This window comes from Halomonas sp. A11-A (assembly GCF_003182195.1).
Lineage (GTDB): Bacteria > Pseudomonadota > Gammaproteobacteria > Pseudomonadales > Halomonadaceae > Halomonas > Halomonas alkalicola.
The window spans coordinates 1-56,262 of the sequence record NZ_QGTM01000020.1; the positions used below are offsets into that span (position 1 = coordinate 1).

Here is a 56,262-nt window from a genome sequence, read left to right on the forward strand (position 1 = left end):
TTGTGGTGAATATCAGCTTACTCGGATTTACCGCCGTTTCTCTATCCTGTCTCTTCCTAATCTTACTTCGCTTTCACGCCAGTCTGCGAAGAACCAAACTTCAGGCTGGAGGAGCCGCTGTTGATGGTCAGGATGTGACGCATTTCAGGCTCCCGGCTCGGGCAGCCCCTGGCGCCGCTGGTGGTCGGCCACCAGCAGGGCCAGGGCGCAGGAGGCCATGCGGGTGATGGCCTCGTCGGCGCGGCTGGTGAGGATGATCGGGACCCGGGCGCCCAGCACCAGGCCGGCACCGGTGGCATCGGCCAGGTAGGTCAGCTGCTTCATCAGCATGTTGGCGGACTCCAGGTCCGGGGCCACCAGGATGTCGGCGCGCCCGGCCACCGGGGAGTCGATGCCCTTGGTGCGCGCGGCGCTCTCCGAGATGGCGTTGTCGAAGGCCAGTGGGCCGTCCAGGGTGCCGCCGCAGATCTGGCCGCGGTCGGCCATCTTGCACAGGGCGGCGGCGTCCAGGGTGGAGGGGATCCGGGGGTTGACCGTCTCCACCGCGGAGAGGATGGCCACCCTGGGGTCCTGGTTGCCCAGGGCGTGGGCCAGCTCGATGGCGTTGCAGATGATGTCGCGCTTCTGGTCGAGGCTCGGCGAGATATTGATGGCAGCGTCGGTGATGAACAGCGGGCGCGGGTAGGTCGGCACGTCGAAGGCCATCACGTGGCTGATGCAGCGCTCGGTGCGCAGGCCGCTGTCGCGCTTGAGCACCTCGTGCATCAGCTCGTCGGTGTGCAGGGCCCCCTTCATCAGGGCCTCGGCGCGCCCTTCTCGCACCAGGGCCACGGCGCGCTCCGCGGCGGCGTGGCTGTGGGGCACGTCGATCAGCTCGAACTCGCTGATATCGAGCCGGGCGGCATCCGCCGCGGCGCGGATCTTCGCCGCCGGGCCCACCAGCAGGGGAGTGATCAGGCCCTGGTGGGCGGCGGCCACGGCACCGATCAGCGAGACATCGTCCACCGGGTGCACCACCGCCACGGGGATGGCGGAGGGGTGGTCGGCGGCGGAGAGGATCTCGTGCAGGCGGCCGCGTTCAGCCAGGCGCACCGTGGGCAGCACGGCACGGGGCCGGCGGATCTTCTCCGTGGGGGCGAGCACGCGAGCCTCGCCCTCGATCACCACCTTGCCCCGCTGGTTCTCGCAGCGACAGTCGAGGGTCAGCTGCGAGCGGGCATCGTCCTTGGCGCTGACGCGCACGCTGACCTTGAGCACGTCGCCGAGGGCGACCGGTGCCCGGAAGTTCAGCGTCTGGCCCAGGTAGAGGGTGCCGGGACCGGGCAGCTGGGTGCCCAGCACCGTGGAGATCAGCGCGCCGCCCCACATGCCGTGGGCGATGACCTCCTGGAAGCGCGAGCTGCGCGCGAAGTCGTCGTCCACATGGGATGGGTTGATGTCGCCGGACATGATGGCGAACAGCTTGATGTCATCCAGGGTCAGGCGTTTCTCGAGGTGCGCCTCGTCGCCTACCTGGATCTCGTCGAAGGTGCGGTTCTCGATGTAGCGGTCGTCGTGGGGGGCATCCATGGGGCGGCTCCGGGGGTGGTTACTGCGATGCAGCAAATTCAGCCCCCATCATAGCCTGTCCCGGCCGCCCTTGCGTTGACCCGCGGGACGTTGCGATTCCCCCGGCGACTGTGCCGGGGCTGTGGGTATGCCAGCGTGCCCTACAGGGTCACCACCAGCGTCTCCTCGGACTCGCAGGGCTTGCCGTGGCGCACGGCGAGGCGCCGCTCGGTGAGGTTCATCACCACCCCGAACAGCGTCTCCATGCGCTCCTCCGGGGGCTGGGCGGGGTTGAAGTGGCGGCAGATCGAGAGCGGCTCGCCGTCGTGGTCGGCGAGGATCTCGAACAGGGCGCGCTCGTCCATGGGGGCGCTCGGCGCCGGCTCCCGGCGCAGCAGGGCATCCAGGCGCGCCAGGCGCGGGCGCGAGTCGGCCCGGGGGAAATCCTCCACCTGGGCGGTGGCGTCCGGGGCGTAGAGGTGGTTGGTGTGGGTGACCACGCCGCCCTCTGCCGGCAGCCGGCCGGGCTCGCCGGGGTGCACCTCGAGCCCCACCGCCCCGCCCTCGGCGCTGGCCACCAGGAAGTGGGCCGGGGAGCAGACCCGGTTGCGGCTGGCCACCGCCAGGGCGCTTTCCAGGTCGGGGCTCTCGAGGATCTTGCGCAGCGCCACGTGGATCGGCAGCCCCTCGCCGCAGGTCTGCGAACGGATGGCGTTGAGGCAGACGCCGATGCCGTGGGCGTTGAGCCCGATCTTGGCCACCATGCCCGCCTCGCCGACGCTCACCAGCGGGGCACTGTTCTCGCCCTGGATCTTCAGCACCACCACGTTGTGCAGCTGGTCGGTGCGCCAGTCCCAGTTCTGTGCCAGCCACTGGGTGCCGGCGCGCTGCAGGGCGAAGGCGGAGCAGCCGCCGCTGGCGCGGGTCAGCGAGATCTCGCTGCGGCAGTTGAGGGTGAGGATGTCGATGGGCTCGACCCCGGCGCCCTCGGCGATGGCGTCCATCTCCTCGAGGATCTCGGGAAAGCCGCGCTCGATCATGCGCCCGAAGCGCGCCGCCTCGACCCGGGCCCGCACCCAGCGGATGCCCACGAAGTCGTGGAAGAGCCGGTCGTAGACCTCCAGGCTGCGCTGGATCAGCCGGGCGTGGGTGCGGCCGTGGGCCAGACCGATCTCGCGGCGGCTGCCGCCGAGCTCGGTGACGGTGAGCAGCTGCTGCAGCATGGTCAGAGCGCCTCCTCCAGCAGGTCGAGGAAGGCGGCCCAGGATCTCTCGTCGGCGCGCTCCCGGTAGGCGTCGCTGCCGAACACCGTGAAGGCGTGGGGGGCGCCGGCCAGCAGGGTCAGGGCAAGGGCCGGGGCAGTCAGGGAGTCGCGAGTGGTCATGGGGGTGTCCTTGTCGGCTTGTTCTCGGTAATCGGCTTGGTTGCAGTGCTCAGTATAGGCGCCGTGGGGTCGAGCGTTGGCGGGCCGCGCTTGAGTTTTTCCCTTTGCCCTTCCAGATTTAGGGAGTGTGTGATCCCAGCAACCGAGCGAGACGAACAACATGAAGAAGTGCTCAGTGCAGAAGAGTCTGGTAGCGATGGCGGTAGCGGCTTCCGCCCTGGCCATGGGGGCGGCCCAGGCCGAGGTGAAGGTGGGCTTCCTGGGGGGCTTCACCGGGCCGATCGAGACCCTGACGCCGCCGGTCTATGACGCGGCCCAGCTGGCCGTGCAGCACGTCAACGAGCAGGGCGGCATCCTGGGTGGCCAGACGCTGGCGATGCCCAGCGCCGATACCACCTGTGCCGATGCCTCGGCGGCCTCCAACGCGGCGGACCGCATGGTCAACACCGAGAACGTCACCGCCATCGTCGGCGCGCTGTGCACCGGGGCGACCATCGCCGCCGCCAACAATGCCGCCATCCCCGGCGGGGTGGTGATGGTGTCGCCGGCCTCCACCGCCCCGGCGGTGAGCGAGCTGGAGGACAACGACCTGGTGTTCCGCACCGTGCCCTCGGACGCCTTCCAGGGCGAGGCGCTGGCCCGGATGCTGCTGGCCAAGGGCATCGACGAGGTGGTGGTCACCTATGTGAACAACGACTACGGCCGCGGCCTGGCCGACGCCTTCGTGGCCACCTACGAGGCCGAGGGCGGCGCGGTGGCCGAGAACCTGGCCCACGAGGATAACCGCGCCGACTACCGCTCCGAGCTGGGCTCCCTCTCCGCCACCGGGGTGAGCGACCTGGTGGTGCTGGCCTATGGCGACACCTCCGGCCAGACGGTGGTGCGCCAGGCCTGGGAGAGCGGCATGTTCACCCGCTTCATCGGCGCCGACGGCATGGTGATCTCGGGGCTGCTCGACGGCGTGGGGGCCGACGTGCTGGAGGGCAACTTCATCGCCACCCGCCCGGGCAACCCGGATACCCCCGGCACCGCGCTGTTCGTGGAGCTGGCCGAGGCCGCGGGGATCTCCCACGAGGCGGTCTTTGCCGGCCAGGGCTACGACGCCGCCTTCCTGCTGGCGCTGGCCATCGAGCAGAACGGCAGCGCCGAGCGCGAGGGGCTCTCCGCGGCGCTGCGCAGCGTCGCAAGCGCCCCGGGCGAGGTCATCCTGCCCGGCGAGTGGGAGAAGGCGGTGGAGCTGATCGCCGCGGGCACCGAGATCAACTACGAGGGCGCCTCCGGCAGCCACGAGTTCGATGAGAACGGCGACGTGCCGGGCATCGTCGAGGAGATGTCGGTGGAGGGCGGCCGCTTCGTCAGCCAGGGCTTCCTGGGCGACTGACCCCGCAGCTGGCCGTCAGCGCAGAGGCCCCGGCGGGAAACCGCCGGGGCCTCTCTCGTCAGGCGGTGTTCGATGAAGCCTAGCCGTGGTGCCTGACCTTCTCGGGCAGCAGCCCCTGGGGAGCGAAGCGCAGCACCAGGGTGATCAGCAGGCCGATCACGAAGACCCGGGCTTGCAGGGCGCGGCTGTCGAGGTTGCCCGGGGCGTCCCAGCCGAAGGCGCCCTCGCCGACGCTGAGCGCCAGCTGCATGACGTTGAGGGCCAGGGGCTCGGACATCACCCAGATGATGTAGACCGCCACGGCGCCGAAGAGGGTGCCGAGGTTGTTGCCCGGTCCGCCCAGGATCACCATCACCAGCACCAGGAAGGTGTGGTTCAGCGGCAGGTAGCCCTGAGGGTCGAAGATGCCGTTGAAGCTGCCCAGGGCGGCGCCACCGACGCCCATCAGGATGCAGCCCAGCACGAAGATCTCCAGGCGGCGGCGGTTGATGTCCTTGCCCATGGCCGAGGCGGCCACCTCGTTGTCGCGGATGGCGCGGATCATGCGCCCCCAGGGGGCCTGGTAGGCGCGGGTGAGCAGGAAGAAGATCACCGCGATCATCGCCGCCGTGACCGAGAGGTAGAGCGCCCGGGCCAGGGTGAAGCCCACCTCGGCGGGGCCCGGCACCGGCCACGGCAGCGGCGAGACGGTGGCGGTGCCGCGGGTCAGCCAGTCGGCGTTCTTGAGCACCGCCTTGATGATCTCGGCGATGCCCAGGGTGGCGATGGCCAGGTAGTCGCTGCGCAGCCCCAGACACACCTTGCCGATGAAGTAGCCCACGATGCCGGCCAGCGCCCCGCCGACGATCCAGCCCAGCCAGGGCGGCAGGCCCAGCCCGCCGATATAGCCGAACTGCGACTCGATCTGGTCGGTGACCACCCCCAGGCGGCTGGCGACCAGCAGGTAGAGCACCAGCGCGAGCAGGACCGTGATGGCGGTGCGCAGGCGTCGAGGGAGGCCCAGGTGGTGCAGGCGGCTGGCCCCGACTACCACCAGCAGGCCGCCGAGGCCCACCAGCAGCACCATGCCCAGCTGGCCGGGCAGCTCGCTCTCCCAGAAGTCGGCATTGACGGGCATGCTGAAGGCCATGGCGGAGTAGCCGCCCAGGGCCACGAAGCCCATGACGCCGGCGTTGAACTGGCCGGCATAGCCCCACTGGATGGTCAGCCCCAGGGCCAGGATGGCGTAGCAGGAGGCCTCCACCAGCATGCGGGTGCTGTAGGCGGCACCCATGGCCAGGTAGACGGCGAGGATGGCCGCCAGCAGGGCGACGAAGAGCACCAGTTCACGCAGTGGAAAGCGCGACGGGGCGGCCACCAGGTCCTCGCGGTGCTTGTCTTGTGGGCTCATCAGATCACCTTCCCCTTGAACAGACCCGTGGGGCGCCACACCAGGATGGCGACGAGGATGAAGAAGGGCACCACGATCTTGTACTCGGTGCCGACGAAGGCCATGCTGCGCGGCAGCTCCAGCCACTCCGGGAAGTGGTGGGCGATGGGCCGCAGCAGCACCGCCCAGTTGAACACCGCCAGGGTCTCGGCGAAGCCCACCACGAAGCCGCCGGCGATGGCGCCCCAGGGGTGGCCCACGCCGCCGACGATGGCCGCGGCGAAGATCGGCAGCAGCAGGAAGAAGCTGAGGTCGGGCTTGAAGGTCACGTCCAGCGCCAGCAGGGTGCCGGCGATGGCGGCGAGCCCCCCGGCGATCACCCAGGTCACCGCCACGATGGCGTTGGTGTTGATGCCCGAGGCCCGGGCCAGGTCGGGGTTGTCGGACATGGCGCGCATCGCCTTGCCCAGCCGCGAGCGGCCGAGGAAGAGATGCAGCCCCACCACGCAGGCGATGGTCAGCACGAAGAGGATGATCTGCGGCTCGGTGATCACGATCGGCGCCCGCACGCCCTCGAAGGGCAGGGCGAGGCGGTAGATCTCCTTGCGCTCGCCGGCCATGTAGAGGCTCTGGCCGCTGGTGCCGGCGAACAGGCGGATCAGCCCCTGCAGCATCAGGGTCACCCCGAGCGAGCCGATCACCATGACGATGGGCTTGACGCCATGGGTGCGCAGCGGCTTGTAGAAGGCCTTGTCGATGCCCAGGGCGAGCAGGGCGGTGAGCAGGATGGCCGGTGGCAGCATGACCACGGGGGTCGGCAGCCCCACGCTGCCACCCACGCCGGGAAAGGCGGCGGTGAGCAGAAGCACCATGAAGGCGCCGAAGGTCATCATGTCGGCGTGGGCGAAGTGCGCGAAGCGCATGATGCTGAAGATCAGCGTCACGCCGATGGCGCCGATGGCGTAGATCGAGCCGGTGACGCTGCCGGCGATCACCACGTTGTTGATGAAGAAGACGAGTTCGTTCACGACGGTTGTTCTCCTGTCCCTGGCTCAGCCGCCCAGGAAGCTCCTGGCCACGTCCGGGTCCGCCAGCAGGGCGGCACCGGTATCGGTGAAGCGGTTCTGGCCGGCGGCCAGCACGAAGCCCTTGTCGGCGATGGCCAGCGCCTGCTTGGCGTTCTGCTCCACCATCAGGATGCCGACGCCGGCGGCGTTGATCTGCTTCACCTGGCTGAAGATCTCGCTCATGTAGAGGGGCGAGAGACCCGCGGTGGGCTCGTCGAGCAGCAGCAGGCTGGGCTCGGCCATCAGCGCCCGGCCCATGGCCACCATCTGGCGCTGGCCGCCGGAGAGCTCGCCGGCGGGCTGGTGGCGCTTATCAAAGAGCGGCGGGAAGAAGTCGTAGATCTGCTTGAGCATGCGCTTGACGTTCTGGGGCTTGAGGAAGGCGCCCATCTCCAGGTTCTCCTTCACCGTGAGGCTCGGGAAGACGTTCTTCTCCTGGGGGACGAAGCCCATGCCCTGCTGCACCAGCTTGTTGGGGGGCAGGTTGTGGATCGGCTCGCCGCGCAGCAGGATCTCGCCCTGGGTCACGGTCAGCAGGCCGAACACGGCCTTGAGCATGGTGGATTTGCCGGCGCCGTTGGGGCCGACGATGACGCCGATCTCGTCCGCCTCGATGGCCATGCTGACGCCATTGAGGATATTCATGCCGCCGTAGCCGCCGTAGACGTCGCGGGCATCAAGCAGTGGCATCTTGGGAAGCTCCGAAATAGGCCTCGATGACCTCGGGGTTGTTCTGGATCTCCTCGATGCTGCCCTGCACCATCACGCTGCCCTGGGCCAGCACGATCACCGGGTTGCAGAGCCGGGCGATCATGTCCATGTCGTGTTCGATGACCAGGAAGGTGTAGCCCAGCTCGCGGTTGAGGCGCTCGATATTGGCGACCAGGTCGCCCAGCAGGGTGCGGTTGACCCCGGCGGCGATCTCGTCGAGCAGCACCACCCGGGCGTCGGTCATCATGGTGCGGCCCAGCTCGAGGAGCTTCTTCTGGCCGCCGGAGAGGTTGCCGGCCAGCTCGTTGCGCACGTGGTGCAGGCCGATGAAGTCGATCACCTCTAGGGCGCGGCGGCGCACCTCCTCCTCCTGGACGCGCACCATCCCCGGCTTGAGCCAGGCCTTGAACAGGCTCTCGCCGGCCTGGTGGGGCGGCACCATCATCAGGTTCTCCAGGGCGGTGAGCTGGGAGAACTCGTGGGCGATCTGGAAGGTGCGCAAGAGCCCCTTGTGGAAGAGCTCGTTGGCGGGGCGGTTGGTGATCTCCTCGCCATCGAGCAGCACCTGGCCGCTGTCCAGGGGCAGGGCGCCGGCGATGATGTTGAACAGCGTCGACTTGCCGGCCCCGTTGGGGCCGATCAGCCCCGTGATGGAGCCCTTCGCCACCGAGAGCGAGCAGTCGTTGATGACCCGGAGGCCACCGAACGCCTTGTTGACGTGGCGGACGTCGATGATCGCGCTCATGCCCTGTCTCGTGGTTGTTGGTGTTGTGGCAGGCTGACACAGTCAGTGTTCGAGGCCTACTTTGCGTCAGGGCGGGGCGCTTGACCAGAGGGCCAGCGTTAAACGGGCGTTGGCGTCTGGGGTTCAACTCGCCGGGTCCGGGCCGCAGGCGGGCCCGGACCTCGTTCGCGGGGCTAGTCGTCCGGCGCCTGGGCGGCGTCGTCGGGCTGGGGCTCGAAGGCGCGTCTGTCGTCGGGCAGGCGCACGGTGTCGCCCAGTGCGAGTTTGCCGTGGCTCTTCTTGCGCTCGCCGGTGGCCGGGTCGATCAGCGCCACCACCTCGCCGATGCTGGTGGCCTCCACATGGGCCTTGACGCGGACCCGTACCACCAGGCCGTCGAGGCGCGCCGAGAGGATATCGCCGGGGCCCGGCTCGGCCTGGTGGTTGGGGTCCTTGGCATAGTGGGCCTGGACGCTGGCGGCACCCGGGTCGTCCCAGTCGACGTGCTTGTACATGGAGGGCTCCTCCTGTCGGGGTGGCTGTCCCTCAAGGGTAGCCGGCGTGCCAGCGAGGGCCAGAAACGACACAGCCCGCCGAGGGGCGGGCTGCGTGGGGTGCGAGGCGGCTTACTTCTTGCTGGCGCGCTTGCGCTCGTTTTCCTTGAGGAACTTCTTGCGCAGGCGGATATGGTTGGGGGTCACCTCCACCAGCTCGTCGTCGTCGAGGAACTCGATGGCCTGCTCCAGCGAGAACTTCACCGGGGGGGTCAGCACGATGTTCTCGTCGTTGCCCGAGGCGCGCATGTTATCGAGCTTCTTGCCCTTGGTGGGGTTGACCACCAGGTCGTTGGCGCGGCTGTGGATGCCCACCAGCATGCCCTCGTAGACCTCGGTGCCGTGGTCGATGATCAGCTTGCCGCGATCCTGCAGGGCGTAGAGCGCGTAGGCCAGCGCCTTGCCGTCGACCATGGAGACCATCACGCCGTTGCGACGCTCGATGGCGGCGTCGGGCTTGAGCGGGCCGTAGTGGTCGAAGCGGCTGGTGAGGATGCCGGTGCCGGAGGTCAGGGTCATGAACTGGCCGCGGAAGCCGATCAGGCCGCGGGCGGGGATCATGAAGTCCAGGCGTACCCGGCCCTTGCCGTCGGGGTTCATGTTGGTGAGCTCGCCCTTGCGGTAGCCGAGCTCCTCCATGATGGCGCCCTGGTGCTGCTCCTCGCAGTCGATGATCACCTCTTCGTAGGGCTCCTGCTTGACGCCGTCGATCTCGCGGATGATCACCTCGGGGCGGCCCACGGCCAGCTCGAAGCCTTCGCGACGCATGGTCTCGATCAGCACCGAGAGGTGCAGCTCGCCGCGGCCGGAGACCTTGAACTTCTCGGGGGTCTCGCCTTGCTCGACGCGCAGCGCCACGTTGTGGATCAGCTCCTGCTCGAGGCGATCCTTGATGTTGCGGCTGGTGACGAACTTGCCGTCGCGGCCGGCCATCGGTGAGTCGTTGACCTGGAAGGTCATGGAGACGGTGGGCTGGTCGACGGAGAGCGGCGGCAGCGCCTCGACGGCGGCCGGGTCGCACAGGGTGTCGGAGATGGAGAGCGGGTCGATGCCGGTGATGCAGACGATATCGCCGGCGGTGGCCACGTCGGTCTGCACGCGCTCCAGGCCCATGTGGGTCATCACCTGGCCGACCTTGCCCTTGCGGGTGGCGCCGTCGGTGCCGATCACGGTGATCTGCTGGTTGGGCTTCACCGAGCCGCGCTTGATGCGCCCGAGGCCGATGACGCCCACGTAGCTGTTGTAGTCCAGCGCGGAGATCTGCATCTGGAAGGGACCATCCAGCTCGACCTTGGGCGGCTCGACGATGTCGACGATGGCCTGGAACATGGGTGTCATGTCCTCGGCCATCTGGTCCGGCTCGAGGCCGGCGATGCCGTTGAGCGCCGAGCAGTAGATGATCGGGAAGTCGAGCTGCTCGTCGGTGGCGCCGAGGTTGTCGAACAGGTCGAAGATCTGGTCGATGACCCAGTCGGGGCGGGCGCCGGGGCGGTCGATCTTGTTGACCACCACGATGGGCCTGAGGCCTTGGGCGAAGGCCTTCTGGGTGACGAAGCGGGTCTGCGGCATGGGGCCGTCGACCGAGTCCACCAGCAGCAGTACCGAGTCCACCATGGACATGACGCGCTCGACCTCGCCGCCGAAGTCGGCGTGTCCGGGGGTGTCCACGATGTTGATGCGGTAGTCCTGGCCATCCGGAGACTGCCAGCGGATCGCCGTGTTCTTGGCCAGGATGGTGATGCCGCGTTCCTTCTCCTGGTCATTGGAGTCCATGACGCGCTCTTGCCCCTCGGCCTTGCGGTCCAGGGTGCCGGACTGGCTGAGGAGCTTATCGACCAGGGTCGTCTTGCCGTGGTCGACGTGGGCGATGATGGCGATGTTCCGGAGATTGGCGATCTCGGAAGGCGTTGCGGTGTTCATAGGTTGCTGCTCATCTATGCGGTCGCACCTATGTACACGGTCGTGTCAGTGCCCTAGGCGCGGGGGTAGGAAAGTCGGGGCCGGCATTGTACAGGGTCCCCCGGCCGGCGAATAGCGGATTCGCGCTTTCGATGGGCTGTCAACGCGAGACCGGCGCCTTGGGGGGTCGTCGTCGGGTGTCACCATTTGGTCGGTGTCAGGCGTCGGTGGGCCTGGTCCGGGCACCGCAGGCGCGCAGGCGTTCCAGCAGCTCGTCCAGGGCGTCATCGTCCAGCGCGGGGTCGCAGCCACCGATGCGCTCGAACCAGGCGCGGGATAGGCACAGGCCCTCGCCTCGCGGCAGGCGACTGCGTCTGAGCCAGGCCAGCAGGCCCCGCAGCGGGCCGCGCTGCAGGGTGGGGAGCAGGGCGACATCGACCCGGCCCGCGGCCACCTCGGCGGCCAGTCGGGAGAGCGCCTCGGAACTGGTGGCGTTGCCGGTGCCGGGAAAGATCAGCACCGGGCCGTGACTGTGGGCGATGGCGTCGTTGAGGCGCTGCCCCAGGGGGGCGGGAATGACGCTGAGCAGGCGTGTACCGTAGCGGTGCGCCATGCGTGGCAGTCGGGCATCGCCGGTATCGTCGATGATGGCCAGCGAGAAGGTCTCGGTACGCGCTAGCGGCGCTACGACCGAGAGCTGCCTGGGCAGGCGGGAGCCAGCGCTGCGGGCGTCGATTAGAATGCAGCCGGTGACGTCAGCCATGCGAACTCTGCTCCAGTAGGCCGCACCCTTGGGTCGTGGGCCGGCTGCCAGGAGTTCGCTGCCGGTGCCTCGGGGTGTAATGAAGTGTAGCTGTTAGTGACTCGAGGTATCAAAGGGGGTCGGTGGGAAATATCTGGGCGCTCCAGGATGGTGTTGTCCTCTCTGGAAGGGCTGAGGGGCCTAGAGTGCTCTTCGGTAGTGCATTGGCGAAGTATTTCGCTCTCTTATGGTGCAAAGAATGAATCTGGTCGATGCCGCCAAGGGCCGCCCGAGGGGCTTGATTCAGGCTGGTGCGCCGTGGCATTTCGTTTTCATTTTTCAAATCAGTATGTTGCTCTTGTTTTGCCGCATTGGGGTGCAGGGTTGGCATGAGGCGTGCATTGTATTGGGCAGCGCCGGAGAGAATGCCGGCTGCCGTGGGCAGGGTGCCCGCGGCGTGCTACAAACGACGCTGGATACGCTAGCCAGACACAACTTTAGCCATACGTTCACGACTGGAGGACACCATGGCCGAGAAGACCCTCGCCCTGATCGAAGAGCACGACGTCAAGTGGGTGGACCTGCGTTTCACCGATACCCGTGGCAAGGAGCAGCACGTTACCATCCCGGCCCGCGATGTGGACGAGGAGTTTTTCGAGAACGGCCAGATGTTCGATGGCTCTTCCATCTCCGGCTGGAAGGGCATCAACGAGTCCGACATGATCCTGCGTCCGGAAGATGGCACCGCCTTCCTCGATCCGTTCACCGAGGACGCCACTCTGGTGCTGCGCTGCGATATCATCGAGCCGGCCACCATGCAGGGCTACGAGCGTGACCCGCGCTCCATCGCCAAGCGCGCCGAGGCCTACCTGCAGTCCACCGGCCTGGGCGACACCGCTTTCTTCGGCCCCGAACCCGAGTTCTTCATCTTCGACGAGGTGCACTGGAAGTCCGATATCGAGGGCTCCATGTACAAGATCACCTCCGAAGAGGGCGCCTGGGCCACCGACCGCTCCATCGAGGGCGGCAACCTGGGTCACCGTCCGCGGGTCAAGGGCGGCTACTTCCCGGTGCCCCCGGTGGACAGCTTCCACGATATCCGTGGTGCCATGTGCAACACCCTGGAGGCGATCGGCCAGAGCGTCGAGGTGCATCACCACGAGGTGTCCAACGCCGGCCAGAACGAGATCGGCGTCAAGTTCAACACCCTGGTCAAGAAGGCCGACGAAGTTCAGGAACTGAAGTACGTGATCCACAACGTGGCTCACGCCTACGGCAAGACCGCCACCTTCATGCCCAAGCCGCTGGTCGGCGACAACGGCAGCGGCATGCACGTGCACCAGTCGTTCTGGAAGGATGGCCAGAACCAGTTCGCCGGCGACGAGTACGCGGGTCTCTCCGAGATGGCGCTCTACTACATCGGCGGCATCATCAAGCACGCCCGCGCCCTGAACGCCTTCACCAACGCTTCGACCAACTCCTACAAGCGTCTGGTGCCGGGCTTCGAAGCGCCGGTCATGCTGGCCTACAGCGCCCGTAACCGCTCCGCTTCCATCCGCATTCCGTACACCGCGAGCCCGAAGGGCAAGCGCATCGAGGCCCGCTTCCCGGACCCGACCGCCAACCCCTACCTGGCCTTCTCCGCCATGCTGATGGCCGGTATCGACGGCATCAAGAACAAGATCCACCCCGGCGACGCCATGGACAAGAACCTCTATGACCTGCCGCCGGAAGAGGGCAAGAAGGTGCCGACCGTGGCCCACAGCCTCGACCAGGCCCTGGAGGCCCTGGACAAGGATCGCGCCTTCCTGACCGAGGGTGGCGTCTTCACCGACGACATGATCGATGCCTACATCGAGCTGAAGATGGAGGACGTGGAGCGCATTCGCATGACCACCCATCCGGTCGAATTCGACATGTACTACAGCTGCTGATGACGGCAGCGGCCAGGCGCGACGCGACCTGGTCCGGCATCGACGCCCCGGCGTTGATCGAAAAGGGGTTCCGCCATGGCGGAACCCCTTTATCTTGTTCACTATCCAAGCAGGGGTAAGGCAACACCATCCACAGACCGCCAGGAAGGCGGCACGCAGGGGGTATCCATGAACAAGGCCATGATGGCGGCGGTGGGGCTGTTGTTCAGCCTGGCGGCCCAGGCCCAGACGATCTATCGCACCACCGACGCCCAGGGCAATGTGGTCTTTACCGACAACCCGGAGCGGGGCGGTGAGCAGGTGGAGCTGGCGCCGCTGACCGTGGTGCCCTCCAGCGGCGAGGTACGCCGCGGCGAGGCGGTACCACAGCTCGAGGCCAGCGGTGCTGCCGCGGCGACGGGCTCGCCCGGCCAGCCCTTCATGCCCTACGACAGCTTCCGCATCGTCTCCCCCAGCCATGAGCAGGTCTTCCCGGTGGGGGCGGCGGGCAACGTGCCGGTGGAGTTGGGCATCCAGCCCGAGCTGCGCGAAGATCATCGCGTGCGCCTGCTGGTGGACGGCCAGGTGAGTCAGACGGCGATGCACACCACCGCCTTCATGGTGGCCAACATGAACCCCGGCGAGCATGTGCTGCAGGCGGAGCTGCTCGATGGCAGCGGCGCCGTTCGCCACCGCAGCTCGCCGGTGACCATCTATGTGCACCGGGCCAGCGTCAACCGTCCTGCCGATTAGCTGCCCCCTCGCTGGGCGCCCTGGCCTTGGTGCCCGGATGGCAGCCCGAGGCCCTGTCGCCCCCCACACGGCGACCGCTGGCCGCCCCATGATGGTGGGCCGATCCACGCGCCCGTGAAGCCGCCGCCCCCGCCTGCCGAGGCGCCGTCGCCGCTGCGCCGCGGTGCGGAATCGCTGCGACGGCTGCCCGACGATGACCCGCCGCTGCGCCGTCATGAGGAGCGCGGCACCTCCCGCTGAGCCCCTGCGGGGCATTCGGCGCACCGCCAGCGTCCGTCGCGCCGTGCAGTCTTTTCTTTTTTGCACTACTTTGGTGCGTCTGGGCGGCGGCCCAGTGCTGCGGAGCCGCCTAGCGGCGGGCCTTGCGAGTCTGGCGCACTTCTTGCAGTCGCTAGGCATCTACCCTGGATCCGATATGGCCCCTTCGATGTATCAACGCTTGATGGAGCATCTCACCACCGCTGTGGTCCTGCTGGACGGCGAGCTGAGGCTGCAATGGATGAACCCTGCCGCCGAGGCGTTGCTGGCGAACAGCCTCAGCCGGGTGCAGGGTGTGGCGCTGTGCGCCCTGATGGAGAGCGGTGATGGGCTCGGCGCGGTACTGGGCAAGGCCCGGGACGAGTTTCACCCCTTCACCCAGCGCGAGGCGCGCCTGACCCTGCTGGGCGGCGAGGCGCTGACGGTGGATTACACGGTCACGCCGCTCTCCCGGAGGGAGCTGCTGCTGGAGATCGAGCCCCGCGACCGGCTGATGCGTATCTCCCGGGAAGAGGCGCTGCTGACTCGCCAGGAGACCATCAAGGTGCTGACTCGCGGCCTGGCTCACGAGGTGAAGAACCCCCTGGGCGGCATCCGCGGGGCGGCCCAACTGCTGGAACGCGACCTCGACGACCCAGACCTGAAGGAGTTCACCCGGATCATCGTCGAGGAGGTGGATCGGCTGCGCGACCTGGTGGACTCCATGCTGGGCCCCAACCGGGTGGCCCGCCACGAGCCGCTCAATATCCACAAGGTGCTGGAGCGGGTGCGCTCGCTGCTGGTCGTCGAGCACCCCCAGGTGCGGATCGAGCGCGACTACGACCCCAGCCTGCCGGACCTGGCCGGCGACGAGGCCCAGATGATCCAGGCGGTGCTCAACGTGGCCCGCAATGCCGTAGAGGCGATGACCGAGTCGGGGGCGCCGGAGCCGCGGCTGGTGCTGCGCACCCGGGCGCGCCGCCAGTTCACCCTGGGTGCCGAGCGCCACCGTCTGGTGTGCGAGGTGGCGATCATCGACAACGGTCCCGGCGTTCCCGAGGCGCTGCGCGAGACGCTCTTCTATCCCATGGTCTCCGGCCGCGCCGAGGGCAGCGGCCTGGGGCTCTCCATCGCCCAGGCGATCCTGCACCAGCACCAGGGCCTGATCGAATGTGATTCCGAGCCAGGCCAGACCGAATTCCGACTGCTGATTCCCCTGGAGAAGCGCCATGACTGACGCCGCTCGCGTGGTGGTCGTCGATGACGACCGCGCCATCCGCTGGGTGCTCGAACGTGCCCTCGCCCAACCCGACCTCGACGTGGAGTGCATCGAGCGCGCTGACACCGCCCTGCAGCGCCTGCTCGACAACCCGCCCGACGTGCTGGTCACCGACATTCGCATGCCCGGTATCGATGGCCTGGACCTGATGGCCCGGGTGCGCGAGGCCCATCCGGACCTGCCGGTGATCGTGATGACCGCCCATTCCGACCTGGACAGCGCGGTGGCCTCCTATCAGGGCGGGGCCTTCGAGTACCTGCCCAAGCCCTTCGACGTCGACGAGGCGCTGGCCTTGGTGCGGCGTGCCGTGGCCCATGCCCGGGAGCGCCAGCGCCCGGTCAGCGTGCCCGAGGGGCTGGATGCCGAGATCATCGGCGAGGCGCCGGCCATGCAGGAGGTGTTCCGCGCCATCGGCCGGCTGTCACATTCGCACATCACCGTGCTGATCAACGGCGAGTCCGGGACCGGCAAGGAGCGGGTGGCCCGGGCCCTGCACCAGCACAGCCCGCGGGCCGGCAAGCCCTTTATCGCCCTGAACATGGCGGCGATCCCCAAGGACCTGATCGAGTCCGAGCTGTTCGGCCACGAGAAGGGCGCCTTCACCGGCGCGGCCGCCCAGCGCCAGGGCCGCTTCGAGCAGGCCGACGGCGGCTCCCTCTTCCTGGACGAGATCGGCGACATGCCCGCCGAGACCCAGACCCGCCTGCTGCGGGTGCTGGCCGACGGCGAGTTCTACCGAGTCGGCGGCCACACGCCGGTGAAGGTGGACGTGCGCATCATCGCCGCCACCCACCAGAACCTCGAGAGCCTGGTGGAGGATGGGCGCTTCCGCGAGGACCTCTTCCACCGCCTCAACGTGATCCGCGTGCACCTGCCGAAGTTGGCCGAGCGCCGCGAGGATATCCCGCGGCTGGCCCGCCACTTCCTGGCCGAGGCCGCCAAGGAGCTCTCCACAGACATCAAGGTGCTGACGCCCGAGGCCGAGAGCCACCTGACCCGTCTGCCCTGGCCGGGCAACGTGCGCCAGCTGGAGAACACCTGCCGCTGGCTGACGGTGATGGCCTCCGGGCGCGAGATCCTGGTGGAGGACCTGCCCCCGGAGCTGCGCCACGAGGACGGCAGCAGCGTCCCCAGCGGCGACTGGCGCACCGCCTTCCGGGACTGGGCCGACCGGGCCCTGGCGGCGGGACATACCCACTTGCTGGAAGAGGCGGTGCCAGACTTCGAAAAGATCCTGATCGAGACCGCCCTCAAGCATACCGGGGGACGCAAGGGCGAGGCCGCCGAGCTGCTGGGCTGGGGGCGCAACACCCTGACCCGTAAATTAAAGGTATTGCTGCCGGCGCTGGCGGATGATTGAGTCACGTTGGGAGGAGGCCGTGCCGCTTTCCAGGGTCACCGAAAAGATCCTGATCGAGACCGCCCTCAAGCATACCGGGGGACGCAAGGGCGAAGCCGCCGAGCTGCTGGGCTGGGGGCGCAATACCCTGACCCGCAAGCTCAAGACACTGTTGCCGGCGCTGGCCGACGACTGAGCGGCGGCGCCCGGATGGCGTAGGTCGGGATAAACGAGCCCAGGCGAGAGCATCCGACGCCGGGGCCGGGGATAAACTGGCTCGCTCGCACCGGAACGACCTCCCGCCGGGGCTTAGCCGAGCAGCCGGCGGGTGAGCAGCCGCTGCATATCACGCCGTTCGTGGGCGATCAGATAGACGATGATGCGCTCGTCATGGCGTCGGTAGAGGATGCGTACCGGCGGCTCGATGACTTGCCGATACTCCCGGATACCCAGCGCCAGCAGTTCGCGGGGAGGGCTGCCGCGCTCGGGGAACTCCCCCAGGGAGGTGATACGCCGTTCAATAGCGGTCAGCAGCCGTTCGGCGGCTTGAGGCGAGTCCTCGGCGATAAAGTCGTAGAGCTCGCGAAGGTCCTCGAAGGCCGAGGTCGTGAGCTCGACGCGACAGGTCACTGGTCGTCGTCTCCGCGGCGCAGCCGGTGGAAGCACTCGGCGGCATCCAGCGTCTTGCCCTGTTCGACTTCCTGGCTGCCTAGCGCCAGGATCTTCAGCAGTGCCAGGGTTTCCTGGGTCTGTTCATAGCTCCGGATATCCTGCACCACCATCCTGGCCTCGCCGTTCTGGGTGATCACCATGGGTTCGCGCAGCTCGTTAAGCGTCCGAGAAATTTCGGCGGCATTTGCCTTCAAGTAACTGATCGGCTTGATGTTATCGGAATACTTCATCGGAAGAGCCTGCTGCGCGAATGGTGTGGACTGAATTTAGTCCCTATTCAGTTGCCCGGCAAGCGGCGCCGAGTCGCTCTTGCAGCCAGTCGAAGTCGATGCGCTCCTGCTCGAGCCGGATCCGCTCGCCCCAGGCGTCGTCGCGCAGCGCGAGGAACAGCGCGAGCTCGGCGTCGGTGAGTCGGCTGGGGGTATGTCCGAGGCGCTTGTCGGCGGGCTCCTCGCCCCATAGCGAGCGGTGCGCCAGCAGGGTCTGGCGATCCATTAGCAGCGAGCGGGCCTCGGGCAGCGTGGCGCGTACCCGGTCGAGGATACCGAAGCCGTGGGTGTCGATATCGCCCCAGTAATGCACCTCGACCTCCCGGAGCCAGGGGGTGCGCACCAGGTGCTCCAGACCGTAGCCCAGCCCGAAGACCACCAACGAGCGGGGCACCTCGGGAAAGGCCAGGCCGTTGGTCTGGTTCTCGGTGATAAAGACGCGCTCCACCGCCGGCCGAAAGCGGGCGAACTGCTCGGCAGGGAGGCTCAAGTCGCTCAGCCCCTGCACCTGGAGGGCCGGGTCGAGCAGGCGCAGACGAACCAGCGGCGAGGGGCTGCGCAGCCCGAAGCGCTGGTTGAAGCCGCTCACCCCGCTGGCCTCGGCGTCGATGGCCGAGGCCGGCAGGACCTCGTCGAGCAGCGTCGCGAGCAGGCCGCGCCGGGCCTCGATGAACTTGGTGTCGACGCCGGGGATCGCCAGCTGGCGCGGATAGCAGCCGGGCCGCGGGTGGCGCTGGAAGTGCTCGAGCACGGCGAGCAGCCGTGGCCAGCTTGCCTCGTGCTCCAGTACCTTGAGGGGCCGTCGGCGCAGCCAGTGGGCCAGCCGCGGCTGGCGGGCGAGGATCTCCGCGGCCAGTGCATCGAAGCGCTCGGCATCACGCCGCCGGCCTAGCAGCCGTAGGGCGTCCTCGGCGTCGGGAACGCTCAGTGCGGCGGGTAGCTCGTTGCTGCCCTGCACCCGGTTGCCCTGGCGGCGGAACTCGATGACGTAGCCATGACCCAGGGCATCGCGGCTGCCGTTACGCAGCCGCCGGACCCAGGCGGCCACCTCGGCGAAGCGTTCGGTGATGTCCCGGGCCGTGGGGCGGCGCAGGCGCAGTGCCAGCGGAAACAGCGGCTCGCCGCCGTCGGCCGGCAGGCGAGCGGCGAGGAGGGCGCCGCTGTCCCAGTGGCGCTGCAACTGGCGGCGGATCTCCTCCGGTGTGGTCCAGGTCATATCACAACACCTCGATCCGTTCCCGGGCGGCTTTCTCCTTGCGGTACTCCTCGATGGTCAGGTTGCGCAGCAGCGACTGGCGCCCCGCTTCGTTGTGCACGAAGCCGACGCTGGCCACATAGGGCTCGATGATATGGATCTTCTGCAGCGGGGTGACGATCAGCAGCTGCAGGTTGAGTCGGGCGAACAGCTCGAGGCCGTAGCGGGCGGATTCGTCGGAGCCGCGGCCGAAGGCCTCGTCGATGACCACGAAGCGGAAGGAGCGCGAGTGGCTCTCGCCCCACTCCAGGCCGAACTGGTAGGCCAGGCTGGCGGCCAGCACGGTATAGGCGAGCTTCTCCTTCTGGCCGCCCGACTTGCCGCCGGCGTCCGAGTAGTGCTCGTGCTCGCCGTCGTCCTCGCGCCAGCGCTCCGAGGCCGAGAACAGGAAGTGGTGGCGCACGTCGGTGACCTTGCGGGTCCAGCGCCGGTCCAGTTCGCTGCTGCCCTCGCGGCCACGGAAGCGCTCGATGATCGCCTTGACCTGTAGGAACTTGGCCTCGGAATACTGCTCGTCGTCGCTGCCGCTGATACTGCTCTCGGTGCAGGCGCGCAGCTGCTGGCGGAAGTCGCGGACCTCGGCATCCGGGCTGGGCTCGGCGACCAGGCGGATATAGCGCCCCGGGTTGTAGTCGATGTCGTGCAGGGAGGCGTTGATGGTGGCGACGCGCTCCCGGATCTCCTCGCGCTGGCGGTTGAGGAAGGCCTGGAAGCCGGCGATCTCGTTGATGGTGTTCTCGTTGAGCAGCCGCTTGAAGCGTGCCTCGAAGCGTGGCAGGTCGTCGGCCCGCAGCGCCGCCAGCAGGGCGCGATAGTCGTCGCCGGCGGCCAGGCTGGCGTCCACCTCCTCGGTGTCCTGGGGCCAGGCGGTGCGGATGTGCTGCATGGCCTTGACGATCGCCTCGCTCAGCCTGTCGAGCTGCTTCTGGCGGGCATCGATGGCCGCCTGCAACCAGTCGCGCATCTCCCGCTCGCGGTTGTCGCAGGACTCGACGCTGAGCTGGTGCTCACCGAGGGCCTGGGGGCGCTGGGCGTCGAGGCGCGGGAAGCTGGCCTGGCGCTGTTCGGCGTCGAGGCTCTCGACCAGGGAACGGGCCGCCGCGAGCTGGGTATCGGCCGCCTCGCGCCGCGCCTCAAGGCTGCCCTGATCGTTCTGGGCCTGGCCCCAGGCCGCCTCGGTGGCGGCGCTGGCGGCCTCCAGTTCCTGTAGCTGGGCCTGCAGCGTCCTGAGCCGGTCGGAACTCTCCTCGAGATTGCGGCGCTCCAGCTCGCGACGGGCCAGCCGTGCCGCCGGGGTGCGCCAGTCGAGGGACGCGAAGTCCTCGAAGCCCTGCAGGCGGCTGAGGTCGCCGCGGCGCTGGCCGAGCCGGCGCTGCTCGGCCTGGACCTCGGCCACCCGGACCGCGCTGGCCTGGATGCGCTGCCGCAGGGCGTCGGCTTCCGTCTCCAGGGCAGCGATCTTGGCTTCGTTGCTCCAGCCCAGCACGTAGCGGGTACGGTCGTCGAGGCGGTGGCGGTCGTCCTTCTCGTGGCGCTCGCCGCCGGTCTTGAGCTGGCCGTTGCGGGTCAGGGCGCGCTGCTCGCGGCGGAACTGGCTCAGTTCGCTACAGCAGGCATAGTCGAAGCGCTTGCCCAGCTCCTGCTCCAGCCAGGCGTAGTGGTCGCTGTCGGGGCGAATGGCCAGCTTGCGTACCAGCGACTCGGGATGCAGGGAAGGGGCGGCGACCTGGGTGTCGCGCACCCGGTAGTAGACCAGCCGGCCGCGTAGCTGGGTGCGTTCGACCCAGTCGGCGACCTCGGCGTAGTGGGCGTCGGGCACCAGCAGCGAGAGGGCGAAATTGTGCAGCACCCGTTCGGCGGCGCCTTCCCAGTCGCGGGCGTCCTCGCGCACCTGCAGCAGCTCGCCGACGAAGGGCAGGGTGCCCTCCTCCAGGCCGGTGGCCTCACAGAGCCGCTCGCGCAGCGCGAGCATGCGCGCGGGCAGGTTGGAGCGGCGTTCGCGCAGCGAGGCCAGCTCGGCGTCGAGGGCGTCGTGTTGGTTCTTCAGGCCGCGCAGCGTCAGCTCGTGGTCGGTACGCTGTTCGGTCAGGGCGTTCTCGTCGTCGTCCAGGCTGGCCAGGGCCCGGTCGATGGCCGCGGCATTGGCCCGGAAGCTCTCGGTATCCTCGGCGGCCTCGAGACCCACCGCCTCGGCGAGCTCCCGGTAGCGGTCGGCGCGCCGCCGACACTGGTCGCGAGCCTCGCCGAGTTCCTCGATTTCGCGGGCCAACTGGGCCAGGCGGTCGCCGCCGCTGTCGGCGATGGCCTGGCGCAGGTCGTCACGCTGGCTGGCCTCTCGGCGACGCTGTTCGGTCAGCTCGTCGAGCCGGGTGGCCAGCCGCGCCAGGTCCGCGTCCAGGCGCTCCAGGCGGCGTTCCAGCAGGGTGGCCTTGTGGCTCGCGAAGTAACTCTTCAGCGCCTCGCGATCGGCGACCTGCTCGGCCTGCCGGACCGCCAGTTCGGCGTGGCGGTCGAGGTTGTCCACCAGCGGGGTCAGCGCCTCGATCTTGCGGCGTGCCTCGAGCACGGCGGCGTGGGCGCGGTCGAGGTCGTCGAAATGGCGGATCAGGCCGGTGATGCGCTCCTCCATGGGCAGCGCCTCGAGCATATGGGTGCGCACGAAGTCGGTCAGGTTGCCCACCGATTTCATCGACACCGTCTGGTTGAACAGCTCCATGGCCTGGTCGTTGCTGGCGCCCAGGCCGAAGCGCCGGCGGAAGGCGGCCCCATAGGGCGGGAAGTGGTCGTGCAGCTCCACATGGGGGCTGTCGCGCAGGCGTTTCTTGAGGAGCTTGAGGTCGCTGCCGAAGTCGTCGAAGTCGCCGGCGATGGCCAGTTCGCGGTCGGCCACCACGTAGAAACGCTCCGGCTGGCCCTGGGTATCGGTGATCCAGAACACCTGGGCCAGGGTCACGTGGGTGTCGAAGCCCTCGTTGTAGAAGTGGCCGAGGATCACCGAGTAGCTGTTGTGGTCGCGCAGGCCGACGGCCTTGGCGCTGAGCCCCGCCTCGCCGCGTTCGCTCTTGTAGTGGCCCAGCACGTAGGAGCGCAGGCTGCGCTCCTTGGCCTCGGCGCCGGCCGCCTTGTTGTAGGTGATGCGCTGGGCGGGCACCAGTAAAGTGGTGATGGCGTCGACCAGGGTGGACTTGCCGGAGCCGATGTCGCCGGTCAACAGGGCGTTGTCGCCGCCGGCTTCCAGGCGCCATACGCGCTGGTGGAAGGTCCCCCAGTTGTAGACCTCCAGGCGCTGCAGGCGAAAGCCGGCGCGTCCCGGCGGCGCCCCGAAGTCGAGTTCACCGAGCTGCATGTCAGCGGGCCTCCTCGGCATGTTCACGGTAGTCGGCCAGGCGCTGTTCGAACTCGGCGAGCCACTGGGCATCGACGAAGGACTTGAGCAGGCGGCGCACCTCGAAGCGCGGCGGTTCGCCCTTGAGGCGACGCAGGAAGCCCAGTTCCACCACCTTGTTGATATGGCCGTCGAGGCGGTCGTGCAGGCGCGCCTCGTTGCTGGTGTCGGCCAGGAACAGCGCGAGCATCTCCTGGAGCTGTTCGCGGGAGAGGATCAGGCGCGGCTCGTCGCCGCCGGCATCCTGCTCGGCGAGCTTCTTGCGCAGCAACGCCAGCAGCAGGCTGACCGGGTAGCTCAGCGGCTGGCGGCGCACCAGGCGGGGCAGCGGGTTCTCGTCGTCGTCCGCTCGTTGGCACAGGTAGGCGTGGCCTTCGGCCTCGTCGAGCATCAGTGACAGCCCCAGTGGGGCAAGGTGATCGCGCAGTCGCGCCTGGTGGTCGAGCAGGTCCTGCCACTGGCCGGGGTCGCGGTCCTGATAGAGGACGCCCTTCATCAGGGCGATCAGGACCAGGGAGAAGCGCCGTTCGCCGGAGAGGGGCGCGGCATCGGGTGTCGTGTCGCTCATGGGCTGGGTACCGGTTGACGGGTGAAGATGACGTGCGGCAGCCGGGCCCGCCGCCAGCGCCCCTGGTCGTCCTGCCAGGCGAGTTCCTGGGGGTGATCCTCGTCGAGCAGCCCCTGGTGTCCCTCGGTGGCGATGGCCAGCCAGGCCACCAGTTCGGCGAGCCCCTGGCGGAGTGGCTCCTCGGCCAGCAACTCATCGAGGGTGACCTGGTCACGGGTCTGCAGCGCGCGCCGCACCCGGGCGCGCAGGCGCTCCTTGTCCACATGGTGCTGGTCGAACAGCGCCTCGGCGCCGACCTCCCGGTCGTCGCCGCTGGCCAGGCGCTCGGCGCTGATGCGTGGCTTGATGGGGGGACGGAACAGCGGGCGCTCCATGGGCAGCTCGAGGCGTGGCGCCGGCTCGTCGAGGGTCATCACCTCCTCCTGGGGGGCGTTCTCGCGCAGGGCCAGGGCGTGGCGTTCGATGTTGTGCAGGATGCCCATGATGCGGCGGTTCTCCAGCCAGCCCTGGTCGTCCAGGTAGCGCCGCAACTGCTCGGAGAGCCGGGCGACGGTGCGCTGGGCCACTTCGCCGGCCGACAGCCAGTCGTAGTGGATGCGTGTCAGGCGCGGGTCGGGGGCCAGCTCGGCGACCGGCTCCAGGCTCAGGATGCGCTCCAGCAGCGTGGTGAGTTCTTCCTGGCGAGCCGGCGACATCAGGAACTCCCAGAAGGCATGGAAACTGCGTCCCTGGTCGGAGTCGCGGATGGCATCGTGGTCGCCGAAGACCTCTTCGAGCAGCTCGCCCTTGCTGCCCTCCCAGGTGGCGATGCGCTCACGCACCTCGCGGTCGAGGTGGCGAAAGTTCTGTTCGACCTGGCGGAAGTCAGCGAGCAGGGCCCGGGCGGTGTCGGTCATCTGCAGGAAGCGCTCGCGCAGGGCCGTCGTCGCCATCAGGTCGAGGCGTCCGGCGCGAATCTCGGCGATCTCGCCGTCGATGGCCTCGCGGCGCCGCTCCAGGTCGCGGATGCGGACCTCGGGGTCGGTCTCGCTCCCCTGGTCGATCTCGTGCAGCAGGTCGAAGACCTGCTTGAGGCGCGATTCCGCGCCGATGAACTGACGCTGCTCGAGGCCCGACAGCCAGTGCATGGCCTGCTCGGCGGCCGGGGTGAGGTCGAAGTGCGGTTCGTCGCCCGCGGCAGGATAGTACTTGCGCAGCCAGCGGTGCCGGTCGTCGGCCCATTCGTTGAGATAGGCCAGGGCCTCGCGCGGAAAAGCCGCTTCGCCGAGCTCCTGACGCAGGTGGTGGAGCCAGTCGTCCAGTTGTGCCGCCAATGGCTGCTCGGCGATGCTGCGCTGGTTCGGCACGATAAAGGTGCGCTGCAGGAAGCCGATGATCATCGGGGCGTTCTCGGCACGCAGCAGGCTCCACGCCGGATGGGAATGGCGTAGCCGCTGCAGGTAGTCGAATTCCAGGGAGCGTATCATCGGCACAGGATAGCGTGGCATGAGTCGTGGCCAAAGCCGACGATAGCAAGGCGGCGGCCGACAGTGCCAGAATGGGACTCTCAAGGAGAGATCGCCATGACGCAGATGCACTGGGAGCGGCTGCTCGATCCGAGCCGGCTGCACGATACCCGGGGTGGGCGCGGTAGCGCCGAACCGGGCCGTACCCCCTTCCACAAGGACCATGACCGCATCGTCTTCGCCGGCTCCTTCCGGCGCCTGGGGCGCAAGACCCAGGTGCACCCCCTCACCGACAACGACCATATCCACACCCGCCTGACCCACTCCCTGGAGGTGGGCTGCGTGGGGCGCTCGCTGGGGATGATCGTCGGCGAGCGGCTCAGCGGCCGCCTGCCCGGCTGGATCACCCCGGCGGACCTCGGCGTGATCGTCCAGGCCGCCTGCCTGGGCCACGACATCGGCAATCCGCCCTTCGGGCATGCCGGCGAGTACGCCATCCGCGACTGGTTCAAGCGCGCCGAGGCCGACGGCAGCGGCCTGCTCGAGGGGCTCTCGCCGCTGGAGCGCGAGGACCTGCTCACCTACGAGGGCAACGCCCAGGGGTTCCGGGTGATCACCCAGATCGAGTACAACCAGTTCCGCGGCGGCATGCGCCTGACCACGGCGACGCTGGGCACCCTGCTCAAGTACCCCTGGACGGTGGAGCACGGCGGTGCCATGGGCAAGTTCGGCTGCTACCAGAGCGAGCGCCACCTGCTGGTGGAGGTGGCCGAGCGGCTGGGCCTGCTGCCCCAGGGGGCGGGGCGCTGGTGTCGCCATCCGCTGGCCTGGTTGGTGGAGGCCGCCGACGACATCTGCTATGCGCTGCTCGACCTGGAGGATGGCCTGGAGATGGGCATCCTGCGCTTCGACGAGGTCGCCGAGATCCTGATCCAGATCGCCGGTGACGCCCCCGACGACTACGCCGCCATGCAGCGCCTCGGGGTCTCCCAGCGCCGGCGCATCGCCGCCCTGCGCGGGGCGGCCATGGAGCGCGCGGTGAACGACGTGGGGGCGGTCTTCGTGCAGCACGAGGCGGAGCTGCTCGCCGGGCGGCTGCGCCAGGACCTGCTGGAGCTTTGTCACCCGGACCTGGGCTGGGGCGTGGCCTCGGCCAAGCAGCTGGCCCGGGAGCGCATTTTCCAGAACGAGCGCAAGGCCAAGCTGGAGATCGGTGCCTACACGACCCTGGGTATCCTGCTCGAGGCCTTCATCGGTGCGGCCCATGAGCTGCACCATACCGGCCACTCCACCTTCAAGCACCAGCGGGTGCTGGCGCTGATCGGCGAGAATACCCCGCGCCCCTCCTGGTCGCTCTACGACAGCTATCGGCGCATGCTCGATTTCATCGGCGGCATGACCGATCACTATGCGGTGGACCTGGCCCAGGAGATGGGCGGCCGGCTCAGGGGCGATTGAGCCCCGGGGCGGCTCAGCCCCGCTCGGGCAGGCGCTCGAGGCGAGTGGTGCGCTCCAGCAGCACGCCGATCACCGCGTCGTGGGTCTCGGTATCGAAGTCGCCGGGGCAGAGCTCGCCGAGCTGGTCGGCGAGGTGCTCGCCGCTGACCACCAGCAGGTCCTCGGGGCCCTGGCGGGCGTCCACCTCCCAGCCGGGCAGGGTCAGCACGCCCATCACCGGCACCGGGCGGCCGGTGAGCTCCGAGAGCCAGTGGCCGAGCCACAGGGTCAGCTCCCGGGTCTTCTCCAGCGGGGCATGCTCGCTCCAGCCGGGGAAGCGCAGGCGCTGCGGCTCCACCGTGACCAGGTTGATCTCCTTGCCGGAGGGAGTGAAGGGGCGGGTGCGGGCCAGGGTCTCCACCACGAAGACGCCGCAGGGCGTGACCACCACGTGGTCGATGCGGGTGCCGTTGCCCGGCACGTCGTGGAACACATAGTAGGGGTGGGTCTCGGGGCGGACCAGCCGCTCGAGCTCCTGGCCTACCGCCAGCTCGCAGGCCAGGCCCAGCTTGAGGCGCCGGATGCGCTGGAAGTCGCGCATCAGCAGGAAGCAAAAGAGCAGCACCAGCAGGGTGCTGAGCACGCCGTAGAGGGACCATTCGATCCAGTCCTGCTCGCTGGCGAAGAGCATGCGGCCCATGCCGTAGACCAGCGGCGCCAGGGTGGCGATGGGGCCCAGGGCGCCGTTGAGGAAGAGCCCGGCGAAGGCGCGGTCCAGGCGGTCGCGCAGGGCCTGGCCGGGCTCGCGCAGCGGGTGGGCGTCGAAGGGGGAGCGTACCCGGGCGTCGTGAAGGTTGCGCAGCGCCACCACGATCACCGCCAGCGCGGCAAGGGGGAACAGGAAGATCAGGGGAAGCAGGTATTCCAGCCAGGCCATCGGGGTTCCTTGCCCATCAGTCGGGGAGAGGCGGAGTGTCGGGCCCATTCTAGACAACCTCTGCCCTTCGGGGCCATGCTCTTTCGGCACTCGGCATCAACGACACCCCGGGGAGAGCGCGGTATGACGACAGCCATCCAGGGCATGACGCTGGGCAGCGAGGCCCAGCGGGCACTCGGCGACAACCTCGGCCGCACCCGCGCCGATGACCTCTACGCCCTCAAGCTGGAGGCGCCGGTGGAGGCGTCCCTGGCGGCGCTGTGCGGCCTCTGCGGGGTCCGTACCTGACGCCGCTCAGCCGCCGGCCAGCTTGACGGTATAGCCGCGCGCCTGCAGCTCCGTCTTGAGGCGCTCGCGATGGTCGCCCTGGATCTCGATCACTCCCTCCTTCACGGCGCCACCGGTGCCGCACACCTTCTTGAGCTGCTTGGCCAGGGCCTTGAGCTCCGCCTCGGGCAGCGGCACGCCGGCGATGGTGGTGACCCCCTTGCCCTTGCGGCCGCTGGTCTCGCGACGGACGCGTACGATGCCGTCGAGTTCGGCCAGGCGGGCCTGCTCGGCGAGTTCGGCGCAGCGGCACTCGGCCACCGGCTGGCGGCAGTCGGGACAGAGCTCGCCATGTTCGGTGGAGTAGACGAGGCCGCGCAGCTGGTCCTTAAGTGAGGGCATGACAAGGCTCCCTGGCGGGTGGGTGGCGGTGGCTGGACAGGTGCACGGCGATGATAGCGCCCGCAGGCGCTGCCTGCATGTGGGACGCGCGGTAGGGCCGGCTCAGCGGCTGGCGCTTCGGCGCGAGGCGGCGGCCTCCATGGTGAGCTTGGCCACCACGGTGGGCAGCTGGAACATGCTGGTGATCATGATGGCGCCCTCCGGGGTCTCTTCCACATCCGGGTAGCGGTTGAGATGAACCACGATCATGCCCGCCTCCAGGGCGGCGCGCACGCCTACCACCGAGTCCTCGATGGCCAGGCACTGCGCCGGGGCAACGCCCATCTGGCTGGCCGCGTGGCGGTAGAGGCCGGGGTCGGGCTTCCAGCAGTTGGCCTCGTAGGCACTGAACAGCCGTTCGCCGAACAGCTCGGCGAGACCGGTGGCCTGCAAGGAGGTACGGATCTTGTTGATCGGGCCGTTGGAGACCACGCCCATGGGGTAGGCGTGGAGGGCGGCCAGGGCCTCGGGGGCGCCATCGATGGGGGTGAGCTCGGTAGCCAGCCGCTGGTTGAGGTTGGCTCGCATGGTGGCCTCCAGGGGCTCCAGCGCCTCGGGGTCGACGCTGCCGTGGCGGCATTCCAGGGCGGCGACGATGCGGCGGAAGCGGGCCCCGCGGTATTGGCCGATGTAGTCGTTGGGCTGGAAGGGCAGGCCCACGGCGTTGAGGGCGGTGGCCATCTCGTCGGCGAGTAACGGTTCGCTGTCGACCAGGGTGCCGTCGCAATCGAAGAGCAGACAGAGGGGGCCGGCCATCACCTAACCTCGCGGAGCGTACAGGGCGTGATCACCCTTATATTAAAGCCCAGTTTCACGACTTTGTGAACAGTGTTTCCGTTGGCGGCCTCCGGGCCCTGCCGAAAGGTGTCGCCCGGCTGTGTCGGCGGGCCCCATGTGCCAGATTTCACCATGCCCGCCGCGTGTCGTGGCATCCATCCGGCACGCCGAGATTTTTTACAATCTATTGATATTGAATAATTTTTTAGAAAGTTGGCGGGGTGTTGGCCTGGCCGGCGGCAGCGTCGTTGGTGGGTACGTAAACGACAAGGGGCGGCCCCTGGGCCGCCCCTGCTGTCGCTTGCCTGGAGGGCAGGCGTCGGCGCCTTACTTGACCTTGGGCGCGAGCTCGCCGCTCTCGTAGCGCCCGACCATGGCCTCGAGGCTGATCGGCTTGATCTTCGAGGCGTGGCCGGCGGTGCCGAAGGCCTCGTAGCGACTGATGCAGACGTCGCGCATGGCGGAGACGGTCTCCTTGAGGAACTTGCGCGGGTCGAACTCGCTGGGGTGCTCGGCCAGGAAGCGACGCACCGCGCCGGTGGAGGCCAGGCGCAGGTCGGTGTCGATGTTGACCTTGCGCACGCCGTGCCGGATGCCCTCGACGATCTCCTCGACCGGCACGCCGTAGGTCTCGGGGATCTCGCCGCCGAAGCGGTTGATCACCTCGAGCCACTCCTGGGGCACCGAGGAGGAGCCGTGCATCACCAGGTGGGTGTCTGGGATGCGGGCGTGGATCTCCTTGATGCGCTGGATGGAGAGGGTGTCACCGGTGGGCGGCTTGGTGAACTTGTAGGCACCGTGGCTGGTGCCGATGGCGATGGCCAGGGCGTCCACGCCGGTGGCCTTGACGAAGTCGGCGGCCTCCTCCGGGTCGGTGAGCAGCTGCTCCATCTCCAGCTTGCCCTCGGCGCCGATGCCGTCTTCCTCGCCGGCCATGCCGGTTTCCAGGGAGCCCAGGCAGCCCAGCTCGCCCTCCACGGAGACGCCACAGGCGTGGGCCATCTCCACGGTGCGACGGGTGACGTCGACGTTGTAGTCATAGTCCATCGGGGTCTTGCCGTCCTCGCCCAGCGAGCCGTCCATCATCACCGAGGAGAAGCCGAGCTGGATGGAGCGCTGGCACACCGCGGGGCTGGTGCCGTGGTCCTGGTGCATGCACACCGGGATATGCGGGAACTCCTCCACCGCGGCCAGGATCAGGTGGCGCAGGAAGGGGGCGCCGGCGTACTTGCGGGCACCGGCGGAGGCCTGGACGATCACCGGCGAGTCGGTGCGGTCGGCCGCTTCCATGATGGCGCGCATCTGCTCGAGGTTGTTGACGTTGAAGGCCGGAACGCCGTAGCCGTACTCGGCGGCGTGGTCCAGCATCTGGCGCATGCTGATCAGTGCCATGGGGTCACCTTTTGCGTGGTCGCGGCGCCTGGCGGCGCCGCGAGTCGGTCGTGGGGGAGATGGGGTAATGAGTGCCTGGAGTCTATCAGGCCCGCTCGGCGGCTGCCTCGAGGGCGGCCACCGCCGGCAGGGTCTTGCCCTCCACGTACTCGAGGAAGGCGCCGCCGCCGGTGGAGATGTAGGAGACCCGCTCGGCGATGCCGTACTTGTCGATGGCGGCCAGGGTGTCGCCGCCGCCGGCGATGGAGAAGGCCGGGCTCTCGGCGATGGCCTTCGCGATCACCTCGGTGCCGCGGCCGAACTGATCAATCTCGAACACGCCCACCGGGCCGTTCCACAGGATGGTGCCGGCGTCCTTGAGCATGGCGGCCAGGCGTGCGGCGGTCTCGGGGCCGATGTCGAGGATCATCTCGTCATCCGCGACCTGGTCTACCGGCTTGACGGTGGCGGTGGCGGACTCGGAGAACTCGGTGGCCACCACCACGTCGGTGGGCAGCGGAATCTCGACCTTCGCCATCAGGGCCTTCGCCTGGTCGATCAGGTCGGCCTCGTGCAGCGACTTGCCGACGTTGTGGCCCGCCGCGGCGATGAAGGTGTTGGCGATGCCGCCGCCGACGATCAGCTGGTCGCACTTCTCGGAGAGGGCGTTGAGCACGTCGAGCTTGGTGGAAACCTTGGAGCCGCCGACGATGGCGATCATGGGGCGCGCTGGGGTGGCCAGCGCCTTCTCCAGGGCGTCGAGCTCGGCGGCCAGCAGCGGGCCCGCGCAGGCCAGCGGGGCGAAGCGCGCCACCCCGTGGGTGGAGGCCTGGGCGCGGTGGGCGGTGCCGAAGGCGTCCATCACGAAGATGTCGCACAGGGCGGCATACTGCTGGGCGAGGGTCTCGTCGTCCTTCTTCTCGCCGCTGTTGAAGCGCACGTTCTCGAGCAGCACCACCTCGCCGTCGGCCAGGTCCAGGGCGGCGCCTAGATAGTCGCTGATCAGGGTGACCGGGTGGCCCAGCAGCTCGCCTAGGTGCTCGGCCACCGGTGCCAGGGAGAACTCCTCGGCGGGCTCGCCCTCGGTGGGGCGGCCCAGGTGGCTCATCAGCATCACCTTGGCGCCGGCATCCCGGGCGGCCTGGATGGTGGGCAGGGCGGCGCGCAGGCGGGCATCGCTGGTCACCTTGCCGTGCTTGATGGGCACGTTGAGGTCCTCGCGGATCAGCACGCGCTTTCCGCTGAGGTCGAGGTCGGTCATCTTGCGCACGTTCATCGGGGCGTGGTCCTCATCTGGAAGCCGGAAGGGGTCAGGGGGTCTCGAGGGGCATCGCGGCCAGGCGCCGGCCGACGTCGAGCATGCGGTTGGCGAAGCCCCACTCGTTGTCGAACCAGCACAGCAGCTTGATCAGGCGGCCGCCGGCCACCCGGGTCTGGGTGGCGTCCACGATACCGGAGCGCGGATCGTGGTTGAAGTCGATCGAGGCCACCGGCTCCTCAGTGTAGCCGAGCAGCCCGGCCAGGCGCCCGCGGCTGGCCTCGGCGAGCAGGGCGTTGACCTCGGCGGCGCTGGTGTCGCGGTTCACCGTGATGGCGAGATCCATGGCGGAGACGTTGATGGTCGGCACTCGCACATGGAGGCACTCGAAGCGCCCGGCCAGGTGGGGCATCAGGCGGTTGATGCCCAGCGCCAGGCCGGTATCCACCGGCACGATGGAGTGCATCGCCGAGCGGGTCAGGCGCAGGTCGGTCTGGTGGTAGGCGTCGATCACCGGCTGGTCGTTCATCGCCGAATGGATGGTGGTGGTGACGCCATGGGCGATGCCCAGCGCCTCGTCCAGCACGGTGAGCACCGGCACCAGGCAGTTGGTGGTGCAGGAGGCCGCGGAGACGATGCGCTGCCCGGGGGCGAGCTCATGGTCGTTGATGCCGGTGACGATGGTGGCATCCACGTCGCTCTCCGCCGGCTGCGAGAAGAGCAGGCGGCCGGCGCCGGCGGCCAGGTGGCGTTCGGCAGTGGCGCGGTCCTTGAAGCTGCCAGAGCACTCCAGCACCAGGTCGATGCCGAGCTCCCGCCAGGGCAGGCGGCCGGGGTCGGGCTCGCTGAGCACCCGGATCGCGCGCCCATCGATGACCAGCCCCGCGTCACCCTGCGCCACTGCCGCGGGGAAGCGGCCGTGAGTGGTGTCGTAGCGGGTCAGGTAGGTGATGGTGGCGAGGTCGGAGAGCTCGTTGATGGCGACGATCTCCAGCGCCGGCTCGCTCCCCTGCTCGGCTCTCTGTTGCTCAATCAGAGCGCGCAGCACGCACTGGCCGATGCGGCCGTAACCGTTGATGGCGATGCGGTGGGCCATGGCGGTGGCAGGGGCTCCTGGTCGCGAGGGTGGCGAAGGAAATCAAGGCCGCGATTCTAGCGCACTTCAGCCGACGAGTCCCGGCAGGCGCCAGGCCAGCGGCAGCAGCAGGGCGGTGAGGATGCCGGTGAGGCTCATGCCCAGGGAGGCGAAGGCGCCGGCGGTGGGTCCGATCTCGAAGGCGCGCACCGTGCCCAGCGCATGGCCGTTGATGCCGAGCGCCAGGCCGAGGAGCCGCTCGTCGCGGATGCCCAGCCAGCGCGAGAGCAGCTCCACCCCGGCGATGGCCACCACGCCGGTGAGCAGCAGGCCGCCCATCATCAGCGCCACCGAGCCGCCGAGCTGTTCGGTGATCCCGATGGCGATAGGCGCGGTGACCGACTTCGGCGCCAGCGAGGCGAGCACCTCCGGCGAGGCCCCCAGCAGCCAGGCGATGGTCACCGCATAGAGCGCGGCCATGCCGGCGGCCACCGGCAGGCAGACCAGCAGCGGGAGCCAAAGGTCGCGAATATGGCCCATCTGCTGATAAAGAGGCAGCCCCAACGCCACGGTGGCCGGGCCCAGCAGCAGCATCAGCCAGCCGGCGCCTTCCCGGTAGTCGGCGTAGTCGATGCCGGCCAGCGCCAGCACGCCGGCCAGCAGCAGGGCGGCCACCAGGATCGGCGGGCACCAGCGTGGCGCGCCGATCAGGCGGAACAGCCGGTCGCCGGCGAAGTAGGCGGCCAGGGTCAGGGCGATGGCCAGCAGCGGGGTGGCCAGCAGGTGGTCGAGGAGCTCACTCATGGTCGAGGCCCTCCCTGCCCATCAGCCGGCGCATCAGCCACAGGGTGGTGAAGACGCTGAGCAGGGTGCCCCCCACCAGGGCGCCGAGGATCGCCGCCCACTGCCCGCCGAGGGTGTCGAGGATGAAGAAGACGCCGACGACGCCGGGCATGATCAGCATGGCCAGCACGCCGATCAGAGGTCGGGCGGCGGCGGCGATATCGGCATTGATCGTGCCGCGCAGCATCAGCCAGGCGGTGAGCAGCAGCATGCCGGCCACCCCGGCGGAGATCGGCAGACCGGCGAGGGTGACCAGCACATCGCCAAGCAGCAGAAAGCCCAGCAGCCAGAGAAAACCGCGCAGAACGGCCATCGATGATCCTCGAGTGTGGCAACGGCAGAGGCTGAGCATGTTAGCACGCTAGCAGTGTGTCGGCCGCTATCCGCCGTTGCGCCGGCGGCATGGGGCTGATCTCCGGGCGCAAGGCCTTCCAGAAGCCCATGGACGAGGGCGTGGCCCTGTTGCGCGCCATCCAGGACGTCTACCTGGATCCGACCGTCACCGTCGCCTGAGCGCCGCTTCGACCCCACGGGCATGAAAAAGGGCACGGCCTCTCGGCCGTGCCCTTAAGGTTGCGTACCTTGCGACGCTCAGCCCTCGAGCAGCTCGTTCGCCTGCTTGACCACGTTCTCGACGGTGAAGCCGAAGTGCTTGAAGAGATCGCCGGCCGGGGCGGATTCGCCGTAGGTGCTCATGCCGATGATGCGCCCCTCCAGGCCCACGTACTTGTGCCAGTAGTCGCGGTGGCCCGCCTCGATGGCGAGGCGCTTGGTCACCGCCCTGGGCAGCACGCTCTCGCGGTACTCGGCCTCCTGGCCGTTGAAGCGGTAGGTGGAGGGCATGGAGACCACGCGCACGGCACGGCCCTGGGCCGCAAGCTCCGCGGCGGCGTCCATGGCCAGGCCGACCTCAGAGCCGGTGGCGATCAGGATCAGCTCCGGGGTGCCCTCGCACTCCTTGAGGATGTAGCCGCCGCGCTGGATGTTGGCCAGTTGCTGCTTGGTGCGCGCCTGGTGGGGCAGGTTCTGGCGCGACAGCACCAGGGCGGTGGGGCCGGAGTTGCGCTTGAGGGCGGCATCCCAGGCCGCGGCGGTTTCGGCGGCGTCGCAGGGGCGCCAGGTCGAGAGGTTCGGCGTGGAGCGCAGGTTGGTCAACTGCTCGATGGGCTGGTGGGTCGGGCCGTCCTCGCCGAGGCCGATGGAGTCGTGAGTGAAGACGTAGATGGCGCGCTTGCCCATCAGTGCGGCCATGCGCACGGCGTTGCGCATGTACTCCATGAAGATCAGGAAGGTGGCGCCGTAGGGGATGAAGCCGCCGTGCAGCACGATGCCGTTCATGATGGCGCCCATGCCGAACTCGCGCACCCCGTAGTGCAGGTAGTTGCCGTCTGGGGTCTCCGGGGTGATCGCCTTCGCACCGTCCCAGAAGGTCAGGTTGGAGGGGGCCAGGTCGGCGCTGCCGCCGAGCAGCTCGGGCAGTTGCGGGCCGAGCTCATTGAGGCAGTTGAAGGAGGCCTTGCGGCTGGCGATGGTCTCGCCCTTCTGCTGGGCCTGCTCGATCAGCGCCTCGCTCTTGAGCTCGGCGGGCAGCTTGCACTGCATGCGGCGCAGGAACTCCCGGGCCAGCTCAGGATGCTCGGCGCGGTAGCGCTCGAAGCGCGCCTGCCACTCGCTCTGGGCGGCGCGGCCCGACTCGCGAGCGTCCCACCCCTGGTAGATCGACTCGGGGATATGGAAGGGGGCGTGGGGCCAGTTGAGCTGCTTGCGGGCCAGGGCCACTTCCTCCTCGCCCAGCGGGGCGCCGTGGCACTCCTCCTTGCCCTGCTTGTTGGGGGAGCCGAAGCCGATGATGGTCTTGCAGATGATCAGGCTCGGCCTGTCGTCGTGGCTCTTCGCCAGCTCGATGGCGGCCTTGATCTCCTCGGGCTTGTGGCCGTCGACGTTGGGCACCACGTGCCAGCCGTAGGCCTCGAAGCGCTTGGCGGTGTCGTCGGTGAACCAGCCCTCGACCTCGCCGTCGATGGAGATGCCGTTGTCGTCATAGAAGGCGATCAGCTTGCCGAGCTTCTGGGTGCCGGCCAGGGAGCAGGCCTCGTGGGAGATCCCCTCCATCAGGCAGCCGTCGCCGAGGAAGCACCAGGTGGTATGGTCGACGATGGTGTGGCCCGGGCGGTTGAACTGGGCGGCCAGGGTCTTCTCGGCGATGGCCATGCCCACGGCGTTGGCCAGGCCCTGGCCCAGGGGGCCGGTGGTGGTCTCGACGCCTGGCGCGTAGCCGAACTCCGGGTGGCCGGCGGTCTTGGCGTGGAGCTGGCGGAAGCTCTGCAGCTCCTCGAGGCTCAGTTCGTAGCCGGTCAGGTGCAGCAGCGAGTAGAGCAGCATGGAGCCGTGGCCGTTGGAGAGCACGAAGCGATCACGATCGGCCCACTTGGGGTCTTCCGGGTTGTGCTTGAGGTAGTCGTTCCACAGCACCTCGGCGATGTCGGCCATGCCCATGGGCGCGCCGGGGTGGCCGGACTTGGCCTTCTGGACGGCATCCATGGAGAGAGCGCGAATGGCGTTGGCCAGTTCGAATCGTGACGGCATTGGAGAGCTCCTCGCCTGCGGCAGAATAAGGGAAGTGGCCACCGCCGGCGGACAGCGGGGCATGCAGTCTGGCTGGGTGAGTCGCCGCGGGACACGTGCGGCGCGATGGAATTCGGTGCCATATTGTCGCCGACTTGACGCCCGGCATCAAATCGTGGATGCCCCGGCAGGCCCCAGCGTGTAGACTCTTGCCCCCTAAAGACTGCTTCACACTCGGTCGAGGACGCCATGAGCGAATACTCCCTGTTTACCTCCGAATCCGTCTCCGAGGGTCATCCCGACAAGATCGCGGACCAGATCTCCGACGCGGTGCTCGACGCCATCATCGCTCGTGACAAGCAGGCCCGGGTGGCCTGCGAGACGCTGGTCAAGACCGGCGTGGCCATCGTCGCCGGCGAGATCAGCACCTCGGCCTGGGTCGACCTCGAGGCGATCGTGCGCGAGGTGATCACTGGCATCGGCTACACCTCCTCGGGCGTGGGGTTCGACGGCGAGACCTGCGGCGTGCTCAACCTGATCGGCAAGCAGAGCCTGGAGATCGCCCAGGGGGTCGACCGCAGCAAGCCCGAGGACCAGGGCGCCGGCGACCAGGGGCTGATGTTCGGCTACGCCACCAACGAGACCGACTCCTTCATGCCGGCGCCGATCCACTATGCCCATCGCCTGGTGGAGCGCCAGGCCGAGCTGCGCAAGCACGGCCTGCTGCCCTGGCTGCGCCCCGACGCCAAGAGCCAGGTCACCTTCCGCTATGACGACCAGGGCAAGCCCTGCGCCGTGGACGCCGTGGTGCTCTCCACCCAGCACGATCCGGGCATCGACCAGGACGAGCTGCGCAAGATGGTCAAGCGCGAGATCATCGAGCAGGTGATCCCCGCCGAGTGGCTCTCCGAGCACACCCGCTACCACATCAACCCCACCGGCAAGTTCGTGATCGGCGGCCCCGTGGGCGACTGCGGCCTGACCGGGCGCAAGATCATCGTCGACACCTATGGCGGCATGGCGCGCCACGGCGGCGGTGCCTTCTCCGGCAAGGACCCCTCCAAGGTGGACCGCAGCGCCGCCTATGCCGGCCGCTACGTGGCCAAGAACATCGTCGCCGCGGGCCTGGCCGACAAGTGCGAGATCCAGGTCTCCTACGCCATCGGCGTGGCCGAGCCCACCTCCGTCTCGGTCAACACCTTCGGCACCGGCAAGGTGGATGACGAGCGGATCATCGCGCTGGTGCGCGAGCACTTCGACCTGCGCCCTTATGCCATCACCCGCATGCTCGACCTGCTGTATCCCATGTACCAGCTCACCGCGGCCTACGGCCACTTCGGGCGCGAGCCCTTCGAGACCTCCTACCGTTGGACCGACACCCAGGGCCAGGAGCACATCGAGACCTTCACCGCCTTCCCCTGGGAGAAGATCGACCGCGCCAGCGCCCTGCGCCAGGCCGCCGGCCTCTGAGTCAGGCGGCGCGCTTCGATCCTCTCTGACGCCCGGCCTGAGGGCCCCTACAAGCCCGACAGCTACCGTTATTGATCACACCGCCGCCAGGCGCATCATCAGCGTCAGGTAGGGCGGGATCAGCAGCGGCGCGGCCAGGGTAGTGATCAGCACGGCCAGTGCCCCCTTGGCCGGGGCGATGCCGAGCTCCATGGCCACCACCACCACATTGGCGGCCATGGGCACCACCCCCAGCAGCAGGATCGCCAGCGCGAGCTCCGGCGACAGTGGTACGAGTGCCTGCAGCCCCAGCACCGCGGCCAGCGCCAGCAGCGGCCAGGCCACGCAGCGTACCGCCACGCAGGCGCCGATAAAGCGCGGATCAATCTCGCGTATGGTCACGCGACCGAGGGTCATGCCGATGATCATCATGCCGAGCAGGGTGTAGGCGGCCGGGAAGACCGCCAGCCCCTCCATGGCCGCCGTCGGCACCGCAAGGCCCAGGCCGCTGACCAGCAGGGCCGCCAGGAAGGCGTAGACCAGCGGCAGCCGCAGGATCTTGGCGAGGCTCTCGCCTACCGAGAACTGGCCGCGGGCGGAGAGGTAGAAGCCCACGGTGAACTCGTAGAGGGTGATGCCCAGCACGCAGAAGAGGTAGAGGGTCACCCCCTCGGGGGGCAGCAGCACCATGGCCACCGGCAGGCCGAAGTAGCCGGTGTTGCCGGTGCCGGCCGAGAAGGCCAGCAGGGCGCTCTCCTGGGGGGCGAAGGCGCGGCGCGTCAGGCGGTGCACGACCACCGCCAGCAGGCTGGCGGTGGCGAAGGCGGCCAGGGTCAGCAGCAGGTAACCGGGCGTGGGGCCGCCCAGCACCAGGCCGCGGAAGAAGGTCAGCGGCGCCACCAGGTAGATGAGCAGGGTCGCGATGGGGCGCGGGTCCACGGCGAGCCGGCGGGCGGCCAGCCAGCCCAGCAGGATGTAGGCCAGCAGGGTCCAGAGCGGGCCCATCAGCGTGGTGGGGTCGAGGGCGGTCATCGGGTCTCCCTGTCGGTCGTCGGCTCCCTGTCAGAGCGCATCATGCCTGCCGGCGGCGGCGCTGTCAGCGCCCCAACATGAATGAAATTGATACAGGCACACCGGAACTTTCATTGGTCGCCGGCGCCGGCCCTCGTCAGAATGGTGGCCAACCACGACCGACGACACAGAGGTGCCACCATGAGCGCGCAGGAACATCCGCTGGGTATCAGCTTCGAGTTCTTTCCCCCCAACACCGAGGCGGGGCGCGAGAAGCTGGTTGGCGTGCGCGATGCCCTGGCCGCCCGCGGGCCGCGCTTCTTCTCGGTCACCTACGGCGCCGGTGGTTCCACCCAGGACCGTACCCTGACGACCGTCCGCCAGGTGCGCGAGAGCGGCATCTCCACCGCGCCGCACCTCTCCTGCATCGGCAGCGAGAAGCAGCAGCTGCGCGAGCTTTTGGCCCGCTACCGCGTGGAGGGCATCGACAGTCTGGTGGCCCTGCGCGGCGACCTGCCCTCGGGCATGGGGGGCATCGGCGAGCTGCGCTATGCCAACGAGCTGGTGGAGTTCATCCGCGAGGAGACCGGGGACCACTTCGAGATCGCCGTGGCCGCCTACCCGGAGTCTCACCCCCAGGCGCCGAGCTTCGAGCGGGACCTGGAGAACTTCGCCCGCAAGATGCAGGCCGGCGCGAACCTCGCCATCACCCAGTACTTCTTCAACGCCGACGCCTACTTCCACTTCGTCGAGCGGGCCCGCGCGCTGGGGGTCGAAGCCCCCATCGTGCCGGGCATCATGCCGATCACCAACTACGCCAAGCTGGCGCGCTTCTCCGACGCCTGCGGCGCCGAGATCCCGCGCTGGATCCGCAAGCAGCTCGAGGCCTACGGCGACGACAGCGCCTCCATCGCGGCCTTCGGCGAGGAGGTGATCTCGCGCCTCTGCCAGCGCCTGCTCGACGGCGGCGCCCCGGGCCTGCACTTCTACACGCTGAACCAGGCCGAGCCGAGCCTGAAGATCCTCGACAATATCGTCGGCTGAGCCTCGGCTCGTCGGCTGCCAACGCAACGGGGCCCCGCCATGGCGGGGCCCCGTTGCGTTTCCGGCAGGGTTGGCGGAAGGCCGCCCCGCAGGGCGGCAGCAGGGTCAGCCGCTTTCGGCCGCCTGCGGTGCGCCACTGCCGTGCAGCTTGCGCTGCATCATGAACAGCGCGGCGCCGATGGCGAGGCCGGCCACATCCGTGTAGATGCCGCCATAGATCATGAACATGGCGCCCACGAACATCACCAGGCGCTGCCACAGCTTCACCGGCCCGAAGAACCACGCCTGCACCACGCCCGCCAGCAGCACGATGCCCAGGGTGGCGGTGATGCCGACCCGCAGGATCTGCGGCCAGGTGCCTTCCATCAGCATCGCCGGGCTGTAGAAGAACATGAAGGGCACGATGAAGGCGGCCAGGCCGATCTTGAAGGAGGCCACCGAGGTGCCCATGGCGTTGTCGCCGGAGATGCCTGCCGCGGCGTAGGAGGCCAGCGCCACCGGCGGGGTGATCGCCGAGACCACCGCGAAGTAGAACACGAAGAAGTGCGCCACCAGCGGCTGGATGCCGATGTTGATCAGGCCCGGGGCGACCACCGAGGCGGCCACCGCATAGGCCGCCGTGGTCGGCATGCCCATGCCCAGCAGGATCGAGATCAGCATGGCGAAGATCAGCGCCAGCAGCTGGCTGACTCCCGCCAGGCCCAGCAGCAGCGAGGAGAAGCGTGCACCGACGCCGGTCAGCGAGATCACCCCGACGATGATGCCCGCACAGGCGCACACAGCGATGATCTGAATCGACATGGTGCCAGCCAGCCGTAGCGCCTTGAGGATCTCGCGGATGCCCATCTTGTTGGGGGAGATCCAGCTCACCACGGCGGCCGAGGCGGTGGCCAGGGTGCCTGCGCGGATCACCGAGTAGCCCATGAATAGCGCGGCGATCAGGATGATGATCGGTGTGAAGAGATAGATCTGCTTGACCAGCTTCGAGAAGAGCGGAATCTCATCCTTGCGCATGCCACGCATGCCCTTGCGGGCCGCCTCGAAGTCCACCATGCAGTAGACCGAGAGAAAGTAGAGGATGGCGGGGATCAGCGCCGCCACGGCGATCTCGGTGTAGGGGATGCCGGTGATCTCCGCCATGATGAAGGCCCCCGCGCCCATGATTGGCGGCATGATCTGCCCGCCAGTGGAGGCGGCCGCCTCGATGGCCCCGGCGCTGCGGCCCGGATAGCCCACCTTCTTCATCAGCGGAATGGTCAGCGAGCCGGTGGAGACCACGTTGCCGGCGCTGGTGCCGTTGATCATGCCCATCAGGCCGGAGGCGAAGATAGAGACCTTGGCGGGGCCGCCCCGGGCGCGGCCGGCGGCGGCGAAGGCGAAGTTGACGAAGTAGTCACCCACCTTCGAGGCCTGCAGGAAGGCAGCGAAGATGATGAATAGGATGATGTAGGTCGATGACACCGCGGTGGTTGGCCCGAGGATGCCGATGTCGGTGTAGAGCTGGCTGAAGAAGCGGTTGAATGAGAGCCCCGGGTAGCCCAAAAAGCCCGGCAGGTAGGGGCCGACCCACACATAGAGCAGAAAGAGGGCGGAGATCACCACCAGCGCCATGCCAGCCACGCGGCGGGTCAGCTCGAGGATCAGCAGTGAGCCGGCCAGGGCCGCATAGGAGATGCCGATGGGGGCGAAGGAGGTGCCGGTGGAGGCGCGCAGCGGCGTGTTGAAGATCAGGATCAGGTAGCCTGCACCGCTTATGGCGCAGAGCATCAGCACCAGGTCCGGGGGCGAGAGCTTCTCGCGCACCTGGCGATAGCCCCAGGAGAGCAGGATGGCGGCACTGGTGGCGAAGAGCAGCGGATAGCCGTAGTGCCAGGCCTCGATGGCCGGATCGATGCGCATAGCGCCGCCCGCGATCAGCTGATTCATGCGCCACACCTGGAACAGCGCATAGCCGGCGGGTAATAGCAGCGCGAAGCTCACCCAGCCCAGCCAGGCTGGCGACTGCCTGACGCTACCCTCGCCGGCGAAGCGGGTGCCGGTGTAGAGGGCGAAGCCGAGGATCAGCGCACCGGCGATGTGTACGATGCGAAACGACCAGGTCTCCATCGGGTAGAGGTTGAGGGAGACCAGGTGGAAGGTGGCGTAGAGGATGGCCAAAGCGCCGAACAGCAGCCACTGCCAGCCGACGTAGAGGCGCCGGTTGGACTCGACGATTTCCTCGTCGATGCCCTCGGCGATCGTCTCGGGGGCGTGATCGGCAGGATCCTCGGTGCCCTGGCGTGGGTCGGGGGTGTGGTTCATGGGACGTTTACCCTTGGATGGGGACGGCTTGGGGACGACAAGCCCCGCGCCGGCATTGCCGGGGCGGGGCGGGATGTGCCAGTGGGCGGGCTTAGTGGATCAGCGACTCGTCGATCTCGTAGCCGTTCTCCTGGTACCAGCGCGCCGCACCCGGATGGAAGGGCAGCACGGTGTTGTGCACGATGTTCTCCGGGATGGAGGTCTCGGCGGAGCGGTGCACGTTACGCATCTTGTCGTTGTTCTCCATGGTCACCTTGGTGACTTCGTAGATGAAGTCCTCCGGCAGGTCGCAGCGGGAGATGGCGAAGTTCCACATGGAGACGGCGCGGGCATCCTCCTCCAGGGTCTGGTAGGTGCTGGCGGGAATCCAGAACTCGGAGACCGGGAAGTTCTCCAGCACGATGGCCTGCTCCTCCTCGGTGAACTCAATGATGTTCACGTTGGTCTGCACCTCGAGCTGACTGACCGCCGGGATCGGGATGCCCGCGGCGAAGGCGATCACGTCGAGCAGGCCGTCCTGGAGCTGGCCGCCCAGGTCGGACCAGCCGCCGTTGCGGCGCTCGAAGTCGACGCCCAGGGTCTCGAGGATGGCCGGGAAGTAGGTGTCGGAGGTAGAGGCCGAGGGGCCGAAGCCGATGCGGGCGCCGTCCGGGATGTCGGAGATGCTGGTGATACCGGTGCTGGACAGCGCGGTGATGGAGAACGGGGTCTCGTACATCGGGAAGAGCGCGCAGACGTTGTCCATGGGCACGCCGGGGGCCAGCGGGCTCTCGCCCTTCACCGCGTCGGCGGCGGGGCCCAGGGTGGTCAGGCCGAAGGAGATGTCGCCGGTATGCACCAGTGCCAGGTTCTGGGTCGGGCCGCCGGTCACCTCGCCGCCGCCGGAGATGCCGAGCTCGTCAGCGATCAGGTTGGCCCAGCCGGAGCCGTAGACGTAGAAGGTACCGCCCTGGCTGGCGGTGCCCACGGTGAAGTTGGAGGGCCAGTCGCTGCGGTCGGCCTGGGCGGCCGTGGCGGCGACCAGCAGAGAGCCGGCGACGGTGCCGGCGAGAAGCTTGGTGGAGAGGTGACGCATGGCGTGACTCCGTTGCATGTTGTCGTTGGCAAGCCCGGCCCCGGGGTTCGGAGGGGTGCCTACAGTCTGGCAGCTCCTCCGGGGCCCGACGGCGCCGGGCGGGGTGTTCATTCAACGTTCTTCATGGCAAGCGACGGGCCACCGTCTGGAAAATATTTTTATTTCAATTGTTTGAGATCTCGGTCTTCGACCATGGTCGAAGTGTCGCGGAGGCACCCAGGCTGGAAAGCCGCACGCTAGGCAGGATGGTTGTGTGCGGAAATCCGCACAGCGGGTTCAGGTGGGGGCCAGGGCCTCCATCAGGCGCGTGGCCTGGTGCAGGTCGTTCATCAGCGTGGAGGCCAGCCAGGGGTCGAGGCGGTGCTGGCGCAGACGCTCGGCCAGGGCCTGCTGCCAGTGCTGGCGCACCTCCTCTATGGGCGAGGTGACATCCGCCGAGTCGGGGGCGGCGGCCAGGCGGTTGAGCCCCTGGGCCAGGGCCATGCGGATATCGTCATGGGCCTCGCGCAGGGGGCTGGCCGCAGCGGCATGGCGCATCAGGCTGCGCTGCAGCACCTCGCCGAAGCGCACCGCCTCCACCATACGTAGGGTGCGGGCATAGAGGCTCTCGAGCCTGGCCTGCTGCTCCTCGGTGAGCGGCATGTCGAGCCGCGCGTAGAAGTCGAGGATCTCCGCCATCAGCGGCTTGATCTGCTCATGGTAGCGGGCGTTGACCATCGGCCAGGCGGTGGTGTCGATCCGCGCCTTGACCACCTCCCGGGAGGGCGGATGGCCGATCACCTCGGCGCTGGGCATCAGGATCGCCGAGCAGAGCAGGTGGTAGGCGCGGCGATTGAGCCGCTGGCACTCCTGCTCCATGGCGGCCAGCGCCGTGTCGGCGTGCTCCAGGGCGTTGGTGTTCAGGTAGCGGGCCTGGGCGGGGGGGATCCGCGAGGGCTCGGGGAAGCATCGCTCCAGGCATGCGGCGAGCCGCGGGATCAGCGGCAGCATCAGCACGATGCCGAGCAGGTTGAAGAGGGTGTGGAAGAGCGCCAGCTTTAGCGGCCAGGCATCCGCGGCCAGGCCGATCAGCTCGCCGAGCTCGTCCACCAGCCAGGCCAGCGGCACCAGCAGTGCCAGGGCCACGGCGGCGGTGGCCAGGTTGAACACCACATGGGCCCCGGCCAGCCGTCGCACCGCGGCACCGGCGCCCAGCGCCCCCAGCACCGCGGTGACGGTGGTGCCGACGTTGGCGCCGATGGCAATGGCCAGGGCCGGCAGATAGGGCAGCTGCCCTCCCGCCAGGGCGGCCAGGGTGATCAGCAGGGTGGCGTGGCTCGACTGCATCACTACCGTGGCCACCACCCCGAACAGCACGAAGAGTGGCCAGTGCCAGGCGCTGTCGCCGGCCAGGCCGTCCAGGGAGAGGCCATCCTGCCACGCCTCGAAGCCCAGCTTCATGAAGTCGATGCCCAGAAACAGCAGGCCGATGCCCAGTAGCACCCCGGCCGCCGCGGCGCGGCCATCCTTGAGCACCCGGGAGCCGAGCAGCCCGAGGGCCAGGAAGGGCATGGCGAACTGAGCGAGGTCGACGCGCAGGCCGAAGCCGGCGATCAGCCAGGCCCCGGTGGTGGTGCCGAGGTTGGCCCCGAACAGCAGGGCGATGGCGCCGGGCAGGGCGACGAGGCCCGCACCGACGAAGGAGAGCGAGAGCAGGGTGACCAGGGAGCTGGACTGCACCAGCGCCGTGGCGGCGGCCCCCACCCCGATGGCGCGGAGCGGGTGACGGGTGGCGGTATGCAGCCAGCGGTCCAGAGTGCCGCCGGAGAGGCGCTTGACGGCGTCGCCCAAGTGGGTCATGCCCCACAGGAAGAGGCCCAGGCCGGCGGCCAGGGTGGCGAGATCCAACCGGGCCAGCAGCAGCGCCGCGGCCGCGGCCAGCCCCAGCAGCTCGAGATGATGGCGCCGCGATAGCAGCGCCTGTGCCACTCCCTGGCGGGTCAACTCAGTGGCCCTTGGGGTCGAGGATCTTCACCGGCTGGAAGTCCTGACGGCGCTGCTCCTCGCGGGCCTGGTTGACGCGGGTGGCCAGCTCCGGAGCGGCCTCGTCCTCGATGGGCAGCTGCTCGAAGAAGTCGCAGCTGACGCACTCCCGGTAGCGGATGCCGTGCTGCTCCCAGCTGCGGATGCGGTCCAGCTCGGCACAGCGCGGGCAGATCGCGCCGGCGATAAAGCGTTTCTGGGCGGCCATGAGGGCTCCTGTCGGGCCCCGGCGGCGGGCCGGGGCAGGGTGAACGAATCAGGCGGCACGGATGCCGCTGTGGCGCAGCAACGGCTCGATGCTGGGCTCGCGGCCGCGGAAGGCGCGGAACAGCTCCGCGGCATCCCGGGCGCCGCCCTGCTCGAGGATCTCGGTGCGAAAGCGCCGGCCGGTCTCTGGGTCGAAGATACCCGCTTCCTCGAAGGCGCTCCAGGCGTCGGCGGAGAGCACCTCGGCCCACTTGTAGCTGTAGTAGCCCGCCGCATAGCCGCCGGCGAAGATATGGCTGAAGCCGTTCTGGAAGCGGTTGAATTCGGCCCGCGGCACCACCGAGACCGCGTCGCGCACCGCGTCGAGCAGCGCCTGGATCTCCGCCGCCGAGGGCGCGGCCAGCTCGTGGTGCAGGCGCAGGTCGAAGATCGAGAACTCCAGCTGGCGCACCATGTTCATGGCGGACTGGAAGTTCTTGGCCGCCTGCAGCTTCGCCAGCAGCTCGGCGGGCAGCGGCTCGCCGCTCTCGACGTGGCCGGCGATCAGGTCGAGGCTCTCGCGCTCCCAGCAGTAGTTCTCCATGAATTGGCTGGGCAGCTCCACGGCATCCCAGGCCACCCCGTTGATGCCGGAGATGTCGGCGATGGTCTGCCGGGTCAGCATATGGTGCAGGCCGTGGCCGAACTCGTGGAACAGGGTGGTCACCTCGTCATGGGTGAGCAGCGCCGGCCTGTCGCCCACCGGGCGGGTGAAGTTGCAGGTGAGGTAGGCCACCGGCAGCTGCAGGGTCTCGCCCTCCAGGCGACGCACCCGGCACTCGTCCATCCAGGCGCCGCCGCGCTTGCCTTCGCGGGCGTAGAGGTCCAGATAGAAGCCGGCAATGGGCTCGCCCTGCTCGAGGATGCGGAAGAAGCGCACGTCGGGGTGGTAGCGCGGCGCCTGATCGTCCTCGGCGAAGGTGACGCCGAACAGGCGCTCCACCACCTGGAAGAGACCCTCCACTACCCGGGGGGCGGGGAAGTAGGGGCGCAGCTGCTCCTGGGAGACGGCGTGGCGCGCCTCGCGCAGCTTCTCGCTGGCGAAGCCCACGTCCCAGGGGGCGAGCTCGCCCATGCCCAGTTCGTCCCGGGCATAGGCCTCGAGCTCGGCGAACTCCTCCTTTGCCTGGGGCACGGCGCGGCGCGCCAGGTCCTCGAGGAACTCGAGCACCTGGGCCGGGGATTCGGCCATCTTGGTGGCCAACGAATAGTCGGCGTAGGTGGCGAAGCCCAGCAGCTCGGCGAGCTCCCGGCGCAGCGCCAGGATCTCCTCCATCACCGGGGCGTTGTCGTACTGGCCGGCCAGGGGCCCCTGGTCGGAGGCGCGGGTGACGAAGGCGGTATAGACCTCGCGGCGCAGCTCGCGATCCTCGGCGTAGGTCATCACCGGGAAGAAGCTCGGGAAGTCCAGGGTGATCCGGTAGCCGGCCTGGCCCTTGGCCTCGGCGTTGGCGCGCAGGGTGGCCAGCGTGCTCTCCGGCAGGCCGGCCAGGCGGGTCTCGTCGGCGAGGTCGAGGTGCCAGGCCTGGGTGGCGTCGAGCAGCTGGTTGGAGAAGGTGTTGCCGAGCTCGGAGAGGCGCGCCTTGATCTCGCCGTAGCGGCGCTTCTTCTCCGCCGGGAGGTCGACACCGGCGAGGCGGAAGTCGCGCAGGGTGTTCTCCACGGTGCGGCGCTGGGCGTCATCCAGCCCGGCCCAGGCGGGGCCCTCCTTCAGGGCCTGCCAGGCGCGGAACAGTCCCTCGTGCTGCCCGAGCCAGGTGCTGTACTCGGAGAGCTTGCCCAGGCAGGCCTGGTAGGCCTCGCGCAGCTCGGGGCTGTTCATGGTGCTGTTGAGGTGGGAGACCGGCGACCAGGCCCGGGAGAGGCGGTCGTTGAGGGACTCCAGCGGTACGGCCAGGCTCTCCCAGCTGGGGGGCTCGTCCCCGGCGCGGGCCACCAGCGCCTCGATGGCGGTGCGGTTCTCGGCCAGTAGCTCCTCGATGGCTGGCACCACGTGCTCGGGACGGATCTCATCGAAGGGGGGAAGCTCATGGGGGGCGAGCAGCGGGTTGCGGGACATGCGCACCTCGGGGGTCGGAAAAGTGTAATGACGCCTAGATGCGGGCACCGGGCCCGGGTTTCAATGCGGGTGTTTGGCCGGCAGGGGCGGGCCTGCTAGGCTTGCCGCCTTTCACGATGGCCCGGCAGGAGGGCAGACCATGAACGAGACCCTGGAGCGCTGGAGCACGCGGCGCGCCTTTATCCTAGCGGTGACCGGTGCCGCCGTGGGGCTGGGCAACATCTGGCGGTTTCCCTACATCACCGGCGAGAACGGCGGCGCCGCCTTCCTGCTGCTCTATATCGGCTTCGTGCTGCTGCTCGGCCTGCCGGCGATGATGGCAGAGATCATGGTCGGCCGCGCGGGCCGGCGCAGCCCGGTGCAGTCACTGGGCCATCTGGCCGCCCAGGCCGGGGCCAGCCGCCACTGGCGGCTGCTGGGGCTGTTCGGCGCCTTCACGGTGTTCTGCATCCTCTCCTTCTACTCGGTCGTCTCCGGCTGGTCCATCGAGTTTCTGGTCACCGCCATCAACGGAGGCTTCGTCGGCGCCGCCCCCGCCGAGATCGGCGCCGGCTTCGATGCCTTTCTGGCCGACCCCGCCAGGATGACCTTCAACCACACCCTGTTCCTGGCCATGACCATGCTGGTGGTGGCCGCCGGCGTGGCCAAGGGGCTGGAGCGCCTCAACAACCTGCTGATGCCGCTGCTCTACCTGCTGCTGCTGCTGCTGGCCGGCTATGCCGCCACCACCGAGGGCTTCGGCCCCGCCCTGGCCTGGCTCTTCATGCCGGATCTCTCGGCGGTGACCCCGCTGGTGGTGATGCACGCCATGGGGCATGCCTTCTTCACCCTGGCGGTGGGGGCCTGCGCGCTGATGGCCTATGGCGCCTACATGCCGGACCAGCAGAGCCTGCCGCGGGCCGCCGGCGCCGTGGCGGTGCTGGACGTCTCGGTGGCGCTGCTGGCCGGCATCGCCATCTTCTCGGTGGTCTTCGCCCAGGGCATGGACCCGGGCGAGGGGCCGGGGCTGATGTTCGTCACCCTGCCCATCGCCTTCGCCGAGCTGCCCTGGGGGGCGCTGTGGCTGAGCATCTTCTTCCTGCTGCTGCTGCTGGCCACCTGGACCTCGTCGATCAACCTGGCCGAGCCCATGGTGGTGACCCTCCAGGGCATCGGCCTCAAGCGCGGCCATGCGGCGGCCCTGGTGGGGCTCGCCGTCTGGCTGGTGGGCCTGCTCACGGTGCTCTCCTTCTCGACCCTGGCGGAGTGGCGCCCGCTGTTCGGCATGAACGCCTTCGAACTGGTCAGCACCATTCCGCCGGAGATCTTCCTGCCCCTCGGGGGCCTGTTGATCGCTATCTTCGCTGCCTGGGTGATGCCCGAGGCGGCGGCCCGCCGGGCGCTGGGCGTGGGGCCCGGGGGCTTTACCCTGTGGCGTGGCCTGGTGCGCTGGGTCTCCATTCCGCTGACGCTGGTAGTATTGATGGCCGGCCTGGCCTGAACCGACACGAGGATTTCACGATGCGCGAGACGACGGCGATCCGAGCCTGGAAGGGCACCACCCCCACCCTGGGCGAGCGGGTCTATGTGGACCCCGCCAGCCTGGTGCTGGGCGACGTGACCCTGGGCGACGACAGCTCGGTGTGGCCCATGGCGGTGGTGCGCGGCGACATGCACCGCATCCGCATCGGCGCGCGTACCAGCGTGCAGGACGGCAGCGTGCTGCACATCACCCACGCCAGCGACTTCAACCCCGGCGGGTTCCCGCTGACCATCGGCGACGATGTCACCATCGGCCACAAGGCGATCCTCCACGGGGCCACCCTGGGCAGCCGCATCCTGGTGGGCATGGGCGCCATCGTCATGGACGGCGCCGTGGTGGAGGATGAGGTGATCATCGCCGCCGGGGCCGTGGTGACCCCGGGCAAGCGCCTGGAGAGCGGCTACGTCTACGCCGGCAACCCGGCCAAGGCGCTGCGCCCGCTCAAGGAGAAGGAGCGTGCCTTCTTCCCCTATACCGCCGGCAACTATGTTCGGCTCAAGGACGAGTACCTGGCGGCGATGGGCGCTTAGCGGGCCTAACCCGGCCCGAGGGGCGGTTACGACGCCGAAATACCTTCCTAACCCATTGTTTCGCCATGCCGTGACGCGCGATAATCTGGTGATTTATCCAGTGCATATTTCTCCAGTACATCGAGGGCTCGCCCCGGCATGGCCGATTTCCGCACCCATCTTGGCGTGGCCGCCGCCGGCGGTGCCGTGCTCGCCCATGGCGGCTGGCAGGCGGGCCTGTGGACGGCCTGGGAGGCCCTGCCGATGCTGGCGCTGGTGACCTTCGGCGGCATCCTGCCCGATATCGACGCCGACCGTTCCAGGGCGATCCGGCTGATCTTCAACCTGCTGGCGGTGCCCGGGGTGGTGGCCGGCGCCCTGCTGCTGCAGGGGCGGCTCGACGCCGGTGGCCTGCTGCTGGCGTGCGGGGCGATCTATCTCGGCGTGCGTTACCTGGCCGGGGCCCTCTTCTCGCGCTTCACGGTCCATCGTGGCCTGTGGCACTCGCTGCTGGCGGCCGCCCTGTGCGGCCTGATCAGCGTGGTGGTGAGCCAGCGGATCTTCGCCCAGCCCGATACCCTGGCCTGGGCCCACGGGCTGGCGGTGGCGCTGGGCTTCGTCATCCACCTGCTGCTCGACGAGCTCTACAGCGTCGACCTCACCGGGGCGCGCATCAAGCGCTCCTTCGGCACCGCCCTCAAGCCCTTCGACTGGCGCTCCCCGGGCAACTCCCTGGTGATGCTGCTGGCGGCGGTCAACCTGCTGCCCTGGCTACCCCCGCTGGCGCCGCTGTGGGCGCTGCTGGCTCAGGGTGCAGCGCTCTGGCGGTAGTCCTCGGCCTTGAGGCCGTACTTTCTGAGCTTGTCGTAGAGGGTCTTGCGGGGCAGGCCCAGATGCTCGGCCACCTCGGTGACCCGCCCGCGCTGGCGCGCCAGGGCCTGGTCGATCAGACTCTTCTCGAACAGCTCCACCTGCTGGGGCAGGGGCAGCTCGCCGGCGTCGCTCTCGGCGCCCTCGAGCAGCGCCTGCAGGCGGTAGTCGAAGGCGGCGCCGAGCAGCACGTAGCGCTCGGCGAGATTGCGCAGTTCGCGTACGTTGCCTGGCCAATCGTGGGCCAGCAGGGCGCTGATGCCGGCGGCATCCAGGGGCGGCGCTTCCAGGCCGCTGCGGTTGGCGGCCACCACCGCGAAGTGCTGGAAGAGCAGCGGGATGTCCTCGCGGCGCTCGCGCAGCGGCGGGATCGGCAGGGTCACCACGTTGAGCCGGTAGTAGAGGTCCTCGCGAAACTCGCCGGCCTCGGCGGCAGCCTTGAGGTCCACCTTGGTGGCGGCGATCACCCGGATGTCCAGGGGGACCGGGACGTTGGAGCCGAGCCGCTCCACGCTGCGCTCCTGCAGCACCCGCAGCAGCTTGACCTGCAGGGTGAGCGGCATCGACTCGATCTCGTCCAGGAAGACGGTGCCACCGTCGGCGTGCTCGAACTTGCCGATACGCCGCTCCACGGCCCCGGTGAAGGCCCCCTTCTCGTGGCCGAACAGCTCCGATTCGATGGTGCTCTCCGGCACGGCGCCGCAGTTGATCGCCACGAAGGGGCGGCTGGCGCGGCGGCTGCGCTCGTGGATGGCGCGGGCCACCAGGTCCTTGCCGGCACCGGTCTCGCCGAACAGCAGCACATCGGCCTCCACCTGGCTGATGCGCTGCACCATGGAGGCGAGCCGCTGGATGGCCGGGGTGCGCCCCACCAGCCGCGGGCCGAGGGCCGACTGCTGGGCCTCCAGCTCGGCCTTGAGCTCGCGATTCTCCAGGCTCAGGCGGCGCTTCTCCACGCCGCGGCGCACCACCTCCACCAGCCGCTCGGCGGCGAAGGGCTTCTCGAGGAAGTCCCAGGCCCCCTCGCGCATCGCCTCCACCGCGGTGGAGATGTCGCCGTGGCCGGTGATCAGGATCACCGGCAGGTCCGGGTCGCGCAGCCGGACCTCGCGCAGCAGCGCCATGCCGTCCATGCCGGGCATGCGGATGTCGCTGACCACCACGCCGGGAAAGTCCGGGCTCAGCTGCGCCAGTGCGGCCTCGGCGCTGGCATGGGGCTCGGGGGCATAGCCGGCCAGCTCCAGGGTCTGGCCGGCGGTGATCCGCAGATGGGGTTCGTCATCGATGATCATCACCGGGATGGCGGCCGGGTCATACATGGGGCAGGGTCTCCTGATCGGGCTGGACGTTCGCGGTACGCCGGCCTTCGTCACGGGGCAGCCGAATGGTGAAGAGGGCGCCGCCCTTGGGGCGGTTGGCGGCACTCAGGCGCCCGCCCAGGTCGTCGACGATCCGTGAGGAGATCGACAGGCCTAGCCCGAGCCCCTTGCCGGATGACTTGGTGGTGAAGAAGGGTTCGAAGATGCGGGTCAGGTTCTCCTCGGCGATCCCCGGCCCGTTGTCGGCCACCCCCAGCACCACCTGGTCGCCTCTCACCTCGACGCTCAGCTCGAGGCGCGGGGAAGGGGTGTCGGCCATGGCCTGCAGGGCGTTGCCGATCAGGTTGACCAGCACCTGCTCGAGGCGCACCAGGTCGGCGCGCACCCAGACCTCCTGGTCGGGCCAGCGGCGGATCACCTCCACGTCGCTGTCGCGCAGCCGGGTCTGGAACAGGCGCAGGGCGTAGTCGAAGCAGGCGACGGGGGAGACGGCGGTGAGCGTCTCGCCGCTCTTGCGCGAGAACTGACGCAGCTGGGCGCTGATCTCCGACATCCGCGCGGTCAGCTCGACGATCTGCTCGAGGTTGAGATCGACGCTCTCCAGGCGCTGGCGGGCCAGAAAGGTGCGGGCGTTCTCGGCATAGGCGCGGATCGCGGCCAGGGGCTGGTTGAGTTCGTGATTGATGCCGGCGGCCAGCTGGCCGAGCACGGCGAGCTTGGCGGCCTGGATCAGCTCGTCGCGGGTCTGGCGCAGGCTCTCCTCGGCGCGCCGGCGCTCGTCGATCTCGGCGGAGAGCCGGCGGTTGGTCTCCAGCAGGTCCCAGGTGCGGCGCTCGACGTTGCGTTCCAGCTCGTCCCGGGCGCGGGCCAGGGTCTGACGCTCGCGCTCGGCGAACTGCTCGCGTTCGCGGCGCAGGCGCAGGCGCTGCCAGCCGATGCCGCCGCCCAGCAGCACGATACCGTAGAGGCCGCCGGCCAGCAGCGCCGAGACCCACTGTGCCTGGATCACCGGGCTCACCGACTTGAGGATATGCATCTCCCAGCCGAGCTCCTCGAGGGGGCGGGAGACGGCCAGATAGCGGGGGCCGGACAGGGGCCCCTCGCGGAAGCTCACCAGGCGCGTGCGCTCGCCTCGGCGCTCGAGCAGCTCGACCCCGGAGTGGGTCAGCGGCTCATCCGCGTAGCGGCGAGTGGCCAGCAGCGCCTGGCGCTCCTCCTCGGAGAGCGGGTGCAGGGAGGTCATGCGCAGCTCTTCGCGGCTGGCCATGAAGATGATCTCGTCCTCATCGGTGACCAGTAGCTCGGCGTCCTGGTCGGCCCAGCTCTCCTCGACCTCATCCAGCAGCACCTTGATCACCATTACGCCGTCGGGGCTCGAGTCGGGCTGAGTGTCGTCCAGCCAAACCGGCGCGGAGAAGTAGTACCCGCGCTCCAGCGACTGCACGCCGAGGCCGTAGAAGCGCCCCTGGCCGCCGGCGATGGCGTCGGTGTAGTAGCTGCGAAAGGCGTAGTTCTGGCCGATGAAGGTGTTGGGCAGGTGCCAGTTGCTGGCGGCCAGGGTGTCGGCGTGGCGGTCGAGCAGGTAGACGTCCGAGACGTCGGCGGTGGCTCGGAAGCGGTCCAGCAGCAGGTTGAGGGGCATGGCGTCCTGGCTGTGGGGGGAGGCCAGGAAGCGCTGTACCGCTTCGCGGGTGGCGAGCAGCTGCGGCAGGTAGTTGTGGCGGGAGAGGTGGCCGATCAGGCCCGCCGCCGAGAGGCGCAGCTCGTTCTCGGCGTCCTGCTCGAGGGTTTGCAGCGCCTGGTCCCGGGCCACCTGGGCCGCCTGCCACATCACCAGGCCCAGCCCCAGGGGGGCGGCCAGCAGCAGCAGGGTTCGCCAGCTGGGCGCTACCCTCACGAGGCGGTTTCCCGGCGCGGTGCCGGCATTGCCTGGGCGCGCCGCAGGGCGCGCTGGGCGCGGGTCTCGGCGCGGGCCAGCTCCAGCAGCCCCTCCTCCACGTAGACCAGGTGCTCGTGGGCCCGGTCCCGGGCGTCCTCGGCGCGCCCCTCGAGGATGGCGTCCAGCAGGGCGCGGTGCTGGGTCATCAGCTGGCCGCGAGCCTCTTCCTTCTCGAACAGGTGGGCCAGGTTGTCGACGATGCTCCTCTCCAGCAGGTGGAAGATACCGCGAATGGTGTGCAGCAGCAGGACGTTGTGGGCGGCCTCGGCGATGGCCAGGTGGAAGGCGGCGTCGGCCTTGGCCTCCCGGGCCGGGTCCTTGCCCTGGAAGCAGGCGTCCAGCTCCTCGAAGCGCTTGATCAGCAGCGCCCGATCGGTGGGGGTGGAGCGCAGCGCCGCGTAGTAGGCGGAGATGCCCTCCATGGCGTCGCGAAACTCGAGCAGGTCGAGATGGAACTCGCCGTGGCGAGAGAGCATCTCCAGAATGGGGTCGCTGTAGCCGCTGGTGAGCGACGCGGAGACGAAGGTGCCGCCGCCCTGGCGGCTGATCAGCAGCCCGCGAGCGGAGAGCTTCTGGATCGCCTCGCGCAGCGAGGGGCGGGAGACGCCGAACTGCTCGGCCAGCTCCCGCTCCGGGGGCAGGCGCTGCCCGGGCTTGAGACTGCCCTCGAGGATCATCGCCTCGATCCGCTCGGTGAGCACATCGGCAAGGCGGGGTTGGCGTACGGGTTGATAGGCCATGGGGGGAACTCCGGATCGATGGTGCCGGTGTCAGGGTACGACATTGAATTGGTAATACCAATCTCTCCGCCTTGGCGCCGTACGGGAGGGCGTCATTTTCCTTCCGGCTTTCAGTAGGTTGCCGAGGGGGGAAATGTCCCACTACCAAAGTATAGCGCCGCGAGGCAGGAAAAAGGCCCGCCCAGGTTTGACACTGTCTGGGTACCCCTCCTAAGGTGCGCCCATTCGTCTGCTGTAAATTGGTTTGACCAATTCATTCAGCGCCGCCGTCCTGTATGACGAGGATTCTGCCGATGACGCCAGTCAAGTGCTACCCGCCGAGGCCGGAGAAGGTCTACTTCTTCGGTACCTGCCTGATCGACCTCTTCTATCCTGAAGCCGGCCTGGACGGGATTCGCCTGCTGGAACGGGAGGGCATCGAGGTGCTCTTTCCCCAGGACCAGACCTGCTGCGGCCAGCCGGCCTACACCTCCGGCTACCAGGAGGAGGCGCGGGCGGTGGCGGCGGCACAGCTTGGTCTCTTCCCCGAGCCCTGGCCGATCATCGTACCCTCCGGCTCCTGCGGCGGCATGATGCGCACCCACTACCCACAGCTCTTCGCCGGCACCCCTCACGAGGCAAAGGCCAACGAGGTGGCCGGACGCATCTTTGAACTGACCGAGTTCCTGGTGCATGTCTGCCACCTGAAGCTGGAGGATCGCGGTGCGCCCGAGAAGGTGGCCATGCACACCTCCTGCAGCGCACGCCGCGAGATGGGCCTGGCCGAGACCGGCCCGGCGCTGCTGGCCCAGCTCGGCCAGGTGGAGCTGGTCGAGCAGGCGCGTGCCGCCGAGTGCTGCGGCTTCGGCGGCACCTTCGCCGTGCGCCACCCGGAGGTCTCCGCCGCCATGGTGGAGGACAAGACCCTGGCCATCGAGGCGACCGGGGCCGAGCGTTTCGTCACTTCCGACTGCGGCTGTTTGATGAACATCGGCGGGCGCTTCGCGCACCAGAAGAAGGCCGTGAAGGGCGAGCACATCGCCAGCTACCTGTGGCGGAGAACCTCATGAGCGTGCAGACATTCACTCCCCGGGAGTTTCACCGCCAGGCCCATGACGCCCTGGGCAACCCGCAGATTCGCGGCAACTTCCGCCGCGCCATGGATGGCCTGATGGCCAAGCGGCGCGACGCCTTCGCGGACTGGGACCTCGAGGCCCTGCGCGAGCTGGGTGCCAACATCCGCCTGCGGGCGCTGGCCAGGCTGCCCGACCTGCTGGAGCAGCTGGAGGCCAACTGCCAGGCCAACGGCATCCGGGTGCACTGGGCCGAGAATGGCGAGGAGGCGTGCCGCATCATCCGCGAGATCTGCGAGTCCCACGGTGCCAGGTCGGTGATCAAGGGCAAGTCCATGGTCTCCGAGGAGATGCACCTCAACGCCCACCTCGAGGCGGCGGGTATCGAGGCGCTGGAGTCGGACCTCGGCGAGTACCTGGTGCAGCTCAACGAGCAGACCCCCTCCCATATCATCATGCCGGCGATCCATCTCAACACCGATGAGATCTCCGAGATCATGCACGAGAAGACCGGCACCGAGCGCACCCGGGACGTCGACTACATGACCGCGGCGGCACGCCAGCAGCTGCGCGAGCGCTTCATGGGCGCCGACGTGGGCATCTCCGGGGTCAATTTCGCGGTGGCCGAGACCGGCACCCTGTGCCTGGTGGAGAACGAGGGCAACGGGCGCATGACCACCACGGTGCCGCCGGTACATATCGCCGTGACCGGCATCGAGAAGGTGGTCGAGCACCTGCGCGATGTGCCGCCTCTCTATGCGCTGCTGACCCGCTCCGCCACCGGCCAGCACGTCACCACCTACTTCAACATGATCAGCTCGCCGCGGAAGGCGGGCGAGCACGACGGCCCGAAGGAAGTGCACCTGGTGCTGGTGGACAGCGGCCGTTCCCGTATCTATCAGGATGACGAGCTGCTCGACACCCTGCGCTGCATCCGCTGCGGCGCCTGCATGAACCACTGCCCGGTCTACACCCGGGTGGGCGGCCACGCCTATGGCACCACCTACCCGGGCCCCATCGGCAGCATCCTCTCCCCGCACATGATGGGGCTGGAGGAGACGAAGGACCTGCCCACGGCGTCGACCCTGTGTGGCGCCTGTGGCGAGGTCTGCCCGGTGAAGATCCCGATCCCCGACCTGCTCGTGCGTCTGCGCCGCGAGGCGGTGGGTGAGGGGCGCGGCAACGTGCCCGGCGCCGGTATCAAGCGCACCCGCAAGGAGGTCGCCGCCTGGAAGGGCTTCCAGTGGCTGGCCACCCATCCCGGCGCCTGGCGCAGCGGTACCGCCCTGGCTGGCAAGCTCAAGGTGCTGATGCCCTCGAAGCTGGGCGCCTGGAGCGACTACCGTGTCGCCCCGGTGCCCGCCAGCAGCTCCCTGCATGCGCTGATGAAGCGGCGCCAGGCCAGCGGGTCCTCGACCGACCCGTCCCGCGTCGAGTCAACCCACGAGGAGAAGCGCCGATGAGTGCCCGCGATGCCATTCTCAAGCGCCTGCGCGAGCGCACCGACGGCCCCCTGAGCGCCCCCGAGAGCGACTTCTCCGTGGTCACCCAGCGCGGCTGGAGCCTCGATGAACGCCTGGACCGCTTCGAGCGGTGCATCACCTCGGTCCACGGCGAGGTGGTCCATACCGATCGCGCG

50 protein-coding genes and 2 pseudogenes (1 of these 52 only partly in view) are annotated in these 56,262 nt (G+C 68.7%); 18 read left to right on the forward strand and 34 right to left on the reverse strand.

What is annotated here, in order from left to right:
- Positions 1–144: 144 nt before the first annotated feature.
- The 3 genes from DER72_RS12060 to DER72_RS16195 all read right to left on the reverse strand — a co-directional run bounded on the left by DER72_RS12060 (position 145) and on the right by DER72_RS16195 (position 2,932).
- Positions 145–1,569, reverse strand: coding sequence for a bifunctional enoyl-CoA hydratase/phosphate acetyltransferase (locus DER72_RS12060; RefSeq protein WP_110070237.1), 1,425 nt, complete (start codon positions 1,567–1,569; stop codon positions 145–147).
- A 140-nt stretch (positions 1,570–1,709) separates the two neighbouring features.
- Positions 1,710–2,771 (reverse strand): C45 family peptidase, encoded by a 1,062-nt coding sequence (locus DER72_RS12065; RefSeq protein ID WP_110070238.1) that lies wholly within the window; start codon positions 2,769–2,771, stop codon positions 1,710–1,712.
- A 2-nt stretch (positions 2,772–2,773) separates the two neighbouring features.
- On the reverse strand, positions 2,774–2,932 hold the full coding sequence (locus DER72_RS16195) for a dienelactone hydrolase family protein (protein WP_181395665.1): 159 nt from the start codon (positions 2,930–2,932) through the stop codon (positions 2,774–2,776).
- Positions 2,933–3,092: 160 nt separating this feature from the next.
- Between DER72_RS16195 and DER72_RS12075 the strand changes: the two genes are divergently transcribed.
- On the forward strand, positions 3,093–4,313 hold the full coding sequence (locus tag DER72_RS12075) for an ABC transporter substrate-binding protein (protein ID WP_110070240.1): 1,221 nt from the start codon (positions 3,093–3,095) through the stop codon (positions 4,311–4,313).
- Positions 4,314–4,392: 79 nt separating this feature from the next.
- Here DER72_RS12075 and DER72_RS12080 read toward each other — a convergent pair whose 3' ends face one another.
- The 7 genes from DER72_RS12080 to DER72_RS12110 form a co-directional block, all read right to left on the reverse strand.
- Complete coding sequence (locus DER72_RS12080) at positions 4,393–5,703, reverse strand: branched-chain amino acid ABC transporter permease (protein ID WP_110070241.1); 1,311 nt, start codon at positions 5,701–5,703, stop codon at positions 4,393–4,395.
- On the reverse strand, positions 5,703–6,710 hold the full coding sequence (locus DER72_RS12085) for a branched-chain amino acid ABC transporter permease (protein ID WP_110070242.1): 1,008 nt from the start codon (positions 6,708–6,710) through the stop codon (positions 5,703–5,705). Before DER72_RS12085 ends, DER72_RS12080 begins: the two co-directional genes overlap by 1 nt.
- A gap of 24 nt (positions 6,711–6,734) precedes the next feature.
- Complete coding sequence (locus tag DER72_RS12090) at positions 6,735–7,439, reverse strand: ABC transporter ATP-binding protein (RefSeq protein WP_110070243.1); 705 nt, start codon at positions 7,437–7,439, stop codon at positions 6,735–6,737.
- Positions 7,426–8,205 carry an ABC transporter ATP-binding protein gene (locus tag DER72_RS12095; protein ID WP_110070244.1) on the reverse strand — a complete coding sequence of 260 codons (780 nt, stop codon included), beginning with the start codon at positions 8,203–8,205 and terminating at the stop codon, positions 7,426–7,428. Before DER72_RS12095 ends, DER72_RS12090 begins: the two co-directional genes overlap by 14 nt.
- Positions 8,206–8,378: 173 nt before the next feature.
- The gene (locus DER72_RS12100) at positions 8,379–8,699 is read right to left on the reverse strand and encodes a hypothetical protein (protein WP_110070245.1); all 321 of its coding nucleotides are present in this window, start codon (positions 8,697–8,699) and stop codon (positions 8,379–8,381) included.
- A 111-nt stretch (positions 8,700–8,810) separates the two neighbouring features.
- The gene (gene typA / locus DER72_RS12105; RefSeq protein WP_110070246.1) at positions 8,811–10,658 is read right to left on the reverse strand and encodes a translational GTPase TypA; all 1,848 of its coding nucleotides are present in this window, start codon (positions 10,656–10,658) and stop codon (positions 8,811–8,813) included.
- 196 nt (positions 10,659–10,854) lie between these two features.
- Positions 10,855–11,400 carry a hypothetical protein gene (locus DER72_RS12110; RefSeq protein ID WP_110070247.1) on the reverse strand — a complete coding sequence of 182 codons (546 nt, stop codon included), beginning with the start codon at positions 11,398–11,400 and terminating at the stop codon, positions 10,855–10,857.
- 506 nt (positions 11,401–11,906) lie between these two features.
- Between DER72_RS12110 and glnA the strand changes: the two genes are divergently transcribed.
- The 6 genes and pseudogenes from glnA to DER72_RS12135 form a co-directional block, all read left to right on the forward strand.
- Positions 11,907–13,313: a glutamate--ammonia ligase gene (gene glnA / locus DER72_RS12115; protein ID WP_110070248.1), complete on the forward strand. Its 1,407-nt coding sequence runs from the start codon at positions 11,907–11,909 to the stop codon at positions 13,311–13,313.
- A 168-nt stretch (positions 13,314–13,481) separates the two neighbouring features.
- Positions 13,482–14,045: a DUF4124 domain-containing protein gene (locus DER72_RS12120; protein WP_110070249.1), complete on the forward strand. Its 564-nt coding sequence runs from the start codon at positions 13,482–13,484 to the stop codon at positions 14,043–14,045.
- Positions 14,046–14,159: 114 nt separating this feature from the next.
- Positions 14,160–14,285, forward strand: a complete 126-nt coding sequence (locus DER72_RS16475; protein ID WP_258306292.1) for a hypothetical protein — start codon at positions 14,160–14,162, stop codon at positions 14,283–14,285.
- Positions 14,286–14,472: 187 nt separating this feature from the next.
- Positions 14,473–15,519: a nitrogen regulation protein NR(II) gene (gene glnL / locus DER72_RS12125; RefSeq protein WP_110070283.1), complete on the forward strand. Its 1,047-nt coding sequence runs from the start codon at positions 14,473–14,475 to the stop codon at positions 15,517–15,519.
- Positions 15,512–16,921: a nitrogen regulation protein NR(I) gene (gene glnG, locus DER72_RS12130; protein WP_110070250.1), complete on the forward strand. Its 1,410-nt coding sequence runs from the start codon at positions 15,512–15,514 to the stop codon at positions 16,919–16,921. The genes glnL and glnG overlap by 8 nt, the downstream gene beginning before the upstream one ends.
- 46 nt (positions 16,922–16,967) lie before the next feature.
- Positions 16,968–17,096, forward strand: a pseudogene (locus tag DER72_RS12135) (helix-turn-helix domain-containing protein); the annotation flags it as partial.
- Positions 17,097–17,209: 113 nt separating this feature from the next.
- Here DER72_RS12135 and DER72_RS12140 read toward each other — a convergent pair.
- From DER72_RS12140 to DER72_RS12165, 6 genes are read right to left on the reverse strand one after another with little or no spacing between them, the layout of a single operon-like run.
- A complete protein-coding gene (locus DER72_RS12140; RefSeq protein WP_110070251.1) occupies positions 17,210–17,530 on the reverse strand; it encodes a type II toxin-antitoxin system RelE/ParE family toxin in 321 nt (106 codons plus the stop codon).
- Complete coding sequence (locus DER72_RS12145; RefSeq protein WP_110070252.1) at positions 17,527–17,802, reverse strand: type II toxin-antitoxin system Phd/YefM family antitoxin; 276 nt, start codon at positions 17,800–17,802, stop codon at positions 17,527–17,529. Before DER72_RS12145 ends, DER72_RS12140 begins: the two co-directional genes overlap by 4 nt.
- Before the next feature lie 43 nt (positions 17,803–17,845).
- Positions 17,846–19,057, reverse strand: a complete 1,212-nt coding sequence (locus DER72_RS12150; RefSeq protein ID WP_110070253.1) for a Wadjet anti-phage system protein JetD domain-containing protein — start codon at positions 19,055–19,057, stop codon at positions 17,846–17,848.
- A gap of 1 nt (position 19,058) precedes the next feature.
- Positions 19,059–22,442, reverse strand: a complete 3,384-nt coding sequence (locus tag DER72_RS12155) for an ATP-binding protein (protein WP_110070254.1) — start codon at positions 22,440–22,442, stop codon at positions 19,059–19,061.
- 1 nt (position 22,443) lies between these two features.
- Positions 22,444–23,049: a DUF4194 domain-containing protein gene (locus tag DER72_RS12160; RefSeq protein WP_110070255.1), complete on the reverse strand. Its 606-nt coding sequence runs from the start codon at positions 23,047–23,049 to the stop codon at positions 22,444–22,446.
- Entirely contained in the window at positions 23,046–24,536 is a 1,491-nt protein-coding gene (locus tag DER72_RS12165) for a DUF3375 domain-containing protein (protein ID WP_258306293.1), read from the reverse strand. Before DER72_RS12165 ends, DER72_RS12160 begins: the two co-directional genes overlap by 4 nt.
- Positions 24,537–24,611: 75 nt before the next feature.
- On the opposite strand from DER72_RS12165, the gene DER72_RS12170 reads away from it, so the two are divergent.
- Entirely contained in the window at positions 24,612–25,952 is a 1,341-nt protein-coding gene (locus tag DER72_RS12170; protein WP_110070256.1) for a deoxyguanosinetriphosphate triphosphohydrolase, read from the forward strand.
- Between the two features lie 13 nt (positions 25,953–25,965).
- Here DER72_RS12170 and DER72_RS12175 read toward each other — a convergent pair whose 3' ends face one another.
- On the reverse strand, positions 25,966–26,868 hold the full coding sequence (locus tag DER72_RS12175) for a nuclease-related domain-containing protein (protein WP_110070257.1): 903 nt from the start codon (positions 26,866–26,868) through the stop codon (positions 25,966–25,968).
- A 123-nt stretch (positions 26,869–26,991) separates the two neighbouring features.
- Between DER72_RS12175 and DER72_RS16200 the strand changes: the two genes are divergently transcribed.
- Positions 26,992–27,156: a hypothetical protein gene (locus DER72_RS16200; protein WP_181395666.1), complete on the forward strand. Its 165-nt coding sequence runs from the start codon at positions 26,992–26,994 to the stop codon at positions 27,154–27,156.
- A gap of 6 nt (positions 27,157–27,162) precedes the next feature.
- Here DER72_RS16200 and DER72_RS12180 read toward each other — a convergent pair whose 3' ends face one another.
- The 7 genes from DER72_RS12180 to DER72_RS12210 form a co-directional block, all read right to left on the reverse strand.
- Entirely contained in the window at positions 27,163–27,537 is a 375-nt protein-coding gene (locus DER72_RS12180) for a translation initiation factor Sui1 (protein ID WP_110070258.1), read from the reverse strand.
- A 102-nt stretch (positions 27,538–27,639) separates the two neighbouring features.
- Entirely contained in the window at positions 27,640–28,332 is a 693-nt protein-coding gene (locus tag DER72_RS12185) for an HAD family phosphatase (RefSeq protein WP_110070259.1), read from the reverse strand.
- 348 nt (positions 28,333–28,680) lie between these two features.
- Entirely contained in the window at positions 28,681–29,745 is a 1,065-nt protein-coding gene (gene fba, locus DER72_RS12190) for a class II fructose-bisphosphate aldolase (protein ID WP_110070260.1), read from the reverse strand.
- Positions 29,746–29,830: 85 nt separating this feature from the next.
- Positions 29,831–31,000: a phosphoglycerate kinase gene (locus tag DER72_RS12195; RefSeq protein ID WP_110070261.1), complete on the reverse strand. Its 1,170-nt coding sequence runs from the start codon at positions 30,998–31,000 to the stop codon at positions 29,831–29,833.
- Positions 31,001–31,034: 34 nt separating this feature from the next.
- Positions 31,035–32,078: a type I glyceraldehyde-3-phosphate dehydrogenase gene (locus tag DER72_RS12200; RefSeq protein ID WP_110070262.1), complete on the reverse strand. Its 1,044-nt coding sequence runs from the start codon at positions 32,076–32,078 to the stop codon at positions 31,035–31,037.
- A 66-nt stretch (positions 32,079–32,144) separates the two neighbouring features.
- The gene (locus DER72_RS12205) at positions 32,145–32,861 is read right to left on the reverse strand and encodes an LrgB family protein (protein WP_110070263.1); all 717 of its coding nucleotides are present in this window, start codon (positions 32,859–32,861) and stop codon (positions 32,145–32,147) included.
- Complete coding sequence (locus DER72_RS12210; RefSeq protein ID WP_110070264.1) at positions 32,854–33,213, reverse strand: CidA/LrgA family protein; 360 nt, start codon at positions 33,211–33,213, stop codon at positions 32,854–32,856. Before DER72_RS12210 ends, DER72_RS12205 begins: the two co-directional genes overlap by 8 nt.
- 68 nt (positions 33,214–33,281) lie before the next feature.
- On the opposite strand from DER72_RS12210, the pseudogene DER72_RS12215 reads away from it, so the two are divergent.
- A pseudogene (locus DER72_RS12215) lies at positions 33,282–33,413 on the forward strand (fructose-bisphosphate aldolase); the annotation flags it as partial.
- Positions 33,414–33,491: 78 nt separating this feature from the next.
- Here DER72_RS12215 and tkt read toward each other — a convergent pair.
- Positions 33,492–35,486 (reverse strand): transketolase, encoded by a 1,995-nt coding sequence (gene tkt / locus DER72_RS12220; protein WP_110070265.1) that lies wholly within the window; start codon positions 35,484–35,486, stop codon positions 33,492–33,494.
- 228 nt (positions 35,487–35,714) lie between these two features.
- On the opposite strand from tkt, the gene metK reads away from it, so the two are divergent.
- Entirely contained in the window at positions 35,715–36,935 is a 1,221-nt protein-coding gene (gene metK / locus DER72_RS12225; RefSeq protein WP_110070266.1) for a methionine adenosyltransferase, read from the forward strand.
- A 75-nt stretch (positions 36,936–37,010) separates the two neighbouring features.
- On the opposite strand, the gene DER72_RS12230 is transcribed toward metK, so the two are convergent.
- Positions 37,011–37,946 carry an AEC family transporter gene (locus DER72_RS12230; protein ID WP_110070267.1) on the reverse strand — a complete coding sequence of 312 codons (936 nt, stop codon included), beginning with the start codon at positions 37,944–37,946 and terminating at the stop codon, positions 37,011–37,013.
- 180 nt (positions 37,947–38,126) lie between these two features.
- Here DER72_RS12230 and metF point away from each other — a divergent pair, with 180 nt between their 5' ends.
- The gene (gene metF, locus DER72_RS12235; protein ID WP_110070268.1) at positions 38,127–38,969 is read left to right on the forward strand and encodes a methylenetetrahydrofolate reductase [NAD(P)H]; all 843 of its coding nucleotides are present in this window, start codon (positions 38,127–38,129) and stop codon (positions 38,967–38,969) included.
- A gap of 105 nt (positions 38,970–39,074) precedes the next feature.
- Here metF and DER72_RS12240 read toward each other — a convergent pair whose 3' ends face one another.
- The 5 genes from DER72_RS12240 to prlC form a co-directional block, all read right to left on the reverse strand.
- Positions 39,075–41,270 carry a TRAP transporter permease gene (locus DER72_RS12240; RefSeq protein ID WP_110070269.1) on the reverse strand — a complete coding sequence of 732 codons (2,196 nt, stop codon included), beginning with the start codon at positions 41,268–41,270 and terminating at the stop codon, positions 39,075–39,077.
- A 91-nt stretch (positions 41,271–41,361) separates the two neighbouring features.
- Positions 41,362–42,345 (reverse strand): TAXI family TRAP transporter solute-binding subunit, encoded by a 984-nt coding sequence (locus DER72_RS12245; RefSeq protein ID WP_110070270.1) that lies wholly within the window; start codon positions 42,343–42,345, stop codon positions 41,362–41,364.
- A 276-nt stretch (positions 42,346–42,621) separates the two neighbouring features.
- On the reverse strand, positions 42,622–44,328 hold the full coding sequence (locus tag DER72_RS12250) for a Na/Pi cotransporter family protein (RefSeq protein WP_110070271.1): 1,707 nt from the start codon (positions 44,326–44,328) through the stop codon (positions 42,622–42,624).
- Position 44,329: 1 nt separating this feature from the next.
- Positions 44,330–44,575 carry a YheV family putative zinc ribbon protein gene (locus DER72_RS12255; RefSeq protein WP_110070272.1) on the reverse strand — a complete coding sequence of 82 codons (246 nt, stop codon included), beginning with the start codon at positions 44,573–44,575 and terminating at the stop codon, positions 44,330–44,332.
- Between the two features lie 48 nt (positions 44,576–44,623).
- Entirely contained in the window at positions 44,624–46,672 is a 2,049-nt protein-coding gene (gene prlC, locus DER72_RS12260) for an oligopeptidase A (RefSeq protein ID WP_110070273.1), read from the reverse strand.
- A gap of 139 nt (positions 46,673–46,811) precedes the next feature.
- Between prlC and DER72_RS12265 the strand changes: the two genes are divergently transcribed.
- From DER72_RS12265 to DER72_RS12275, 3 genes are all read left to right on the forward strand, one after another.
- A complete protein-coding gene (locus tag DER72_RS12265; protein ID WP_110070274.1) occupies positions 46,812–48,152 on the forward strand; it encodes a sodium-dependent transporter in 1,341 nt (446 codons plus the stop codon).
- 20 nt (positions 48,153–48,172) lie between these two features.
- Complete coding sequence (locus tag DER72_RS12270; protein WP_110070275.1) at positions 48,173–48,724, forward strand: gamma carbonic anhydrase family protein; 552 nt, start codon at positions 48,173–48,175, stop codon at positions 48,722–48,724.
- Positions 48,725–48,862: 138 nt separating this feature from the next.
- Complete coding sequence (locus DER72_RS12275) at positions 48,863–49,534, forward strand: metal-dependent hydrolase (RefSeq protein ID WP_110070276.1); 672 nt, start codon at positions 48,863–48,865, stop codon at positions 49,532–49,534.
- Here DER72_RS12275 and DER72_RS12280 read toward each other — a convergent pair.
- From DER72_RS12280 to DER72_RS12290, 3 genes are read right to left on the reverse strand one after another with little or no spacing between them, the layout of a single operon-like run.
- Positions 49,510–50,892, reverse strand: coding sequence for a sigma-54 dependent transcriptional regulator (locus tag DER72_RS12280; RefSeq protein ID WP_110070277.1), 1,383 nt, complete (start codon positions 50,890–50,892; stop codon positions 49,510–49,512). The two genes, DER72_RS12275 and DER72_RS12280, sit on opposite strands and share 25 nt — an antisense overlap.
- Positions 50,885–52,789, reverse strand: a complete 1,905-nt coding sequence (locus tag DER72_RS12285; RefSeq protein WP_258306294.1) for an ATP-binding protein — start codon at positions 52,787–52,789, stop codon at positions 50,885–50,887. Before DER72_RS12285 ends, DER72_RS12280 begins: the two co-directional genes overlap by 8 nt.
- Positions 52,786–53,571, reverse strand: a complete 786-nt coding sequence (locus tag DER72_RS12290) for a GntR family transcriptional regulator (RefSeq protein ID WP_110070278.1) — start codon at positions 53,569–53,571, stop codon at positions 52,786–52,788. Before DER72_RS12290 ends, DER72_RS12285 begins: the two co-directional genes overlap by 4 nt.
- Positions 53,572–53,864: 293 nt before the next feature.
- Here DER72_RS12290 and DER72_RS12295 point away from each other — a divergent pair, with 293 nt between their 5' ends.
- The 3 genes in view from DER72_RS12295 to DER72_RS12305 are tightly spaced (each overlapping or abutting the next) and all read left to right on the forward strand, a layout consistent with a single transcriptional unit that may run on beyond the window.
- Positions 53,865–54,620 (forward strand): (Fe-S)-binding protein, encoded by a 756-nt coding sequence (locus DER72_RS12295; RefSeq protein ID WP_110070279.1) that lies wholly within the window; start codon positions 53,865–53,867, stop codon positions 54,618–54,620.
- Positions 54,617–56,086, forward strand: a complete 1,470-nt coding sequence (locus DER72_RS12300; protein ID WP_110070280.1) for a LutB/LldF family L-lactate oxidation iron-sulfur protein — start codon at positions 54,617–54,619, stop codon at positions 56,084–56,086. Before DER72_RS12295 ends, DER72_RS12300 begins: the two co-directional genes overlap by 4 nt.
- Positions 56,083–56,262, forward strand: the beginning of a protein-coding gene (locus tag DER72_RS12305) for a lactate utilization protein C (RefSeq protein WP_110070281.1). 501 nt of this gene lie beyond the right edge of the window; only the first 180 of its 681 coding nucleotides appear in the window; the start codon lies at positions 56,083–56,085; its stop codon lies beyond the right edge, outside the window. The genes DER72_RS12300 and DER72_RS12305 overlap by 4 nt, the downstream gene beginning before the upstream one ends.

Coding starts and splice junctions, on each gene's coding strand:
- DER72_RS12060 (WP_110070237.1), bottom strand. CDS start 1,569: ATGGATGCCCCCCACGACGACCGCTACATCGAGAACCGCACCTTCGAC.
- DER72_RS12065 (WP_110070238.1), bottom strand. CDS start 2,771: ATGCTGCAGCAGCTGCTCACCGTCACCGAGCTCGGCGGCAGCCGCCGC.
- DER72_RS16195 (WP_181395665.1), bottom strand. CDS start 2,932: ATGACCACTCGCGACTCCCTGACTGCCCCGGCCCTTGCCCTGACCCTG.
- DER72_RS12075 (WP_110070240.1), top strand. CDS start 3,093: ATGAAGAAGTGCTCAGTGCAGAAGAGTCTGGTAGCGATGGCGGTAGCG.
- DER72_RS12080 (WP_110070241.1), bottom strand. CDS start 5,703: ATGAGCCCACAAGACAAGCACCGCGAGGACCTGGTGGCCGCCCCGTCG.
- DER72_RS12090 (WP_110070243.1), bottom strand. CDS start 7,439: ATGCCACTGCTTGATGCCCGCGACGTCTACGGCGGCTACGGCGGCATG.
- DER72_RS12095 (WP_110070244.1), bottom strand. CDS start 8,205: ATGAGCGCGATCATCGACGTCCGCCACGTCAACAAGGCGTTCGGTGGC.
- DER72_RS12100 (WP_110070245.1), bottom strand. CDS start 8,699: ATGTACAAGCACGTCGACTGGGACGACCCGGGTGCCGCCAGCGTCCAG.
- typA (WP_110070246.1), bottom strand. CDS start 10,658: ATGAACACCGCAACGCCTTCCGAGATCGCCAATCTCCGGAACATCGCC.
- DER72_RS12110 (WP_110070247.1), bottom strand. CDS start 11,400: ATGGCTGACGTCACCGGCTGCATTCTAATCGACGCCCGCAGCGCTGGC.
- glnA (WP_110070248.1), top strand. CDS start 11,907: ATGGCCGAGAAGACCCTCGCCCTGATCGAAGAGCACGACGTCAAGTGG.
- DER72_RS12120 (WP_110070249.1), top strand. CDS start 13,482: ATGAACAAGGCCATGATGGCGGCGGTGGGGCTGTTGTTCAGCCTGGCG.
- glnL (WP_110070283.1), top strand. CDS start 14,473: ATGTATCAACGCTTGATGGAGCATCTCACCACCGCTGTGGTCCTGCTG.
- glnG (WP_110070250.1), top strand. CDS start 15,512: ATGACTGACGCCGCTCGCGTGGTGGTCGTCGATGACGACCGCGCCATC.
- DER72_RS12145 (WP_110070252.1), bottom strand. CDS start 17,802: ATGAAGTATTCCGATAACATCAAGCCGATCAGTTACTTGAAGGCAAAT.
- DER72_RS12150 (WP_110070253.1), bottom strand. CDS start 19,057: ATGACCTGGACCACACCGGAGGAGATCCGCCGCCAGTTGCAGCGCCAC.
- DER72_RS12155 (WP_110070254.1), bottom strand. CDS start 22,442: ATGCAGCTCGGTGAACTCGACTTCGGGGCGCCGCCGGGACGCGCCGGC.
- DER72_RS12160 (WP_110070255.1), bottom strand. CDS start 23,049: ATGAGCGACACGACACCCGATGCCGCGCCCCTCTCCGGCGAACGGCGC.
- DER72_RS12165 (WP_258306293.1), bottom strand. CDS start 24,536: ATGCCACGCTATCCTGTGCCGATGATACGCTCCCTGGAATTCGACTAC.
- DER72_RS12170 (WP_110070256.1), top strand. CDS start 24,612: ATGACGCAGATGCACTGGGAGCGGCTGCTCGATCCGAGCCGGCTGCAC.
- DER72_RS12175 (WP_110070257.1), bottom strand. CDS start 26,868: ATGGCCTGGCTGGAATACCTGCTTCCCCTGATCTTCCTGTTCCCCCTT.
- DER72_RS16200 (WP_181395666.1), top strand. CDS start 26,992: ATGACGACAGCCATCCAGGGCATGACGCTGGGCAGCGAGGCCCAGCGG.
- DER72_RS12180 (WP_110070258.1), bottom strand. CDS start 27,537: ATGCCCTCACTTAAGGACCAGCTGCGCGGCCTCGTCTACTCCACCGAA.
- DER72_RS12185 (WP_110070259.1), bottom strand. CDS start 28,332: ATGGCCGGCCCCCTCTGTCTGCTCTTCGATTGCGACGGCACCCTGGTC.
- fba (WP_110070260.1), bottom strand. CDS start 29,745: ATGGCACTGATCAGCATGCGCCAGATGCTGGACCACGCCGCCGAGTAC.
- DER72_RS12195 (WP_110070261.1), bottom strand. CDS start 31,000: ATGAACGTGCGCAAGATGACCGACCTCGACCTCAGCGGAAAGCGCGTG.
- DER72_RS12200 (WP_110070262.1), bottom strand. CDS start 32,078: ATGGCCCACCGCATCGCCATCAACGGTTACGGCCGCATCGGCCAGTGC.
- DER72_RS12205 (WP_110070263.1), bottom strand. CDS start 32,861: ATGAGTGAGCTCCTCGACCACCTGCTGGCCACCCCGCTGCTGGCCATC.
- DER72_RS12210 (WP_110070264.1), bottom strand. CDS start 33,213: ATGGCCGTTCTGCGCGGTTTTCTCTGGCTGCTGGGCTTTCTGCTGCTT.
- tkt (WP_110070265.1), bottom strand. CDS start 35,486: ATGCCGTCACGATTCGAACTGGCCAACGCCATTCGCGCTCTCTCCATG.
- metK (WP_110070266.1), top strand. CDS start 35,715: ATGAGCGAATACTCCCTGTTTACCTCCGAATCCGTCTCCGAGGGTCAT.
- DER72_RS12230 (WP_110070267.1), bottom strand. CDS start 37,946: ATGACCGCCCTCGACCCCACCACGCTGATGGGCCCGCTCTGGACCCTG.
- metF (WP_110070268.1), top strand. CDS start 38,127: ATGAGCGCGCAGGAACATCCGCTGGGTATCAGCTTCGAGTTCTTTCCC.
- DER72_RS12240 (WP_110070269.1), bottom strand. CDS start 41,270: ATGAACCACACCCCCGACCCACGCCAGGGCACCGAGGATCCTGCCGAT.
- DER72_RS12245 (WP_110070270.1), bottom strand. CDS start 42,345: ATGCGTCACCTCTCCACCAAGCTTCTCGCCGGCACCGTCGCCGGCTCT.
- DER72_RS12255 (WP_110070272.1), bottom strand. CDS start 44,575: ATGGCCGCCCAGAAACGCTTTATCGCCGGCGCGATCTGCCCGCGCTGT.
- prlC (WP_110070273.1), bottom strand. CDS start 46,672: ATGTCCCGCAACCCGCTGCTCGCCCCCCATGAGCTTCCCCCCTTCGAT.
- DER72_RS12265 (WP_110070274.1), top strand. CDS start 46,812: ATGAACGAGACCCTGGAGCGCTGGAGCACGCGGCGCGCCTTTATCCTA.
- DER72_RS12270 (WP_110070275.1), top strand. CDS start 48,173: ATGCGCGAGACGACGGCGATCCGAGCCTGGAAGGGCACCACCCCCACC.
- DER72_RS12275 (WP_110070276.1), top strand. CDS start 48,863: ATGGCCGATTTCCGCACCCATCTTGGCGTGGCCGCCGCCGGCGGTGCC.
- DER72_RS12280 (WP_110070277.1), bottom strand. CDS start 50,892: ATGTATGACCCGGCCGCCATCCCGGTGATGATCATCGATGACGAACCC.
- DER72_RS12290 (WP_110070278.1), bottom strand. CDS start 53,571: ATGGCCTATCAACCCGTACGCCAACCCCGCCTTGCCGATGTGCTCACC.
- DER72_RS12295 (WP_110070279.1), top strand. CDS start 53,865: ATGACGCCAGTCAAGTGCTACCCGCCGAGGCCGGAGAAGGTCTACTTC.
- DER72_RS12300 (WP_110070280.1), top strand. CDS start 54,617: ATGAGCGTGCAGACATTCACTCCCCGGGAGTTTCACCGCCAGGCCCAT.